The organism is Acetobacterium sp., assembly GCF_041752335.1.
Classification (GTDB): domain Bacteria; phylum Bacillota; class Clostridia; order Eubacteriales; family Eubacteriaceae; genus Acetobacterium.
Genome location: NZ_JBGSHG010000088.1, coordinates 1 through 57671, shown reverse-complemented (window position 1 = coordinate 57671; position 57671 = coordinate 1). Strand labels below are relative to the sequence as shown.

The 57671-nt window shown below is 43.1% G+C and carries 53 protein-coding genes (1 of these 53 running past the window's edge); 3 read left to right on the top strand and 50 right to left on the bottom strand.

The window, feature by feature from the left end; genetic code table 11:
• Positions 1 to 72: the 3' end of a hypothetical protein gene (locus tag ACEW8F_RS11370; RefSeq protein ID WP_373483585.1), read on the top strand. It extends 201 nt beyond the left edge of the window; only the last 72 of its 273 coding nucleotides appear in the window; its start codon lies beyond the left edge, outside the window; the stop codon is at positions 70 to 72.
• 141 nt (positions 73 to 213) lie between these two features.
• Entirely contained in the window at positions 214 to 813 is a 600-nt protein-coding gene (locus tag ACEW8F_RS11365) for a hypothetical protein (RefSeq protein ID WP_373483584.1), read from the top strand.
• 110 nt (positions 814 to 923) lie between these two features.
• Here the strand turns inward: ACEW8F_RS11365 and ACEW8F_RS11360 are convergent, their stop codons facing one another.
• The 5 genes from ACEW8F_RS11360 to ACEW8F_RS11340 all read right to left on the bottom strand — a co-directional run bounded on the left by ACEW8F_RS11360 (position 924) and on the right by ACEW8F_RS11340 (position 7304).
• Entirely contained in the window at positions 924 to 3848 is a 2925-nt protein-coding gene (locus ACEW8F_RS11360; protein WP_373483583.1) for a methyl-accepting chemotaxis protein, read from the bottom strand.
• Positions 3849 to 4123: 275 nt separating this feature from the next.
• On the bottom strand, positions 4124 to 4735 hold the full coding sequence (locus ACEW8F_RS11355; RefSeq protein WP_373483582.1) for an isoprenylcysteine carboxylmethyltransferase family protein: 612 nt from the start codon (positions 4733 to 4735) through the stop codon (positions 4124 to 4126).
• Between the two features lie 112 nt (positions 4736 to 4847).
• Positions 4848 to 6251 carry an ATP-binding protein gene (locus ACEW8F_RS11350; protein WP_373483581.1) on the bottom strand — a complete coding sequence of 468 codons (1404 nt, stop codon included), beginning with the start codon at positions 6249 to 6251 and terminating at the stop codon, positions 4848 to 4850.
• Between the two features lies 1 nt (position 6252).
• Entirely contained in the window at positions 6253 to 6951 is a 699-nt protein-coding gene (locus ACEW8F_RS11345) for a response regulator transcription factor (RefSeq protein WP_373483580.1), read from the bottom strand.
• 68 nt (positions 6952 to 7019) lie between these two features.
• Complete coding sequence (locus ACEW8F_RS11340; RefSeq protein WP_373483579.1) at positions 7020 to 7304, bottom strand: GNAT family N-acetyltransferase; 285 nt, start codon at positions 7302 to 7304, stop codon at positions 7020 to 7022.
• 277 nt (positions 7305 to 7581) lie between these two features.
• Here ACEW8F_RS11340 and ACEW8F_RS11335 point away from each other — a divergent pair, with 277 nt between their 5' ends.
• Positions 7582 to 7812, top strand: coding sequence for a hypothetical protein (locus ACEW8F_RS11335; RefSeq protein ID WP_373483578.1), 231 nt, complete (start codon positions 7582 to 7584; stop codon positions 7810 to 7812).
• An 18-nt stretch (positions 7813 to 7830) separates the two neighbouring features.
• On the opposite strand, the gene ACEW8F_RS11330 is transcribed toward ACEW8F_RS11335, so the two are convergent.
• From ACEW8F_RS11330 to rsxC, 45 genes are all read right to left on the bottom strand, one after another.
• The gene (locus ACEW8F_RS11330) at positions 7831 to 10119 is read right to left on the bottom strand and encodes a PAS domain S-box protein (RefSeq protein ID WP_373483577.1); all 2289 of its coding nucleotides are present in this window, start codon (positions 10117 to 10119) and stop codon (positions 7831 to 7833) included.
• Between the two features lie 252 nt (positions 10120 to 10371).
• Positions 10372 to 11094: a phosphate signaling complex protein PhoU gene (phoU, locus tag ACEW8F_RS11325; protein WP_373483576.1), complete on the bottom strand. Its 723-nt coding sequence runs from the start codon at positions 11092 to 11094 to the stop codon at positions 10372 to 10374.
• Between the two features lie 15 nt (positions 11095 to 11109).
• The gene (gene pstB, locus ACEW8F_RS11320) at positions 11110 to 11868 is read right to left on the bottom strand and encodes a phosphate ABC transporter ATP-binding protein PstB (RefSeq protein ID WP_373483575.1); all 759 of its coding nucleotides are present in this window, start codon (positions 11866 to 11868) and stop codon (positions 11110 to 11112) included.
• Between the two features lie 8 nt (positions 11869 to 11876).
• Complete coding sequence (pstA, locus tag ACEW8F_RS11315) at positions 11877 to 13082, bottom strand: phosphate ABC transporter permease PstA (protein WP_373483574.1); 1206 nt, start codon at positions 13080 to 13082, stop codon at positions 11877 to 11879.
• Entirely contained in the window at positions 13083 to 13964 is an 882-nt protein-coding gene (pstC, locus tag ACEW8F_RS11310) for a phosphate ABC transporter permease subunit PstC (protein WP_373483573.1), read from the bottom strand.
• 96 nt (positions 13965 to 14060) lie between these two features.
• Positions 14061 to 14900 (bottom strand): phosphate ABC transporter substrate-binding protein, encoded by an 840-nt coding sequence (locus ACEW8F_RS11305; RefSeq protein ID WP_373483572.1) that lies wholly within the window; start codon positions 14898 to 14900, stop codon positions 14061 to 14063.
• A gap of 234 nt (positions 14901 to 15134) precedes the next feature.
• Positions 15135 to 15809 (bottom strand): ABC transporter ATP-binding protein, encoded by a 675-nt coding sequence (locus ACEW8F_RS11300; RefSeq protein ID WP_373483571.1) that lies wholly within the window; start codon positions 15807 to 15809, stop codon positions 15135 to 15137.
• Positions 15799 to 16797 carry an ABC transporter ATP-binding protein gene (locus ACEW8F_RS11295; protein ID WP_373483570.1) on the bottom strand — a complete coding sequence of 333 codons (999 nt, stop codon included), beginning with the start codon at positions 16795 to 16797 and terminating at the stop codon, positions 15799 to 15801. Before ACEW8F_RS11295 ends, ACEW8F_RS11300 begins: the two co-directional genes overlap by 11 nt.
• A 19-nt stretch (positions 16798 to 16816) precedes the next feature.
• Entirely contained in the window at positions 16817 to 17698 is an 882-nt protein-coding gene (locus ACEW8F_RS11290; protein ID WP_373483569.1) for an ABC transporter permease, read from the bottom strand.
• Positions 17695 to 18681 (bottom strand): ABC transporter permease, encoded by a 987-nt coding sequence (locus ACEW8F_RS11285; RefSeq protein ID WP_373483568.1) that lies wholly within the window; start codon positions 18679 to 18681, stop codon positions 17695 to 17697. The genes ACEW8F_RS11290 and ACEW8F_RS11285 overlap by 4 nt, the downstream gene beginning before the upstream one ends.
• 2 nt (positions 18682 to 18683) lie before the next feature.
• Entirely contained in the window at positions 18684 to 20282 is a 1599-nt protein-coding gene (locus tag ACEW8F_RS11280) for an ABC transporter substrate-binding protein (protein ID WP_373483567.1), read from the bottom strand.
• A 395-nt stretch (positions 20283 to 20677) separates the two neighbouring features.
• Positions 20678 to 21220, bottom strand: coding sequence for an HD domain-containing protein (locus ACEW8F_RS11275; RefSeq protein ID WP_373483566.1), 543 nt, complete (start codon positions 21218 to 21220; stop codon positions 20678 to 20680).
• 56 nt (positions 21221 to 21276) lie between these two features.
• Positions 21277 to 21825 (bottom strand): NUDIX hydrolase, encoded by a 549-nt coding sequence (locus ACEW8F_RS11270; protein ID WP_373483565.1) that lies wholly within the window; start codon positions 21823 to 21825, stop codon positions 21277 to 21279.
• A 71-nt stretch (positions 21826 to 21896) separates the two neighbouring features.
• Positions 21897 to 23387 carry a DEAD/DEAH box helicase gene (locus ACEW8F_RS11265; protein ID WP_373483564.1) on the bottom strand — a complete coding sequence of 497 codons (1491 nt, stop codon included), beginning with the start codon at positions 23385 to 23387 and terminating at the stop codon, positions 21897 to 21899.
• Between the two features lie 332 nt (positions 23388 to 23719).
• Positions 23720 to 25177, bottom strand: a complete 1458-nt coding sequence (gene hemZ, locus ACEW8F_RS11260; RefSeq protein ID WP_373483563.1) for a coproporphyrinogen dehydrogenase HemZ — start codon at positions 25175 to 25177, stop codon at positions 23720 to 23722.
• A 10-nt stretch (positions 25178 to 25187) separates the two neighbouring features.
• Entirely contained in the window at positions 25188 to 25817 is a 630-nt protein-coding gene (locus tag ACEW8F_RS11255) for an MBL fold metallo-hydrolase (protein ID WP_373483562.1), read from the bottom strand.
• A 17-nt stretch (positions 25818 to 25834) separates the two neighbouring features.
• Positions 25835 to 26287 (bottom strand): D-aminoacyl-tRNA deacylase, encoded by a 453-nt coding sequence (dtd, locus tag ACEW8F_RS11250; RefSeq protein WP_373483561.1) that lies wholly within the window; start codon positions 26285 to 26287, stop codon positions 25835 to 25837.
• A 9-nt stretch (positions 26288 to 26296) separates the two neighbouring features.
• Complete coding sequence (locus ACEW8F_RS11245; RefSeq protein WP_373483560.1) at positions 26297 to 28468, bottom strand: bifunctional (p)ppGpp synthetase/guanosine-3',5'-bis(diphosphate) 3'-pyrophosphohydrolase; 2172 nt, start codon at positions 28466 to 28468, stop codon at positions 26297 to 26299.
• A gap of 36 nt (positions 28469 to 28504) precedes the next feature.
• Positions 28505 to 29023: an adenine phosphoribosyltransferase gene (locus ACEW8F_RS11240; RefSeq protein ID WP_373483559.1), complete on the bottom strand. Its 519-nt coding sequence runs from the start codon at positions 29021 to 29023 to the stop codon at positions 28505 to 28507.
• Between the two features lie 15 nt (positions 29024 to 29038).
• The gene (gene recJ / locus ACEW8F_RS11235) at positions 29039 to 31141 is read right to left on the bottom strand and encodes a single-stranded-DNA-specific exonuclease RecJ (protein WP_373483558.1); all 2103 of its coding nucleotides are present in this window, start codon (positions 31139 to 31141) and stop codon (positions 29039 to 29041) included.
• A 136-nt stretch (positions 31142 to 31277) separates the two neighbouring features.
• A complete protein-coding gene (gene secF / locus ACEW8F_RS11230; RefSeq protein WP_373483557.1) occupies positions 31278 to 32171 on the bottom strand; it encodes a protein translocase subunit SecF in 894 nt (297 codons plus the stop codon).
• Positions 32172 to 32184: 13 nt separating this feature from the next.
• Complete coding sequence (gene secD / locus ACEW8F_RS11225; protein ID WP_373483556.1) at positions 32185 to 33453, bottom strand: protein translocase subunit SecD; 1269 nt, start codon at positions 33451 to 33453, stop codon at positions 32185 to 32187.
• A gap of 28 nt (positions 33454 to 33481) precedes the next feature.
• The gene (gene gltX / locus ACEW8F_RS11220; protein ID WP_373483555.1) at positions 33482 to 34957 is read right to left on the bottom strand and encodes a glutamate--tRNA ligase; all 1476 of its coding nucleotides are present in this window, start codon (positions 34955 to 34957) and stop codon (positions 33482 to 33484) included.
• A gap of 72 nt (positions 34958 to 35029) precedes the next feature.
• Positions 35030 to 36004, bottom strand: a complete 975-nt coding sequence (queG, locus tag ACEW8F_RS11215) for a tRNA epoxyqueuosine(34) reductase QueG (RefSeq protein WP_373483554.1) — start codon at positions 36002 to 36004, stop codon at positions 35030 to 35032.
• A 64-nt stretch (positions 36005 to 36068) separates the two neighbouring features.
• Positions 36069 to 36653: a ribosome biogenesis GTP-binding protein YihA/YsxC gene (yihA, locus tag ACEW8F_RS11210; RefSeq protein WP_373483553.1), complete on the bottom strand. Its 585-nt coding sequence runs from the start codon at positions 36651 to 36653 to the stop codon at positions 36069 to 36071.
• Between the two features lie 36 nt (positions 36654 to 36689).
• Entirely contained in the window at positions 36690 to 39074 is a 2385-nt protein-coding gene (lon, locus tag ACEW8F_RS11205) for an endopeptidase La (RefSeq protein WP_373483552.1), read from the bottom strand.
• A gap of 169 nt (positions 39075 to 39243) precedes the next feature.
• A complete protein-coding gene (clpX, locus tag ACEW8F_RS11200) occupies positions 39244 to 40515 on the bottom strand; it encodes an ATP-dependent Clp protease ATP-binding subunit ClpX (RefSeq protein ID WP_373483551.1) in 1272 nt (423 codons plus the stop codon).
• A gap of 11 nt (positions 40516 to 40526) precedes the next feature.
• On the bottom strand, positions 40527 to 41144 hold the full coding sequence (gene clpP / locus ACEW8F_RS11195) for an ATP-dependent Clp endopeptidase proteolytic subunit ClpP (RefSeq protein ID WP_373483550.1): 618 nt from the start codon (positions 41142 to 41144) through the stop codon (positions 40527 to 40529).
• A gap of 27 nt (positions 41145 to 41171) precedes the next feature.
• Positions 41172 to 42470, bottom strand: a complete 1299-nt coding sequence (gene tig, locus ACEW8F_RS11190; protein ID WP_373483549.1) for a trigger factor — start codon at positions 42468 to 42470, stop codon at positions 41172 to 41174.
• A gap of 184 nt (positions 42471 to 42654) precedes the next feature.
• Positions 42655 to 43359, bottom strand: coding sequence for an ABC transporter ATP-binding protein (locus ACEW8F_RS11185; protein ID WP_373483548.1), 705 nt, complete (start codon positions 43357 to 43359; stop codon positions 42655 to 42657).
• 10 nt (positions 43360 to 43369) lie between these two features.
• Positions 43370 to 44128: an ABC transporter ATP-binding protein gene (locus tag ACEW8F_RS11180; protein WP_373483547.1), complete on the bottom strand. Its 759-nt coding sequence runs from the start codon at positions 44126 to 44128 to the stop codon at positions 43370 to 43372.
• Positions 44125 to 45132, bottom strand: a complete 1008-nt coding sequence (locus ACEW8F_RS11175; RefSeq protein WP_373483546.1) for a branched-chain amino acid ABC transporter permease — start codon at positions 45130 to 45132, stop codon at positions 44125 to 44127. Before ACEW8F_RS11175 ends, ACEW8F_RS11180 begins: the two co-directional genes overlap by 4 nt.
• A gap of 3 nt (positions 45133 to 45135) precedes the next feature.
• On the bottom strand, positions 45136 to 46041 hold the full coding sequence (locus ACEW8F_RS11170) for a branched-chain amino acid ABC transporter permease (protein ID WP_373483545.1): 906 nt from the start codon (positions 46039 to 46041) through the stop codon (positions 45136 to 45138).
• A gap of 73 nt (positions 46042 to 46114) precedes the next feature.
• Positions 46115 to 47266 carry an ABC transporter substrate-binding protein gene (locus ACEW8F_RS11165; RefSeq protein ID WP_373483544.1) on the bottom strand — a complete coding sequence of 384 codons (1152 nt, stop codon included), beginning with the start codon at positions 47264 to 47266 and terminating at the stop codon, positions 46115 to 46117.
• 90 nt (positions 47267 to 47356) lie between these two features.
• Entirely contained in the window at positions 47357 to 47998 is a 642-nt protein-coding gene (nth, locus tag ACEW8F_RS11160; protein WP_373483543.1) for an endonuclease III, read from the bottom strand.
• Positions 47995 to 48351, bottom strand: coding sequence for a cupin domain-containing protein (locus tag ACEW8F_RS11155; RefSeq protein WP_373483542.1), 357 nt, complete (start codon positions 48349 to 48351; stop codon positions 47995 to 47997). The genes nth and ACEW8F_RS11155 overlap by 4 nt, the downstream gene beginning before the upstream one ends.
• Before the next feature lie 9 nt (positions 48352 to 48360).
• Entirely contained in the window at positions 48361 to 50568 is a 2208-nt protein-coding gene (locus tag ACEW8F_RS11150; RefSeq protein ID WP_373483541.1) for a transglycosylase domain-containing protein, read from the bottom strand.
• Between the two features lie 13 nt (positions 50569 to 50581).
• Complete coding sequence (locus ACEW8F_RS11145; RefSeq protein ID WP_373483604.1) at positions 50582 to 51463, bottom strand: RluA family pseudouridine synthase; 882 nt, start codon at positions 51461 to 51463, stop codon at positions 50582 to 50584.
• A 198-nt stretch (positions 51464 to 51661) separates the two neighbouring features.
• Entirely contained in the window at positions 51662 to 52369 is a 708-nt protein-coding gene (gene radC / locus ACEW8F_RS11140; protein ID WP_373483540.1) for a DNA repair protein RadC, read from the bottom strand.
• Positions 52370 to 52539: 170 nt separating this feature from the next.
• On the bottom strand, positions 52540 to 53541 hold the full coding sequence (locus ACEW8F_RS11135; protein WP_373483539.1) for a 4Fe-4S binding protein: 1002 nt from the start codon (positions 53539 to 53541) through the stop codon (positions 52540 to 52542).
• 13 nt (positions 53542 to 53554) lie between these two features.
• Positions 53555 to 54133, bottom strand: coding sequence for an electron transport complex subunit RsxA (gene rsxA / locus ACEW8F_RS11130; protein ID WP_148636420.1), 579 nt, complete (start codon positions 54131 to 54133; stop codon positions 53555 to 53557).
• Positions 54134 to 54145: 12 nt separating this feature from the next.
• Complete coding sequence (locus ACEW8F_RS11125) at positions 54146 to 54736, bottom strand: RnfABCDGE type electron transport complex subunit E (protein ID WP_373483538.1); 591 nt, start codon at positions 54734 to 54736, stop codon at positions 54146 to 54148.
• Positions 54737 to 54750: 14 nt separating this feature from the next.
• Positions 54751 to 55374 carry an RnfABCDGE type electron transport complex subunit G gene (locus ACEW8F_RS11120; protein ID WP_373483537.1) on the bottom strand — a complete coding sequence of 208 codons (624 nt, stop codon included), beginning with the start codon at positions 55372 to 55374 and terminating at the stop codon, positions 54751 to 54753.
• The gene (locus tag ACEW8F_RS11115) at positions 55374 to 56330 is read right to left on the bottom strand and encodes an RnfABCDGE type electron transport complex subunit D (protein ID WP_373483536.1); all 957 of its coding nucleotides are present in this window, start codon (positions 56328 to 56330) and stop codon (positions 55374 to 55376) included. Before ACEW8F_RS11115 ends, ACEW8F_RS11120 begins: the two co-directional genes overlap by 1 nt.
• 11 nt (positions 56331 to 56341) lie before the next feature.
• Positions 56342 to 57640, bottom strand: coding sequence for an electron transport complex subunit RsxC (gene rsxC, locus ACEW8F_RS11110; protein WP_373483603.1), 1299 nt, complete (start codon positions 57638 to 57640; stop codon positions 56342 to 56344).
• Positions 57641 to 57671: the final 31 nt, after the last annotated feature.

Below are 57671 nucleotides of genomic sequence, written 5' to 3'. Positions count from 1 at the left end.
GCCTGTGAAGCAAATCTAAGACACTCTGAAAAACCGTTGCGAGCCCTGTCCCCCTTAAAACAGGTAGTATAAAAAATGTCCTTTCAGTGTCAATGCTGAAGGGACTTTTTTGTATTTTAATTATTTTAAAATTAATGTTATTTTTAGTTGAATTTTGTCGATATAGTTTAGAGAAGATCGTAACTATTTAAAATACTAAACAAGGAGGATGTTATGAATACAAATGCAATTGATGCGAACAAATCTCTGAATCAAGCGATTCAGACAAAAGGTGTCACCCAAAATGCCGACGTTAAAGTTGAGCCAGAGGCTGCCGATAAAGTCCAGCCAGTTATCCAAAAACTCGACTCCATTGAGCTTGGCACCGCTACTTCCGAAGACATTGGAACCTACACTGTCGACCGTAAAAAGATTGACGAAATCAAACAGGATTTTGCCCGTAATACCGAGTCATTCAAAAAAATGGTTGAAGCCATGATTGAAAAGCAAGGCAAGAAAGTCAATCAGGTTCTGAAAGATCTGGCCGCAGGAAAAGACGTGGAAATCACTGTGGATTCTGAAACCCAGGCTGCTGCCCAGGAAGCGATTTCTGAAGACGGCTATTTTGGGGTTAACAAAACTTCAGAACGGATAGTCGATTTTGCCAAAGCTCTCTCCGGCGGTGATAAAAGCAAACTTGAAGCCCTCCGAAATGCTTTTAAAGAAGGTTTTGAAAGTGCCAAAGAAGCTTTTGGTGGAGAACTTCCCGAAATCTCTCAGCAAACCTATGACAAAGTTATGCAGGGCTTTGATGATTGGGCCAAAGAAGAATAATAACAATTTTTTCTAAAGGTGTTCTCATAAGCCAAAGGCAAAGCTTTTCTAGCAACAAAAAGACAAGGATATTTTCCTTGTCTTTTTCCTTGTCTTTTTTCTTGGTTTTTTTATCTTTTTAGTTTAAATCGCGATATCATTTCCTTGAGCAACTGAGACTGACCAGATAATTCTTCGCTGGCTGCGGCAGATTGCTCGGCAGTTGCCGTATTTCCCTGAACAACCTGGGATACCTGATCCACACCCAGATTGATCTGGGTGATATTAGTGGCCTGATCATTGGATGCTTCAGCAATTTCCTGAACTAATTGGGCCGCTTTGGTAATTTCCAGGACAATTTCTTCCAGGGCATTGGCTGTTTCGTCAGCGATGGCGGTACCGCCTTCAGTCTTTTTCACCGACCCTTCGATCAAAACAGTGGTTTCTTTGGCTGCTTCGGCACTTCTGGCGGCCAGGGAACGAACCTCTTCTGCTACCACGGCAAAACCCTTACCATGCTGGCCAGCTCTGGCTGCTTCCACGGCGGCATTCAGGGACAGGATATTTGTCTGGAAGGCAATGTCATCAATGACCTTGATGATTTTCGAAATATTTCCCGAGGCCTGATTGATTTCATCCATCGATTCCTGGAGCAGACGCATGCTGTCGTTTCCTTTTTGAGCTTTTTCCTGGGCGGTGGTGGAAAGCATATTAGCTTCGCTGGCCCGTTTGGCATTATCTTTTGTTTTATCTGCTATTTCATCAATTGACGAACTCAGCTGTTGGATGGCGGCGGCCTGTTCGGTTGAACCCTGGGCCAGCATCTGACTGCCATCCGATACCTGAGAAGCCCCAGCTGATACCTGATCGGCTGCTTCGTTCATGTCTTTTAAGATCTTGTTGAAGGATTCAATAATGTGGTTAAGAGCCGTTTTAATTGGTTCAAAATCGCCTTTATAATCACCGGTGATGCTGACGGCCATATTGGAATTGGCCATCTGATCGAGAATTTCAGACACTTCATCGACAATCCCCTGCAAAAAGTCCAGGGTACTGTTTAGCGAATCTTTGATCGCCGAATGCTCACCCTTGTATTCCCCTGCCATTCGTAGCTTCAGGCTGCCATTGGCCACTTCTTCCAGCACCGTATTAGCTTCCTGAATCGGCGCCACCATTGCATCCAGGGTGGCATTTACCCCAGCGACAATCCGGGCATATTCACCGCTGTGTTTGTATGTGTCGGCCCGGGCATTGAGATCCCCGGCAACGGCTGATTCCACCAGACTGTTGGTATCGCCCACCAGCATTTTGATGCTGTCAAAGGTGCGATTAACGGATTCTTTGATAACGGCATACTCCCCTTTGTAATTGCCTTCCATGCCCCGGTCAAGATTGCCCTGGGCCATTTCTTCAAGTACCCCTGAAGCTTCTTTAATAGGCTCTGCCATTGCATCCAAGGTGGCATTGACACCAGCGATGATTTTGGCGTATTCGCCCTGATGTTTGGATCTATCGGCCCGGGTATCAAGTTCTCCGGCTACAGCAGCTTCCACTAAATGATTGGTATCGCTGACCAGCATTTTAATACTCTCAAATGTTTTATTCACCGATACCTTAATAACAGCGTGTTCCCCCTTGTAATTACCTTGCATATCTTTTTCAAGATTACCTTTTGCCATCGCTTCCAGTACCACCGAAGCCTCTTTTATTGGTGCAATAACCGCATCCAGAGTCTGGTTGACACCGGCGATAACCTTCTGATAATCACCGTTATATTTGGATGCATCAGCTCGCTCGTCCAGCCGCCCTTCAACCGCTGCACTAACTAGCATATTGGTGTCGGTAATTAGGGTTTTGATGGCACCCTGGGTATCCTGTAAGGCTGGTCCGACCTGATCATTATCACCGACCATGATAATTTCATCGTCCAAATTCCCCTGGGAAATATGTTCAAGCTTGTCGATCAGATTATCCTGAACATTTTGCTGCATGGTAGCCACGGCCTTCAGCATGGTACCAATTTCATCCTGCCGATTAATATATTTTGCGGCATTGGAATTTTCATTATGACTAAAGTCAAATCCAGCCAGACGGTTTAATTCTTCAGTGGTTGCCACAATCGGTTTTGAGATGGTGCCGCTGATCAGGAACACAGCGAATGCCGCAGCGATAATTGCCAGAATGATCACCGTAATAATCGTATTTCTGACTTCCGCCACCTGAACATCCAGCTCTGCCTGATCCATCGCCACTGACATAATCCAGGGACTGCCTTCAACCGGTGCAAAACCCACCAGCAGGTCTTTTCCTTCAAGGGTGTAGTCTCCAAAACCCGGTTCCCGGGCCATCATTTTACTGCGTACTAATTCTGCCAACTCCGCATAATCCGGGTTTTCTTCATCCGCTGTGGCAAAGTTAAACTGCTGCTTGACCAGATCCAGATTTGAATTACCAACGGCAACCCCATCATTATTTATCAATGATGCAAAACCTGTTTCTCCATAGGTAACCCCTTTAGTGATTTCACTTAATGAGGTACCCTCTTTTCTTCCATAGAGTACCGCAGCAATCACGCCGTTCTGATAAACCGGCGTGGCGTATAAAATAACCGGCTCCCCGGTAACCCGGCTGATGGTGATATCAGATGCTGTCGGTATTCCGGCGGCTGCACCTTTAAAATAACTCCGGTCAGCCACATTAACCGTATCACCGGCAGCATTCTGGGTAACCCCATTTCCTGCCAGATCTGCTAAGACATAGGCATCATATCCAGCTCTGGCGGCTTCCGCCTCCAAAAATGCTACCCGTTGGCTCTGGGGAATAGCACCATCAAGCAATATCGAATTCTGAGCCAGACTTTCCATATATTGGAGTTCCGCATCACGCTTCGATTCAATATATCGTGCCTGAACCACTGCCATGTTCTGTAATTGTTCATAAGTATCGGTTTCAAGAACGCTGGTAAATTGATTAACCACAATTACCCCCAGAATTCCTGTCACTACCAAAATCAGTGCGGAAAACATCGTAATAAGTCGTAATCTGATTGATTTCATCGTTTTTCCCTACCTTTTCATTTTTTATCATTCAGCTTCACAGCAATTCAAGAAGCATTTTATCGGCAATTCACAAATCAAACTTGCTTAATAATATACCACTTTTGATTTCGTGTAAACGTTTTTTATAAAGATAAATAGACAACTTTCATATTTTTTAAAAGTTTCGTTTATAATCTGGTTTTAAATTACTATAAGCAATGGCCTAACGGCAAAAAGACAGGTAAATTCCTGTCTTTTTTACCTACCAACTCAATTAGTGTTTCACTGATCTTTTAAACTAGATGGGGGATAAACATTTTTGTTCTTTTTATGTAATCCTGATACTCTATTCCAAATTCTTCGATCATATCGCGCTCTTCTTTTTTGGCCAGCCGCACATACATATAAACCATCACCGGATATAAAATGAGCAGTGGCAAGGTTACCCATTCCACCATCATCCCGAAAGATAATAACAACAGGCCGGCATACTGGGGATGGCGAATATATTTATAAATCCCGGTTTCCACCAGGGTTCCAGTTCCAGTTTCCTTGGACCAGTATTTTTTATAAATATTATACCAGCCAATCATGATTAAAAATATGCCGACTGTCCCACAGGCAATATTAATATACATCCCCCAATATCCGATGGTATCAAAAAGCGTGTGCCCCCATAAAACCCCTTCGGGCAGGTTTTTACCAATAATCCAGGAGATCACATACATACTAAAGGGGATCCCATGCATTTCGATGGCAAAGGCGATCACAAACGCAAGATAGGTGCCCGCCGGCTTCCGATCCATTTTTTTATAAAATGGCATAAACAACAAAATCACTCCATAAAGTACCGTAAAGAATATTACCCCAAACCAATTATAAAAATGACTGTCCAATGTTTCCAATTTCTCAACCTCCAAATTTTGATGGGGTTACATAAAACAGCTTCATGTAATCCCTTGCCATTACTATAGCAAGCGATTCATACATGAAGCTGTTCTTAATCTTAACTCGATCTTAACTCTTTGGCAAAAACAAAATAAATTCACTTCCAACTATGTTTTCAGTTGCCAGTTTGATGGTCCCGCCATGGGCTTCCATCACTTTTCTGATGATTGCTAAACCCAAACCGGTACCTCCGCTTTCTGAAGATCTAGCCGGATCGCCCTTCACAAAAGGTTCGAAAACTTGTTCACTTAACTCCACGGGGATTCCGATCCCGTCATCCTTAAAACGGACCTCAATCATGCCGGGATGATCCACCATAATCAGGTCAATCCGGGTGCCTGGCCGATTATGGTTGATGGCGTTATCAATAAGGTTTTCAAACACCCGACTCATCTGCTGTCGGTCCACCGCTGCGATAATCTTGATATCGGGAATATCAAAAGCATAGGATAATCCGGCGCCGTCCAGGTTTGCCACGGCTGCGCCCATTTGCTCCCGAAGATATTCGGTAAAATCGAGTTTTTCCTTAACCAGAACATAATCCGGGGTTTCCATTTTAGACAATTCAAAAAGATCGGTCATCAGACGGTTAGCGCGGTTACTGTTGTTATAGATCGTGGTCAGATATGCTCTGAGCTGTTCGGTGGTCATTTCGGTTTTTGTTAAACAGAGTTCTGCGTAGCCCATAATACTGGCCAGGGGATTTTTAAGATCGTGAGAGATATCCAAGATCAGCTTTTTGCGATTTTCTTCGCTTTGTTTTCTTAAGGCAATTTCTTTTTCAATTTCGTCGGCCATTTGATTGAAAATAGTTTCCAGCTCACCGAATTCATTATCCAGATTCAAGTCAACCCGAGATGTATAATCTCCTTCTTTTAACCGGCCGGCACTGCTGCACAACTTTTTAAGGGGATTGATGATGCTCAGTGAAGTCAGCTTTGAATAAATAACCGTACTGATTCCCAGCAAGATCAAATAAAATAAGGCGATCGCAAAAATGACCCCGGCAACTCGCTGGGTATCCACCGATAAAAAATCGGGATTATGAACAATGGCAAAATCAATGCGAACAGAGGTAGGAAAGGTGACCAACAACCAGAATTCCGCTCTGGGATTATAGGCAATGCTGTAACTGTAAGGGTTTCCCTTGGCTTGACTGGCAGTTAAAAAATCGGTGAAGGTCTCCGCAGTTAACACCTCCGGCAGGTTGTTAATTCCCTGGCTGAAAATGACCTCGTAATTCTTAGATACCACTTGAACTCCGCCGCCATTTTCCAGCACCGGCTCCATCTCCATAACCGAGAGATCATCGGTCATAATTTTTTCTGCTGTGTAATTATGATTAACCAGATTCTTTGAGATCACATCACTGGCAAAGCTTAGCAGCGTCACCGCAAAAACACCAATCAGGGTGGAGATTAAAAACATCAGCACATAATCAGCAACAAAACGATTTTGAATTCTTTTTTTCATCCTAGGGAACCTTGGGTAAATGAAATTTGTAGCCAATGCCACGAATCGTCTTGATATACTCCGGATTTCTGGGATCAGTTTCTAATTTGTTGCGCAGCCGACTGATATGAACCATAATGGTGTTGTCATCATAATAAAGATCTTCTTCCCAGACCTGCCGGTAGAGCTGCTTTTTAGTAAACACCTTGTCAGGATTTTTCATTAAGAACTGCAGTATCAAATACTCCTTGGCACTGAGTTCCACCAATGTCCCATCCACATAAATGCAGCAGCCATCCTCATCAAGAGATAAGCTCCCGACCTTCAACTGTGACTTTCTCATCTGGCTATTTTCAGCATATTCATAATTTCGTCTGAGCTGGGCGCCAACCCGGGCAATCAGTTCGGCCATACTGAAGGGCTTGACCAGATAATCGTCACCACCAAGTCCCAGCCCCAGAACCTTATCCATTTCATCACCCCGGGCCGTCAGAATGATAACCGGCATCTGACTGGTTTCCCGGATTTTTCGCAACAAATTAAAGCCATCCAGCCGGGGCATCATGACGTCAAAAATTCCCAAATTGATGGGATTATTTTTAAAAACGCCCAGGGCTTCTAAACCATCAGCGGCGGTAAATACAGTATAACCATTTTCTTCAAGATGTAGTTTTAAAAGGTTTCGAATATCTTTTTCATCTTCGGCAACTAAAACATTCATATGAAACTCCCTGAGTCAGATTATTTCAAACTTGTAATTCAAGCGATTGCATTTCTGCGATTTTTTGATTAGTCGTTACTAACTGAAAAAACATCCCGATAGTCGTTGTTTTCGGTCAGCACCTTTTCCGCATAAGAGCAGTAGGAGATAATTTTGAGCTTGTTTTCCCGGGCAAATGCCACCGCCTTTGCCACCAGCTTAACCCCAAGCTCCTGACCTCTGAGTTCTCTGGTCACATAAACATGTTCGATGATAAATAGATCACCTTCGATGTAATAATTCAATAAACCAATTGGTTCCTCTTCGTTGACACCAATATAAAATTTGTTTTTTTGTTCATGAATGGTTTCCATTTTGTTCCTCCTGTTAAATTCGCATTTTAGAATTTTCACTGGTAAAATCCAACCCGGTTTCAACCGTTATTTTTACTAAAGAATGGGCCTGATCAAATCGATCAAAACACTTTCATTTCAGTAATTCTATTATAGCGTCTGTCTGACAAAAAAGCGAAAGATTTACGCTTGATTAGAATTAAATCAGGCTTAATCTCAATTATTTAACCGGTTGCATTCAGAAATTGGCCATGTTATACTTAAGAAAAGAATCATTTTAAATAACGGGAGAAAAAACATGAATGAATTAAATAAACTAAGCGATATTGAACTCAAGAATAAACTGGCACAATTGAAAGAAGACCTGGAAGATGTCGAAAATGAACGCAGCTTTATTTTTAAACAATCTGGGATGCATGTATCAAGCGGAAAAATTGTCAGCCAAATGGAAGAATTTGATGCTGAATCAAAAAAACTCAAAGAATCTATCACTGAATGCGATGAAGAGATTAAAAACCGCTGTCTCTAAACAGGTACAAGGGGTTTGCTAACCCCTTGTTTTCTTTTTCAGAGAATTTATTTCATTATTCTGTTTCTCTCTGCAAACCTCTTGTTCGACTCGATTTCTGCCCCGCTCTTTGGCCCGATATAAGGCCAAATCCGATCTCAGCAGCAACTCATCAATGGTTTCTTTTTTTCGCAACTGGGCAACTCCGAATGAACAGGTTTTCTTCCCCACACCATTAAAATCATGTGCCGCCACTAATTTTCTTAGTTTTTCCGCTAATACTGTTGCCCCTTCCAGATCTGTATCGGTGCAAATAATAATGAATTCTTCTCCGCCCCAACGACCCAAAACATCTATTCTCCTGATCCCCTTTGTCAGAATTTCAGTGATCTCTGTTAATACCTGATCTCCCACCAGATGACCGTGTTGGTCGTTCACCAGCTTAAACATATCAATATCGACCATAATCACGGATAAATGGTGATCCCCACTTTCAGCCTCAGCCTTTTCTTTCATCAGTACTTCATCAATTTTGCGACGATTATAAAGACCGGTGAGCTGATCTTTAATGGCCAGATCTTTCAGTTCCTCTAACAGTATCTTCCGCTCAGTAATGTCCCGTTCAATATGAAGAACCCCGATTGCGTTTTTATTCTTGTCCTTGAGTATATTCGCATTGGTTTCACAATAAAACTGACTGCCGTCTTTTCGAACCATCAGATACTCTGCCGCACCAGTTAAATGACCATTGATCATTTCTGTTATGAAATAAATTGCTTTTTCGTGATAGTTTTCGTGAACAAACTCCATAATATTTCGGCCAATCATCTCATCCGACGAGTCATATCCCCACATTGCCACCGATTGAGCTGTAACAAACTCAACAATTCCGTCCATCGTTGAAATAGCAAGCCCGTCCGGTGACGTTTCGATAATTGTCTTCAGTTTTTCCTCACTGCTCCGGAGAGCCTCTTCGATATATTTACGTTCAATAATTTCATCCTGCAGACGCCGGTTTATTTCCAGACTTTTAGCATAAGCTTCCTTTTCTTTGGTAATATCCCTGAATTCAACGACTCGAACCGTTTTTCCCTTGTAGGGAATATTTCTGGCTTCCAGTTGGATTGGAAACAGTTCACCGTTTTTTCTTATTCCAAACGCTTCATAGGGCTTTTCATAGCCACTTGCGATGTTTTTTCCAACCAGTTCCCGATACTCAGGGGCAATCAGCAATAAGCCATTCATGCCAATCAGCTCTTCCATGGCGTATTGGGTCATTTCCGCCAAGCCCTGATTGCACTCTAAAATGACTCCCAGATCATGGATAGCAATGCCGCCAAATGAAGCATTATGAAGCGCTTTAAAACGTTCTTCGCTTTCTTTGAGCTTCGCTTCAGTCTGTTTGCGTTCAGAAATATCAAAAAGGACCCCGTTCCAAAGAGTGTCGCCATTAGGAAATAGAGTTGGCTCCGATTCAAAACGGATCCAATGGGTTTCTCCCTTAACACAACTGCGACCTTCCCAGCGAAAGCTCTGAAAACACCTGACCGCCTGCTGGTTAGCTGTTTTTAGCGAAGCCCGGTCATCAGGATGGATGGCCTGTTCAACCGCTTCGGTATTGCCCAACACCTCTGCTTTGGTCAATCCAAGCATTTCACAAAATTTTTCACTGCAATATTCAAACTGAGTTTCTCCTGAGCTTTTAATGCGCATAGTATAAATCCCGACTGAAATTCGCTGAACAAGTTTGTCATATCGGGCATTGCTTTCTGCTAAAGCCAATTCCGCTTTTTTACTCTCGGTAACTGTCCAGACAGCTTCCATTAATAGGGTAATGTTAAAAATATCGGTCTCATCATAATCCGTTTCTTTATTTGCCAATCCCACGACACCAACAATTTGGTTATTCTTAAAAACAGGAATCGTTAAGAAATTTGTCATTGGCACATGACCTTTGGGATAACCCTTTTTCAGGGGATTCTTCTCCTTAAAAGCATTGATTACTATCGGCTGCCGCTGTCGTACAGCTTCCCCCCAGATTCCCGTTTTATCCAATTGATAGGTCGTTTCCCGTTTTTCAACGTGGCACGCTTCCATCACCTCTTCAGACCAGGTGTTAAGAACAAACTCGCATGTCTCTTCACTATAATGATAAATATAGCCGATCCGGCTTTCGGTGAGTTCAATCGCCTGCTTTAATGCATAGTCAAGAAATTCCTGAATCGTATCGGAAGGGTGTTTTAAAATATCAACCAGTCTCCGTAAGCGGGCCTCATTACTCCGAGTCCCTTGATCACATGGTTTTATCTGGGTATCCTCCGTTTTCATTTTTCTCACCTTCCCGTTCGTTTAATACAAAAACCTTTTTCTGTTAATTATAAACCAGCAAATTTATAATGATCTCTTTACTGTCTTAATTATAATGATTTCCGTCAATATTTGCCAGCGATTTATTTGCATCGCTTCAGGCGATTTGTTAGCGTCTCTGTTTTGAATCTTTTTTGGATGCAAAAAACCAGAGGAACTGATCCTCTGGCTTGGCTGGTTCATTATCTTAATGAACCGCTTTCATATGGAATTTTAATCTTCTTTTTCAATCTCATCAATTCTCTTTTGTAGTTCTAGGGTTCGATTGATGGTTTCTTCATCCAGGTCATTAAAATCAATGTAGTCCCCGGTGACAATGTAAAAGACGGTTTCAAAAATATTGGTAGCATGATCACCAATCCGCTCCAGATAGCTGCCCACAAAAATGAACACCGAACCCTGATGGATATTTTTGGTATTATCGATCATGTACGCCAGACAGTCATGATGTATCTGAATGTTCAGCGCATCGATCTCGTCTTCCAGATCCACAACCTCTCTTAACCGGGTGATATCTTCGTGAACAAAAGCCTGAATCGCCAGCTTCAACAGTTTTTCAGCCAGTTCACAGGCTCTGGGAATATCAACCAGTCGCTTCATATAAACCACGTCTGATAATTCCAGCACCCGTTTGGAAATATTCACCGCCAAATCGGCAATCCGTTCCAGATTGGTAATAATCTTATAGGTTGAAGCCAGCCGTCTCAGATCGGTAGCCACCGGTCCCTGGGTGGCAATCACCTGACTGACAACAAGTTGCAGTTCAATTTCTTTGGCATCTACCAGATCATCCCGATCAATCACTGAGCGTGCCAACTCATTGTCTTTGCTTTTTAAGGCTAAAACTGAATCTGACAGCATTTTTTCGGTCATGGCCGACATCAGTAAGATCTCGTCTTTAATCATTCTTAATTCTTCGTTATACTCTATTCGCATGATTTATTCTCCTTATCAACCAAAACGTCCGGTAATGTAATCCTCTGTCCGTTTGTCATGGGGGTTTGTGAATATAATGGGTGTTTCATTGAACTCGACTACCTCTCCCATCAGAAAGAAAGCTGTTTTATCTGAGATTCGCCCAGCCTGCTGCATCGAATGGGTGACAATAATAATGGTATAGTCTTTTTTCAAACTGGACATCAGATCCTCAATCTTGGCAGTCGCAATCGGGTCCAAGGCTGAGGTTGGCTCATCCATTAAAATCACTTCCGGATTCATGGCGATGGTCCGGGCAATACAAAGCCGCTGCTGCTGGCCGCCGGATAACCCCAGAGCTGATTTATTTAAGCGATCCTTAACTTCATCCCAGAGCGCCGCCTTCATCAGGCTTTCTTTAACCAGGCTATCCAACTGGTTTTTATCCTTCATTCCCTGACATTTCGGTCCATAGGCAATATTTTCATAAATGCTCATCGGAAAGGGATTGGGTTTCTGAAAAACCATCCCGACTCGAGTTCGCAGATTAATTACATCAATCGTACCATTGATGTCTTGTCCGTCAAAAATGATTTCACCGTTAATTTTGACCGAATCGATGAGATCGTTCATGCGATTGAGACAGCGTAAGAATGTTGATTTGCCACAACCGGATGGGCCAATAAAAGCGGTCACTTCCTTCTCACGAATTTCCATATTGATTGACTTAAGGGCTTGAAAATCCCCATAAAACAAATCCAGATTTTTGGTGTTAAACTTTATATTTGTGTCCATATTACTCCTCATTTTTTATTAAAGACATCCAACTTGTCTGAAGTGAGACGTGACAAGATGTTCAGTACAATAACAATTACAATTATGACAATACCAATGGCACAGGCCAGTTCGATGTTACCTTCTTCTTTCGCCACATAATAGGCTTGCACCGTCAGGGTACTGCCAGGCGAAAAGAGGGTACCGGGAATTTGCGCTACCGTCCCGGCGGTTAATAACAAGGCCGCTGACTCCCCGACTACCCGACCGATACTGAGCAGCACTGCCGTGGCAATACCTGGTACCGCACAGGGTAACACAACTTTGAAAATAGTCTGCAGTTTGGTGGCCCCAAGGGCCAGGGACCCTTCTCTAAATGCCATCGGCACAGTTTTTAATGCTTCTTCGGTACTTCTGATGATGACCGGCAACAGAATGATTGCCACGGTCAGACTACCGGAGATCAGCGAGATCTGAAACTTCAGCGCGACCACAAAGAACGCCATCCCGAACAGACCAAATATAATGGACGGAATACCCGCCAGACACTCGGCGGCAAATCGGATTATATTTACCAGTCGCCCGGGTTTGGCATATTCGGTGAGGTAAATTGCTCCGAAAATCCCCAGTGGCAGAGCTACCACCAGGGAGAGCATGACCATATACAAGGTGGTGATAATATTGGATTTAATCCCGCCACCAGGCTGAACAATTTTTATTTTCAATTCCCCGGATTCATCTGCAATCGCTGCGGCCACTTCTTCCAGGGTCAATCCGGCAAAATCATTGCCATTGATACTTTGCAAAATATAGTCGGTGCTGATCGTAATATTTTTGCCGGTTGAATCGATAGCGCTGTGCAGCGGTGAATCTTTTTCAATGTAGGTGATGACGAACTGCTCCCGCTCGGTGCTGTGATTTTTATAGGCAACCTTAGCAATGGCAGCACCAATATTTTCGATATAAACGGGTCCTTCCAAGTGTGTCTCGTAACGTTTATCATAGGGAGTTTTTCCAACCAGGCTTTCTTCGTCAATGCTTAAAGGCACATCGTTGGACTCCATAAAGGCATAGACTACCTTTTCGTTAAAATCCCGGGTCAGAAAATCCCAGTTAACCAGCCCAATTCCTTTTACAAAGATGAACCCGACAATAAAGAGCAATACACTTAAGGTGATGCCGGTGGCCAGATAAATAACACCTTTGACTAATATATCTTTTGCTTTTCTACCCATCTAACTGCCTACCTTTGCCTTAACCAGTTTATTCACTGCCAGATTAATAATCATAATGAAGATAAATAATACCACCCCGGTTGAATATAAGAGTTCCTGATGCACACCAGATGCATAGCCCATTTCCAGGGCAATGTTGGTGGTCAGGGGCCGGATCTGATCAAACAGACTGGTGGGAATACCGGCGATGGGATTACCACAAACCAGCATAACGGCCATGGTTTCGCCGATGGCTCGGCCTATCCCCAGGATGACACCGGTCATAATACCTGATCGTGCAGCCGGTAGCACCACCTTAAAGATGGTCTGTATTTTTGAAGCGCCCAGGGCATAGGAGCCCTCCCGATATTCTTGTGGCACGGCGCTGATGGATGTTTCAGAAATGCTGACTACCGTAGGTAAAATCATAATCGCCAGCACCATAATGGTTGCCAGTAGGGATTCCCCCTGAGCCATGGGTGAAATTTTGAGCACATAGGGAACGATGATTCCCAAACCAAAAACCCCATACAGTACCGATGGGATCCCCGCCAATAATTCCACCGCAAAACGGATTATCTTGCCGATCCGGGATCCGGCCAGTTCTGAAATGTAGACGGCGGTCAGAATGGCTACCGGAACACCGATCAGAATAGCACCAAATGTTGCAAAAATAGATCCTACAATCATGTAAAAGATCCCATACATATTTGAACCCGGTCGCCATTCAACGCCGGTTAAAAAATCCCAAAGCGGATAACTATTGGAAATAAATGGTTTCAGTCCATTGTAAAAAACGAAAACTGTAATCGCCAGAACGCTGATTACAGCTACGAAAGCACAGATCAGAAAAAAGCTCTCGATTATTGTTTCTTTTTGTTTCTTACGTTTAATTGCCTGCAAAATAAACGCTCCTTTTCATACCCATGCTGGTCGCATCTGTCATGGGATTATTTTAATGAAGAGAGACTCCTTTTCAGGAGTCTCAGTTTTTTGGTATTAAACTGCGATACCGCCGTGTTCTTCAACAATGGCCTGTCCTTCGGTACTCATCAGGAAGTCAAGGAATGCCAGGGTTGCATCATCAACCTTAGATTTATCATACATTGCCAGGAAAGGTCTTGAGATTACGTAGCTTTTATTCTTAACATTGTCAACTGTCGCTTTTACACCATCAACATCGACTGCTTTAACGGTTTTGTCAACAAAGGTTAAAGAAACATAACCAATCGCATTGGTATTTCCGGCTACAGTGGTCTGAACATTACCATTACCTTCTTTAATAGTGGCATCAGGCTTCAGTTTTTCTTCAAATTTAACGAGTTCTTCAAATGCACTTCGGGTTCCTGATCCATCTTCCCGAGATACAACAACGATGGGTGCATCTGCTCCGCCAACTTCGCTCCAGTTAGTGATTTCGCCCATGTAGATTTTGCCAATTTGATCTTTGGTCAGGTTTGTTGCTGTGTTAGCTGGGTTGACAACAACAGCAATACCATCATAAGCAAAAACCAATTCAGTTAAGCTGCCTTTTTCTTCTGTTTTCAGTTCTCGAGATGCACAACCAAAAGAATAGGTACCGGCTGTCGCTCCTTTAATCCCATCAGATGAACCAGTTCCACTGTAGGTGAACTTGGCATCCGGGTTTAATGCCGTGAATTCTGCGCCAGCTGCATCGATAACTTTCTGTACTGATGTCGAACCACCGCCGTTGATTTCTCCAGAAATCGCTTCTTTAGTTGTTGAAGTTGTTGATCCCGTCGAACCGCATCCTGCCAGAGTCAGCACTGTTGCACCGACTAACAGTGACACTAAAACTTTTTTTAAACTTTTTGACATTTTTTTCTCCTTTAAATTTCCTTTATTTTCGTTGTTTGCATGGCTATCTTATCAAATAAAAAACCATAAAAGGTTTTGAGGAGGTAAAGAGATTGTTAACACTCTGTTAAATAGATCATGTTTAAATTCCTGTTGTCGATTACAGGCTTTTAAAGCAAAAAAAAGACAAAAGCATTCTGAGTTTTCCGCCTGCTTTTGTCTTTTTTATAGTTTTTCTTTTCGCTCTTTATGAGATTATTCCAGCTGGGTGACAAATACGCCACCTTGATTAGCGTTAAAATCCGGGATCTCACTTTTACAGTTTTTTTGTACTGCTTCCAGATCAATCACCCGCTCACAAATACGATTAATCAGCTTTTTTTCATGACTCACAATCAGGATCCCCATGTTCCGTTCCTTTGCCAGTTCCAGAACCACCGCCCAAATTTGAGCCTGGGTGATGGCATCCAGCATCGTTGTCATTTCATCGGCAATGATAAACCGGGTATCTGGAGACAGGGCACGGGCGACACAAAACCGTTGCAGCTCGCCACCGGATAATTCATTGGGCCACCGATCCATCCAGCTTGTTTCGATCCCCAGCCGTTTAAGTAAATCTTGATCGACATGCCAGCCTTCATTCACGGAATCCCTAATTCGCCAGCGCGGATTAACCGACTTTTCGGGATGTTGAAAAATCAGCTGTACCGGATTATAACCGGCGACTGATCCCGCTTTTCCATTTAGCTTGACCCGTCCTTCCCACGGCACTTCATACCCGGCCAGAACCTTGGCAAGGGTTGTTTTACCGCAGCCGCTGTTGCCAGTTAAACCGACTATTTCACCAGATTCAATGGCCAAACTGAGATGCTTGAAAATCCAGTTGTTTTTGTGATATCCAAAACCCAGGTTTTTTGCTTCAAGTTGCATGGATACACCTCACTTGTCCACCTCTGAGATCTGCCATCTTCGGTTTACCTGCTCGACATTCGGCGGTTCTCAATTGACAGCGGGGCTCAAATAAGCAACCGCTGGGCAGATCCGCCGGGGTCGGTTGAAATCCCGGAATCGGTTTAAAATCATTCTCCGGCAAAGCCATCCACAGGGCCTTCGTATAGGGGTGTCGCAGCGCTTCACCGTTGTTTTTAAAATTTTCAATCGGCGCTACCTCAACGGTTGTGCCGGCATAAAACACGGCAATCCGGTCGGCAATTTTCATGGCGGCCTCAATGTCATGGGTAATCATCAGCACCCCACAGCCCTGATTGGCCAGTTCTTTGAGATGGGATAGTGTTTCTGCCACCACTTCCGGGTGCAGTCCCGGCGTCGGTTCATCGGCAATGATCAGTCTGGCACCGCCACTAACAGCCGTTGCCACCAAAACCCGCCGGGCCATGCCGCCGGATAGCTGGAAGGGATATAATCCCCCCGCCTCTGTTGACAGCTGATAACGCGTGAATATTTTCTGTTGCAAGTCTTTGGCATCTTTTGTTTTGATGGTGTTTTGCACCTGTTCACCAACCTTCATTAGCGGATCCAGATAATTGACCGATTGCGGAATCAGACTGATTTCACTGCCGCGGATCGCTTTTTGACGTTCACTGGTCAGGACTTTTCCTTGATACATCATCGTCCCGGAAACCTTGGCATTAGATGGCAAGATGCCCAGAATGGCATGAGCCAGCAAGCTTTTTCCCGATCCACTGGAACCGACAATGGCCACAATTTCACCGCTCTTAACACTGACATTTAAATCGCAGATGACTTCCAGATTCCGTTGTTTCAAGCCACTCTCGTATTGAACAAACGAAACTGAAAGATCTTCTACCACCAACAGGTCATCCTTGCTGGCACTGGATCGATGACGTGATCGCTCGCTCAAATTGCTGAGCTGCTGATTTGTGGTATTATTTTCCATGTTCATTTTTCTCCTATCCTTACTCATGAGCACGATGCGGATCAAGCAACATTCGTAAATTGTCGCCGATCACGTCAAAGGCTCTGACAATAATTAACAGCGATAACCCCGGGAAAAACGCCAGCCACCACATCCCCGCCGCCAGATATCCCATCGACTCGGACAAAATCACGCCGATCGCCGGCAGATGTGGCGATAATCCAAAACCTAAAAAGGTAATCGATGCCTCATGCAAAATGGCATGGGGGAAAATCAGAATCAGACCCACAAAAAACTGTGGCAGCAGATGGGGCAAAATATGTTTGGTGGCAATCCACCGGCGACTTCTACCCAGGTGCCGTGAAACCAGCACATACTGTGAGCTTCGCACCTGCATCACCTCAGCCCGGATCACCCGGGTAAGGCTGGGCCAATGGGTTAATGCGACCCCGATGATAACGCCTTTGGCACCACCTCCGAGCACTACCGCAATCAAAATTAGCGCCACCAGATGGGGAACCCCCATAAATAAATCCACCAGCCAGGAAATGGCGGCATCGACTTTTTCACCCATCGTGGCGGCGCACATTCCTAACACCAGGGCAATCACGACGCTGACGCTGGATGCCAGCAGCCCAATTTGGATACTGATGGCCAGACCCTTGATGGTTCGGGTAAACATATCGCGACCCAACCAATCGGTTCCAAAAGGATGCGCCCAGGATGGCGCCAGATTTTGCTGGCTAAAATTGGTGGCAATTCCTGCGTTGCTCATTAACTGAGCCGCTATTATTATCCCAATCAGCAAGGCCGAACAAATGCCCGTGATGATCAGAGTTTTTTGTCGACGATTCAAGGAAAAGTTAAGGCTGCCGCTGGCGTTTTCGAGTACGGTGCTTTCTGCATCGGTTAACACATTCATACTGACGACCTGCCTTCCTTAATGCGGGGATCGACCACACTACAGATAATATCCCCAATCAGATTCCCGCTGAACACAAAAATAGCACTAATTAAGACAATTCCCAGCAACAATGGCACATCGCCTCGCAAGCCGGCTGAAACGGTCGCCTGACCCAAGCCCGGGTAGGAAAAAACCTGTTCGGCCAGCACCGATCCGCCAAACAATTCACTAAACGATGCAAACTGCAGGGTTACTGCCGGCAAGGCAATATTTCTTAAGCCATGCTTCCACACCAGTCCCACACCAGATTCCCCATTGGCTCTGGCGAACAGGACATAATCACTTTCCAGGACATCCAACAGTTTTTGCCGGGTATGCAACGCAATATTGGCAACCCCGACAATGCTGAGGGTCAGCGCCGGCAAGATCAGATGATAGATTTTTTCGGAGAGGGTGACATTTTCTGACAATACCCCCACTGGCACGCCCAGTCCAATCGGAAACCAGCCCAGCCAGACGGCGAAAATCATCAGCAGAATCAAGCCCAGCCAGAAGGTCGGCGTCGCTGCCAAAGTCAGACAATACCACTTGATCGCCCGATCAATCAGTTTCCCGCGGTTCATCCCGGCAATGATGCCCATCAGAAAACCAAATATCCCGGACAAAACCCAGGCGACGCCCATCAGCGCCAGGGAGGCGGCAAACCGCTGCCCGATCACTTCGATTACCGGCTCCCGGTAAATCATCGAGGTGCCAAAATCACCCTGTACGATAGCACCGGCCCAGCTTGCAAATTGCTCAACCGGAGGCTTATCAAGCCCCCAGTTTTCGGCAATCAATTCCCTTTGTTCCTCAGAAACCCGCATCATATCGGCGCCAATATAGGCCTGAACCGGATCAATCGGCGAGTTTTTTACCAGGATGAACGAAACCAGGCATAATGCAATCAGCAAAGAAACCATGCGCAGTGCTTTGCCTAAAACATATTTTGCAGAGTTCATGGTTATTTCCGGTGCCATTCGGTGATGTTCGCGGTAATCGGCCAGCCATGGCCGTGGGGTTCGGTACGGCTCTGGCCTATTTCCAACTGATCGCTGATCAGATAGATATGATCAATGTTAACCAGCCATGTCCAGGGCGCATCGCCAAGCGTGCTGAATCCGGTTTGTCCATCCCATTGCGCTTTCTGCCACAGTCCATTGGCGGCGGCCTCATCGGTCGTTGCCAGGGCCTGATTCATGTAGGCATCGACCTTGTCATTTTTATAAAAGGTCGGATCATTGGTCTCAACGCCGGCGTTGCCGCTATAGTAGATATTGTACATTTCGATCGGATCGTGGCTTCCCCAACCAAATAAAACCGCATTTGAAAACATCAGTTTATAAATTTCGTCCCAGCTTTTTCCTTCCACATTTACTTTAATCCCAATTGGTGAAATCATATCCACCACCGAAATCGCCAGCGATTGTCTGACCTTATCAGACGATGGGTAGTTCAGGGTAAACTCCGCTTTGACACCATTTTTTTCAACAATGCCATCCCCATCACTGTCAACCCAGCCACCATCGGCCAGCATCTTTTTGGCACCTTCAACATCGCCATCGGTAATCGCTGTCGCCGCATTCCCCCAGGGCAGTCCATCACTGACTGAATACGCTTCCGAGCCATAGCCAAGCAGCACGCCGTCGACCAGCTTTTGTCGGTCAATGGCATAGTTGATCGCTTTTCGGATCGCCAGATCTGATGTTACATCGTTTCCAATCGGGTAGCCTTCGGCCGTGGTAGTACCAGATTTTAAATATGGTAACGAGATCCCCCGGTTGTCGACGCTATCGACAGATTTGATGGTCATGCCGGTCACTTCCTGACTGGTCAACGATGGCACAATCGATGCAATATCGACTTCTCCAGCCTTGGCGGCTGCAAAGGTGGCTTCTTCACTAAGATACAAAAATGTCACCTTATTGAATTCAGGTTTAGTTCCGTAATAATAGGAATTGGCTTCCACAATCAGCTGTTGTCCCTTGTCCCATTGAACAAATTTAAAGGGACCAGAACCGACCGGATTTTGAGCATAATCACTGCTGTAGCTGGCCTTCGGGACAATTCCCAGCGCCGCGGTTGTATAGAGGAAGGTCGACTGAGGTTTATTCAGCTTGAATTCCACGGTAAAATCATCAATCGCTTTCGCACCGGCCATTACCGCCAGATCAACAACCGACCCACTTTTAGCGGCAGTCTCATAGGTGAAAACTACATCGGCCGCAGTTAACGGCGCGCCATCTGAGAACTTCACATCCTGACGAATTTGATAGGTCCATGTTAAACCATCTGCGCTGATCGTATAGTCGGTGGCCAGATCTTTAATGATCTGGAGATCATTGTCCCGGGTCAGCAAGGTACTCTGAAACAGCGGCGAGCCATAGCGGCCCCAACCCGTTGTCGGATCAAAGCCATCATCCGGTTCCCCGCCAATAGCTAATACCAGTTCATCCTTGGCGCGTTCAGTTTTAACCTGGGATGCACCGTTAACGGAACAACCTGCCAGCACTGATGTCAACATCAGACCGACCAATCCTAAACATAATAATTTTTTCTTCATCTCTTCTCCTGTTTTCTTTCAATTATTTCTTACCATCACTGATTTATATATAAAAAAAACCATGAAAAGTTAATCCCTAAGGGGAATAGAAACCTTCATGGTTGCATTGTTAAGACTATTCTCATGTTTTTAATTATTTTTGACCGGTTTTATTCGCAAAAAAAGCCATGAATGTGCTTGCACAACATTCATGGCTTCCAGTGATTTCATATCACAGTTTTTTTTAGTTTTTAATTGTTTAATTGGGTAACCTTATTCATATTAATGAACTGTTATGAATTATACTTGTATATAGCGGTTTTGTCAAGCCAGATAATTCCTTACACAATACAAGGAATTATCGTTAAACACTTCGGCTTTTTCAAGTTCTTAATTAACAACCCACTATTCTTCCGCTAGTCAAAGATCTCCTGAATCAATTCTTTTAATTCAGTATACATCGCTAAACCCTCCAGGGGTGCCAATGCATCGCGAACGCCCTGGTAATACCAGGCTTGTTTTTCCTTACCTCTGACAAAAATATCCCAGACATCCTCACCGATTCTGGCATAATCTGCTTTGACACTTCTCAAGTTGGCCAGTTTATCGGCACAGGCCAGCATCTGCATGTCCCGGGTTGCTTCATTTTTGAGAAAATCGATGGTATGCTGCTTGCGCTTTTCCCAGGGTAACAGTTTATTTTCAGAGTCGGAGGCGACCAGATCGGCCACCGCTTCGCCAAATTCCCGGCGAATGGTTTCCAGGCTGGTATCCGTATCTTCGACCGTATCATGGAGCAAGCCGGCACAGATCAGAGCTTCGTTTTTGTCCGGATCTACCGTCTCACCCAGAATTTTGGCGACCTCAAAGGGATGGGTAATATAGGGAATCTGAGATCCCTTCCGGAAATGGCCTTCATGGGCTTTGGCAGAAAATTCAACGGCTTTAGAAATTGACATAGACCCTCCTTGATTTTTAAATCTCAACTAAATAATTCCAAAATAGAAAGTAATGATCAACACTTGCTTAATATTTTATCATAAACCACCTGCATATGGGGTTCACTGACATAGTTTGCCAGTTCATTGATAGCGATCCATTTAACGCCACTGTTTTCATCCGACTTAATCGTCAGTGATTCGTCTTCAGAAGCCGAAAGTAAATAGGCCACTGATAAATGCAAATGCGCCGAAACCGGCAGATTGTTTTTAACATGACCCAAAACCGGTAAAATATCTAATGAAATAATTTTGTTCGTTATCGCTGTTACTTCTGTTAATCCGGTTTCTTCTTTGGCTTCCCTGATCGCTACCTGTAGCAGATCCGCTTCACCGTCAGCATGCCCCCCGGTCCATGACCATGATTGATAAATATTATGGTAAATCATTAACAGTTTATCCCGTTCGGGATTAAAAATCAAGGCTGAGCTGGTCAGATGGGCAATTTTATTTCCCCGGAGCAAGACATCGGGATTATTCTTGATGAACCATAAAAAGGTTTGCTGATCGGCCTGTTCCTGGGCTGATCCGGGCTTAAACTCGGTGATGGCGGTTAAATAGTCCATGGACACCTCACTAAATTATCTTACGTAAACCACTTAGCTTAACGTATTTTACCTTAATCACTAAATATAAATCAATAGAATCGACGAATCGGCTTTTTCCGGGCAACGGTAACCGGCTTATCTTCAGCCAGGGTTACCTTTCTGGGCCGCCCCTTAATGTTCCGGGTTTGCAGCTCTTTTAACACCTGGGGGCCTTTGTTATTCAGGATTTCCACAAAGGTGGATACATCCAGAATGGTGATCACACCGATATCCGCGGCGGTCATGCCCTCCAGGTTACACAGGGTACCAACAATATCTACCGGCCGCATTTTGGTCTTTTTGCCGGCATTGATATGGATCTTGGTGATTTCCCGGGTCAGATCATGGGCTTTGTCCAGCTTTTCCTCCGGTTTCTCCTGCATCTTTTCGATAAAGGCCGATTTTAGTGAATGAACCGTGGACAGAGTAGGACATTCTTTTTCAATAATTTCTTTGTCGGTATAATTCTCAATATCCCGGAATAAGCGGCCTTCTTTTGCCGAAACCAAGGTAATCGCTTTACCACTGGTACCCCGACGACCAGTTCGTCCGATACGATGGACATAGGTTTCCTTTTCCCAGGGGACATCAAAATTAATGACCAGCGAAATTTCGTGGACGTCAATCCCCCGGGCGGCCACATCGGTAGCGATGAGATAGCGAAAGGCACCCTTTTTAAAACGCTGCATGACCAGGGTGCGGTCATCCTGTTCCATGCCACCGTGAATCTTTTCACAGGCCTTATTGTTTTTTCCGAGCAGATTATAGATGGCATTGACCATTTCTTGGGTATTGCAAAAAATAATACAGCTGTCGGGGTTTTCCACCACCAGCACATCCTTTAGCACATCCAGTTTATCTTCATTACCGGTTTTATAAACAAACTGTTCAATAGCATCGGTTCGTTTGGCTTCGGCCTCAATTTCAATGATCTGGGGATCATTCATATATTTTTTTGACAGTCGCTGAATCTCGTTTTCCAGAGTCGCCGAAAACAACATCGTCACCCGATTTTTGGGCATCTCATTGATGATTTCCTCAACCTGATCAATAAAACCCATATTCAACATCTCATCAGCTTCGTCGATGACCAGATAACGGATCTCATCGGTGATAAAGGTTCCCCGCTCAATATGATCCATGACCCGACCTGGGGTTCCCACCACCACATGGGTTTTCTGTTTCAGCTCTTTTTCCTGCCGACGAATCGGTGATTTTCCATAAAGGGCTGATACCTTGACCCGCTTGAAACGGCCGATGTTAAAAATATCTTCATGAACTTGCAGCGCCAGTTCCCGGGTGGGAGTCAGCACCAGGGCCTGGGGTTTGTTCTCCTCCCAGTCCAGCAGCTCGCAAATCGGAATGCCGAAGGCGGCTGTTTTGCCGCTACCGGTTTGGGCTTTGCAGAGAATATCTTTTTTCTCCAAAGCAATGGGAATCACGGCTTCCTGAACCTTGGTAGGGTTTTCAAAATTTAGTTTTTCGATGGCTTTTAGCAGCTCATCGCTGAGTTGGTACTGATTGAACTTTTTATTTATCACGTTTCGTTTTCTGCTTTCTATTTTTATTTCTATTTTTATTTCTCTAATTAAAAAGCTGTATCCACAAAAGAGGAGATACAGCCAGTTTATCACTTGACATTTAATTATAAGCTAAATTCAGATAATGCGCAAGGGTTATTATTATTCCTCGACGATGAAAGGTAATATTTTTGATAGCCCGTTATTGACAAAAACACTCTCTTAAGGCTAACATTTGAACATGGCATCTATCTTCCAGAAAATTATCTATATCGGCGTCTTATGGTTAGACTTCACCTTGTTAATATTTTTATCGGAATATCTCTCTTCCGATAAAACAATCGTATCCGTTTCTATATTCGCCGTAAAAAACCATAAGCGCAACACTTCTTCTCCACAATCTCCTCAAACCGCCCATTATAAGTTTTTACATCTTTAACCGTAAATACCTTTAAAATATTATCCGTAACCGGATCATAGAGGTTACCGGTCGCCCCGGCCCCGATGCCGATGGTGGACTGGCATTCAGCCATCATCAGAATATTGTAAACCCCTTCATGTCCCGGCTTGGCATACCCAATGTTCTCACTGTTATCTCTGGTATATTTCAAGCGATAGAGGTAGTAGGGTTCAAACCCTTCACTGTTTAGTCGGCTTTTCACTGCCTGATAAAAGTCTTCACCATACCCCACTTTAACGACAATCCCGTTTTGATCTTTGATTCTGGAACCCTTTTTAATGGATAAATTATGGATGGTGATATTTTCGGGTTCCAACGCAATCACTGCTTCAAGAGATCTTAAAAAATCATCTGGGGTTTCATTCCCCAATCCCACAATCAGATCCATATTTAAGGTTTTAAACCCCAGGGATTTAATGCGTGCCACCTGCTTTTCGATCAACCCTTCTTCCCAGGGTCTGCTGACGCTCAATAGCGTTTGCGGGTTCATCGATTGGGGATTCAGGCAAATCCGCTCGACCCTGTGCGCTTTTGCAACTTCCAGTTTTTCCTGATTAATTGTTTCCGGTCGGCCCGCTTCCAGGGTATATTCCCTAAGATGGGATAAATCAAAACATTCTTCCAATGCAGACATCAGGGTATCCAACTGACTGGCACTTAACACGGTCGGGGTTCCACCGCCAATATATAAGGTATCAATTTGCAAATCACAAGATTTTAGTATTTCTCCAGTTTTTCGGGTTTCAACCAGTAGATGGTCAAAGTACCGCTGTAAATTCTCACCCTTCTTATCCACAATAGTGGATACAAAGGAGCAATAGTCACATTTGGACGGACAGAGGGGAATCCCCACATATAGGCTGATCAGGCGACTGCCCCCACGACCCAGTTCGCCGGGGATAAAATCAGCCTGTTTTTTCGCAATCTGCATCAATAAATCTGTCCGGTCGCTGCTGACCCGATAGTATTTTCCAAATCTATTTCTGATTCTCTCGGGACTCCAGCCCTGCTTAAAATATTTTTGCACCATTTTTACCGGTTTGATTCCTGTTAGTGTTCCCCATTTCAACGGTTTATCAAAATATTCACACAAAAAATCATAAAGAAACCCCTTGTAAATACTATTTTCAAAGGGTTCATCACTGTTATTGAATTGATAGGCCCGGGTTAATACTTTTCCATCTTCCCATGCCAGTGTGAGAATGACTTGATCTTTTACATTCCTCTGAGATAATACACCATCTGCTTCTCCCAACAAGATATTTTTCACACCCGGATCGAAGGCCTGATATAATTCGTGAAAATAATACTCCAACTCCGGTCGTTCTAAATCAAAACGCAGTACTCTCATTGGCTCTCTCCTAGAAACGCCCCTTTAAAAAAGGATTGTTCGTTTTTTCGTACCCAATGGTAGTATTCTCTCCATGTCCAGGCAATACAATGGTTGCATCATCCAGGATAAACAATTTCGATTCAATCCCATTTAGCAATTCGTTCAAGTCGCCATCAGCAAAGTCAGTCCGACCGATGGAGGTATTAAAAAGGGTATCTCCGACAAACAGCTGATCCTCAGCCAAAAGACAGATACCGCCCTTTGAGTGTCCTGGGGTATGTATCACCCGAAAAACAATATCACCTAAGGTAATGGTCTCATTTTCACTTAGAAGACCATCGGCCGGTTCCAATACCATCGATAGTCCTGCCAGAACCGAAAGGTTACGTCTCGGATCAAGAAGGCAATCGGCATCATTCTCATGAATGAGAACCTTCGCTCCGGTTAATTGTTTGATCTGATTGACACCACCAAGATGGTCAAAATGGCCATGAGTCAACAAGATATATTTAACCTGTAGTCTATTTTCATAAATGATATCATTAATCCGCTGGTCTTCAAACCCGGGATCGATGACAGCCGCTTCCAGCGTTTTTTCATCCCAAACCACATAACAGTTTGTGCCCATCTGTCCAAGAGCTTTTTTTATTACTTCCATAGTCTTTCCTTATCTATCTAAAAATTCTTTTCACTGTCCAGCAACAGAGTTACCGGGCCATCATTGACGATTAATACTTCCATTTCAGCCTGAAAAACACCGGTCTTTATTTTTTTTAGCGGCTGGCTTTTTAGTTTATCTACAAAAATAGCGTACTTCTTTTCTGCCTGATCAATCGGCCCACTGCGTGTAAAGCCGGGTCGTCGCCCTTTTCGGCAATCACCATAAAGCGTGAATTGAGAAATCAGCAGCAATTCCCCGTCCACATCTAGAATGGATCGGTTCATTTTGCCATCAGCATCTTCAAATATTCTCAAGTTAACCAGTTTATTTATAATATAATCCATGTCAGCTTCAGTATCATCGTCCTTAATCCCCAGCAGGACATTGAGTCCATGACCAATTTTCCCCACTGACTCGTTATTGATCCGCACTTCCGAAGACGACACTCGCTGTATCACTGCCCGCATAACTACTCCTTATACTCGGTAAATCTGGGTAATTTCTTTTATTTTATTCAAATTCTTTATCAATAAATTCAGTTCCCGACGGCTTTTAACCTCGAGGGTAGCCGAAAAGAAATCATATTCGTTTCGCTCATTTTTCGCATTCAGGGCTGTCACCGGGATGCCCATATCCAGAAAGGTCTTAGAAATCTGAATAATCGTTCCAGGGGATTCCCTGGCCTTAATGTGTATTTCAGCTGTAAACGAACCGGTACTATATTTATTCCATTCCACTTCCACAATCCGATTGGGATCCGAGAGATTTAACACATTGGAGCAATCCGCCCGATGGACAGATATCCCCCGACCTTTGGTAATGTAGCCGACGATTTTATCCCCGGGTACCGGGTTACAGCATTTGGCAAAATGAACATCAATTTCGTTATGTCCGGCAACGATCACGGTGCTGCTGGTTTTTTTGGAGTCCTTGATTGGTTTCTTGAGAACAATTTCTTCAACTTCTTCAGGAAATTCCTTAGGAAATAACAGTTTCATTTTCTGAAAAACAGTGCCAATTTTTATCCCATTATAGCCTATGGCAGCATAAAAATCGTTGAGGTTTTTATAACTGCACTTTTCAGCTAAGAGCTCCAGATTATTCAAATTTAATAAGTTTGAGTGCTGCAAACCCTCGCGTTTGATTTCACGTTCCAGAATACTTCGCCCTTTTTGGACATTCTCGTCTTTTTCTTCTTTTTTAAAGTACTGCTTGATCTTGTTCCGGGCATGGGCGCTTTTAACAAAGGTCAGCCAGTCACGGCTGGGACCATTGGAATTCTTGGAAGTCATGACTTCGACAATGTCGCCGCTTTTTAAGGGGCTATTCAGCGGAACAATTTTATTGTTTACCCGTGCCCCGACGCAACTGTTTCCGATATCACTATGAATTCGATAAGCAAAATCCAGCGGACATGATCCGGCTGGTAGAGGAACCACTGCCCCTTTGGGTGAAAAGACGTAGACCTCTTCGTTAAGAAGATCCACCTTGATGGTTTCCACCAGTTCTCCGGCATCCTCCGAGTCTCGCTGAAGCTCAAGCATTTGGCGCAACCAGGACATTTGAACCTCATATTTATTGTCCTTGGCATCCATTCGGCCTTCTTTATATTTCCAGTGGGCTGCAATCCCGTACTCTGCCGTTTCATGCATTTCTCTGGTGCGAATCTGGATTTCAAAGGGCTCCCCTTTGGGACCCATAACCGTTGTATGAATGGACTGATAGAGGTTGGGTTTAGGCATGGCGATATAGTCTTTAAATCGTCCGGGAATCGGCGTCCATTGGGAATGAACAACCCCCAGGACACCATAACAATCTTTTAGCGAATCCACAATAACCCGAACTGCGATTAGATCATAGATTTCATCGAAACTGCGGTTCTGACTTTTCATCTTTCGGTAGATACTATAAAAGTGTTTTGATCGACCATATATCTCAGCATGAGTACCGACTTTTTGTATTTCTTTGGACAACACCTCGATCACATCCGCAATATATGCTTCCCGGGCGCTTTTTTTGACTTTTATTTTTTGAACTAAATCATAGTATCCCTCTGGATCCAGATATTTCAGGGCCAGATCTTCCAATTCCCATTTGATCGTGGAAATCCCCAGTCGATTCGCCAGCGGTGCATAGATATCGAGCGTTTCCTTGGCTTTTTCGATCTGCTTTGCTTCCCGCATGTATTCCAGGGTCCGCATGTTATGCAGCCGGTCAACCAGTTTGATTAAGATAACCCGAATATCTTTGGACATCGCCAGAATCATTTTGCGAAGGTTTTCGGCCTGACTTTCTTCTTTAGATTGAAACCCAATCCGTCCGATTTTTGTGACGCCTTCCACCAGATCAGCGATATCCTGATTGAATTCTTCTTTAATATAATCGTAGGAATAAATCGTATCTTCAATTACATCATGTAAAATGGCAGCAACAATTGTTTCTGTATCCATTTGCATTTCAGCCAAAATGTAAGCAACAGAAACCGGATGAATTACATAATCCTCTCCAGACAGCCGTTTTTGATCTTTATGGGCTTCCCTTGCCAGGTCATAGGCCTTATCGATCATATCCGTTTGTGCATCTGGGTTATTTGCTTTTACCAGGTTTATTACATTGTCAATTTTTCCTCTTACTGCGTCATTATCCATATCGTTTCTGCCTTTTTAATTAATGAGTTGTATGTTTTAGTAGGGGTAGGTCACAATCGAGTGTACAAAATAATTCTTCAGCAGATCACGGCCCCCTAATTCGGTGAGTTCAATCAGCGTGATTATTCCCGATATTTCCCCACCTAAATTTTCGATCAGTTTGGTGGCGGCCATCATTGTTCCCCCGGTAGCCAATAAATCATCCACTATGATTACCCGGTCTCCCGGTTTGATGGCATTTTTTTGAATTTCGACAGTATTTGATCCATATTCGAGATCATAAGCTTGTGATGAGACTTCCCCTGGTAATTTGCCTGGCTTTCGGACCGGCACCAGACCTGCTCCAATTAAATAAGCCAACGGTGTGCCAAAGATGTAACCCCTGGCTTCCGGAATCACGATGATATTTGCATCAAGTGCTTTTGCAACCTTCGCCATTTCGTCAATGACATGCTGAAATGCCTTGGGGTTTAAAATCAGGCTGTTAATATCCTTAAAACTAATGCCTTCTTTTGGAAAATCTTCGTAAATACCAATATTTTCTTTTAGATCCATTTTAAATCTCCCTTATCAATCACTAATCATTTTTCCTAATTTTATCATTAGTTTCGTGTTTTGAATATCCTTTTTTTCCCTTGTTTCTATTATTTTGGAAAAAACCAATCCATCCTTAAGTCCATAAGCAATTAACCCGGCTTCTCGCAGTATTTCACATGCCATCAGTACGTGAAACGGAGACAGTTCTGGATTCTTTTCTAATTGAATGGGTAACCCGCCTCCATCTGCATTTTTGAGCAGAAGATAAACTCGTTTAACGGTCTCCCGCAGCAAACACAAGTCTCCGGGATTAATGTTGTTGGCTGACAAATCAACTTCTTTTTTGGGATTTTCTGAGCGGACAATCGCTTTTACCAACAGCATCGCTATTTTAGAATCCCAGATTGGATTCCGTCGGATATCTTTAATTAACAATTGCAGCGTTTTATTACCCCGATATTCATTAACATCCAAGCGACATAGTATCTCCACTCCCTGATAACCGTTTAGCGCCACACCTGGTTGGCCGTGATAAAAATCACCAAAGCCAAAACCGACTCCTCTGATGTCATTTCTCAAACAAAGCCGCAAATGATTGTTCTCCTTCCCCATGGTACCCATAGAAACGATATCCGGTTTGCTGATGACAAACTGTGCCCCGGGATTACCAAGCCCGCAGGGTTCAAAATGTGAACAGGCATTAAAAAGTTCCCAGGTGATTTCTCCTGCTTCGATAATCGCATCATAGGGTATTTTTTTGATCAAATGTTTTTTAATATCAACTGATTCGCCATATTTTTTGATTTTTTCAATCATTGAATCAATGTTTTCAGCATTAATACTAAAACCAGCGGCCTGATCATGACCACCGAAGCTGCTAAAACACTCACCACAGGATTGCAAAGCCGCAAAAATATTAAACCCTTCGATACTTCGACAGGATGCTTTCCCAATGCCATCAGCGACACCGATAACAATCACTGGATTGTAGTATTTCTCCTGAATGCGGCTGGCCACAATACCGATCACCCCGGTGTGCCAATTTTCTCCAACCACGATAATGATATCATCCTTGTATATTTCCTGGGATTCAATCTGAGCTAGAGCAGCTTCCAGTATGGTTGATTCCAGATCCTGACGCTTGCGATTTTCATCACTTAAGAATTGTGCCAATGCCATCAGTTTCACGGGATCAGATCCGGTTAGCAAGTCAACAATGTGATTGGCTTCTCCGAGACGTCCGGCTGCATTAATCTTGGGACCCAACACAAAGCCAAAATGCCAGGCTTTTACCAGCGTCAGTTCACTGACTTCAATTAATGCCCGAATGCCGGGATTTTTGGGGTTAGCGTTAAGATATTCAAGTCCCATCGAAACCAGAATTCGATTCTCGTTCTGCAGCGGAACCAAATCGGCTACTGTTGCCAACGCCACGCATTCCACAGCATTCTGTAAGTCAAAAGCTACCTTCAATCTGACACTTAATGCTTGAACTAGTTTAAATGCCACCCCCGCTCCGCATAATTCTTTAAACGGATAGTTCGAGCCAGGTAGCTTGGGGTTGATAATTCCAAATGCTGCTGGCAGTGTCCCGTGGCACTCGTGATGATCGGTGACAATAACATCAAGATTGTGCAAATTGCAGAAAGCAATCTGGTCGTTGGCTGAAATCCCATTATCGACAGTAATCAACAGTCCAACCCCCGCATCGATTAGGTCCTGCAAGGGATTAATGTGAAGTCCATAACCCGTGATCAATCGATTGGGAATAAAGTAGGAAACATAAAAGCCATTGCTTTTTAGGAAACTGAGCAGGATGGATACCCCGGTTGTACCATCGGCGTCATAATCACCATAGAGACAAATTTTTTCGTTTGACACTTTGGCCCTGGCGATCCGCTCCACTACTTTTTCCATATCTTCAAAGATAAATGGATCATGGAGATCATCCAGCGCGGGATTCAGATAGCGATGGGTTTCCGCAACTGAGCTCATCCCCCGATTGATCAGTATTTCAGCCGTTCGGCTCCCCAAGTTGAGATCCTGCATCATCTGATTTTTTATACTTTCATAATCAGATGCGTTTAAATGACTGCTTTTGTTTTTTCGTAATATCCATTTCGTTTTGACTGACATATTCACCTCAGGATTGAATCAATTGATTAAACTATCGGATGCTCTAATGTTTTTACACCCTAAAATGAAAGCGTCAGGGAGTTGCCTCCTTGACGCCAATCGTTTTGTTGCTAGTTTCTTATCGTATTTTCCTAAATTAGTTTTTAACCGCGGCTCTTTTACTAGCCTGAAATTCTTTGATTTTACACCAGAGCGCACTGGCAATAAAGATCGATGAATAGGTACCGCTGACAATACCCACCATTAACGGCAGCGCGAAATCCTGTACTGCTGGTACCCCAAAGGCATATAAGGCTCCGATTGCCAGCAAGGTAGTGAAGGACGTATTAATGCTTCGTCGCAGGGTTTGGGTTACGCTGGTATCGACTAAATTGGCAAAATCGTATTTGCCGAATTTGGGGCGATTTTCCCGGATACGGTCAAAAACAACAATGGTATCATTGATCGAATAACCCAATATCGTTAGCATTGCTGCGATCAACGGCGAATTCACTTGAATTTGGAAGATCGAATAAACACCCAATACAATGATCAGGTCATGGATTAAGGCAATCACAGCAGCCAAGCCAAACATAAATTCAAAGCGGAAGGTAATATATACCAACATCAACAAGACTGCTACCACTGCGGCAATCATCGAACTATTGGCCATTTCCGCACCAATTGAAGGACTAACCGTGTCAATAGATAACAGATCGGTATCTTCTAAATTATATTTTTCCTGAAATTTAGAGAATAAAGCCTGTCGTTCTGCGGTTGATAAATCTTTTTTTGTGGAAATAATCACCTGGGTTTTGGCTTCCCCAGCATAGGTCACGTCGGCGCTGGAATCATATTCTTCGATCAACGCCTTGGCATCACTGGTTTCAAATGGTTTATTCAGCTCAATAGTTACAATGGTTCCGCCAATAAAATCAATCCCAAAATTCAGCCCGTTTATAAATAAGGAGCCAATACTGATGGCAATGAGAATTAACGAGAAAGCAAACCATATTTTACTTTTTTCTGCTATTTGAATGTTCTTTTTCATTATGGTCTCCTTTCTATATTCCATAAAACGTATTGCTTTTAAACAATTCCGTTTTGACAAGTAAAATTATCAGCTGTTTGGTTATCACAACGGCGGTAAACATACTCACCATAATTCCTAAAATCAATGTCACGGCAAATCCCTGAACGCTCCCGCTTCCTAAAAAGAAGAGCACAAATCCAGCAATCAAGGTGGTCACATTTGAATCAAGGATCGTTTTGAATGCTCTTGAAAAACCGTTATCGATGGCCGTCAGTAAGGATTTCCCTAACCGCGCTTCCTCTTTAACGCGCTCAAAAATAATAACATTGGCATCCACTGCCATCCCAATCGTGAGGATCAGTCCGGCAATACCCGGAAGCGTCAGAGTAACGTTAAGTGCCGTTAAAATTATCATGAATATAATAATAAAAATAATCAGCGCCAGATCAGCAATGATTCCCAAACCCCGGTAAAAAACAAGCATAAAGATCAGCACCAAAGCAATCCCGATCATCCCGGCATAAATGCTTTTATCCAGAGAATTCTGACCTAATGTCGGTCCCACAGTTCTTACTTCAATCGGTACCAGCTTAACCGGCAGGGCCCCGCCGCGAATGAGGGAGGCCAGATTTCCTGCTTCTTCGATATCGCCAATACCTTCAATAACGGCTTCCCCGTTGGTGATTGCCACATTGACGGTTGGCGATGAAATGATTTCGTCATCCAGTTTGATCTGAATCACCTGGCCAATATATTTTTGGGTCGCATCGGCAAAAAGCTTTGTGCCCTCCTCACTAAATTTCAAGGTAACGACCGCTTTTTCTAAACCCGAACTATCGGTCTGCATAACACCCTTGGAATCCACGACGTCTTTCCCGGTCAAAATAACGGTTTCGTCCGGACCGACAAATTCCAGTTGGGCTGTTTTTCCAATCAGATCCAGGGCTTCTTCCTGATCGCTTACCGACGGAATCGAAACCCGGATGCGGTTATCACCCTGTTTGGTGATGGTCGGTTCTGAAACCCCCAGGGTATCAATTCGCTGCCGAATTGTCAGCATCGCTGATTCAATTTTTTCAGCCGTAACCGGGTCATCATCAGTTGCCTGGGCTTCCAGCACAACATTGACCCCACCAGTTAAATCCAACCCGTAGTTAATGTTATTGCTGACATTACCGATGTCATAAACACCCACTGATACCCCATTAAAGAGTATATATCCCACTAACGCAATAAACAGCGTGATCAGGATCAATTGAATGCCGCTTTTCGACTTATTATTTGTTTTTTGTTTACTCATGTACTTTCCTCCTTGTCTTATTTATTTATCATTGCATAATCGATGCCATTGACCTGATGCGGCTTAAAACCTCTTCTTTTCCCAGCACATCCATAATCAAAGTCAGATCCGGCCCATGCATTTCACCCGTAATCATAATCCGGCTTGGCATAAAGAGCATTTTGCCCTTTATTTTTTCTTCCTTTTGAATTTCTTTGAGGACGGCTTTTCCCCGAGCTGCATCTAATACTTCCGTCGCTTCGATCTTAGCTATCAGGGTCTGATAGAGACGTTTAGAAGACTCTTCATGCAATAACGCTAATGCTTCTTCATCAGCAATGACAAAATCACTTTTAAAGATCATTTCCAGTTCCTGAGGAGCCTGGGCAAAGTATTCAATCCGATCTCTTAAAATCTCCCCGATTTTGAATAGCCATTCCTGTTTGGTAACTACTTCTTCCTGGGTTATCACCCCGGCATTAACCAAAAATGGTGTCAGATAGCCAACCAATTCTTTAATTGGCAATTCTTTGATATAATGGGCATTCATCCAGTTAAGTTTGGCCCGATCAAAAACAGCTCCGGATTTATTGATTCGGGAAAGATCAAAGGCCTGAATCAATTCCTCCATCGAGAATATTTCCTGTTCATTCTCCGGACTCCAACCCAACAGCGCCAGAAAATTGACTAATGCTTCCGGTAAATAGCCTTTTGCCAGAAAATCGCCCACTGATACGTCGCCCTGACGTTTGCTGAGCTTCTTACGGTCATCATTCAGGATATTGGGCAAATGGACAAAATGGGGCATCTCCCAACCAAAACATTCATAAAGGTAGGCGTGTTTTGGAGTGGATGGCAGCCACTCCTCGCCACGAATGACGTGGGTAATCCCCATCAGATGATCATCGACGACTACCGCCATATGATATGTCGGAAATCCGTCTGCTTTTAACAGTACCTGATCATCCAAATCGTTGGTATTCATCTCGATAACGCCCCGAACCAGATCATCAAAGGTGATCACATGGTTTTCCGGCAATTTTAATCGGACGGTATAGGGCAGACCTGCCTCAATATTTGATTGGATTTCTGCTTTCGCCAATTCTCGGCACTTGCCATCATATTTAGGGGTTTCACCCTTTTCTTTCTGGGCATTTCTTACTTCATCCAGCCGCTCTTTGGTACAGAAACAATAATAAGCCTGTCCCTGATCCAAAAGTATCTCAATATACTTTTTATAGATTTCCAGACGTTGGGACTGAATATAAGGTCCACGCTGTCCTTTTTGAATCACGCTATCATTTTCTTTGATTAAGCCTTCATCGGGAATCACGCCGGTCATATTCAAGGCATCCAGTAAATTATCTACTGCGCCTTGTTCAAGCCGCGTCTGATCGGTATCTTCAAGGCGGAGCAAAAAATCCCCGTTCATTTTTTTAGCATATAAATAATTATACAGTGCTGTCCGTAGGCTTCCAACATGAACATTTCCAGTTGGACTCGGTGCAAAGCGATCTCGTACCATTTTTCCTCCATGTTTAATTAAAATAAATTAATAAAGTTCTTTAACTCAATTATTATAGCATTTAATCTTCAATTAATCATGTCTTTTTTTATTTTTCCAGATTAATTGGGCATTCCGGACAAGATTTTTTTTCCCCCGCCATCCACTTGCTGTGTTTCCATACCGTGTTTTGAAGCCCTTATTTGTCAGTGTCAAAATATCTTCCAGCGTTGGTGAGGCGGTGTCAGCCTCAGTCCAGAAAGCTTCTTCACTTGTTTGTTTCAGATGCTGATTATGGGGACACACTTTTTGACAGATGTCGCATCCATAAAGATAGGTCGTAATCCGCTTTTCTTCGTCCGCGGAAAGGGATTTTTTTTGTGTCAGATATGAAATGCATTTTGACGGATCCAGGCTGAAGCCTTCTCCAAGTGCCTGATTGGGACAGGCCTCCAGGCAACGCCGGCAAGTGCCACAGCCGTTTTCAACCAGTTGGGGCTGTTCAAAAACAATGTGACAGTCCACCAGAATTTGTCCAATAAAGAAAAAGGAACCTAATTGATGATTGATCAGGCAGTTATTTTTACCAAAGAAACCCAAACCCGCCCGGTATGCTGACCCCCGGTCAACCAGCGGACTGTTGTCAACAAAATCCTGGTAATGAATTGGTACCCTTCCCCAAGTTTTCATTTCGGCATTGACGGCTTCCATTAGCTCACTCATTTTTCGTCGCAGCACCCGATGATAATCTTCACCCCAGGAAACCGAAGCAAGCTGACCCCGAACCGGATCCTCCACCACTGCCTCAAACGACTGGTAATTGCTGATACCAATAGCGATACCAGCTTTGGCAGCCGGAAACGCCTTGTGATAATCAATCCTTTGCTCGGGTTCCCCACCCTCAAAACCAGTGGAAAACCCAGCCTGATGGCGTTTAATCAGATAGGGCAGACACTCCCTTAGCGGTTCCACAGAAAAGAAACCGATAAGATCAATTCCGTTTTGCTTTGCGAGCTTCCGAATTTTTTCTTCATCCACTTTTTCTTCAGTCATTTTTTCTTCAGTCATTTTTTCCTCTTCTAAGCTCACAGCAGAACTGCAAAAAGCTTCCTGATTAAAGGAAGCCCTTTTGTTATTCTAATACTTTTTCAATGTGTTCCCATACTTCTTCTTTTCCCAGCTTTGTTTCTGCTGAAAACAGAATCACCTCCCGGGAACTTCTCAGATTCAGTAATTTAGCAATGCGGCTAATTGACTTTTTCTGATTTGTCTTTGATATCTTATCCGCCTTGGTGCCAATAATCATGGGATTCAGACCATAATGTACCAACCATTCATACATTAATAGATCATCTTCGGAAGGATCATGTCGGGAGTCAATCAGCTGGAAAATCATGACGACGTTTTCCCGATTCCTTAGATACTTCTCAATCATTTTCCCCCATTTTTCCCGTTCCGTTTTTGATGCTTTGGCATAACCATATCCTGGCATATCGACAAAATGAAACAGATCATTGATCCGATAAAAATTCATGGTTTGGGTTTTTCCCGGTTGAGAACTGGTTCGTGCCAAACTCCGACGTTCGATCAGAGTGTTGACAAAGGTTGACTTACCAACATTTGAGCGCCCCAGCAGCACTATTTCTGGCAGATTGTCATCCGGGTACTGAGCTTCCGCCACAGCACTGATGACAATCTCCGCTTTTGTTACTTTCATTAATATCTCCATTTCCTGAGAGTGTGGTCAATCACGCTATTGCAACTGCGTAAAAACGATTTCGGTGACCTCGCTCATTTTTGAAACAGACTGAATATGTAAAGCCTCCAAAACCACATTTGGAACATCTTCCAGGTCTTTTTCATTTTCTTTTGGTAAAATTATTTCTTTAATTCCGGCCCGATGAGCTGCTGTCAGTTTTTCCCGCAGTCCACCAATCGGCAGTACCCGACCGCTAAGGGTTATTTCCCCGGTCATCGCCAGATTTTGTGGTACCGGCTTATTGGTCAGTGATGAAATAAGCGCCGTGGTAACGGTTATCCCAGCCGATGGTCCATCCTTGGGAACGGCGCCTTCCGGCACATGAAGATGAATGTCTTTTTTAGTGTAGAAATCAGATTCAATTCCCAGCACACTCGCCTGAGAACGAATATAACTGATACCAGCCTTAATCGACTCTTTCATAACATCTCCCAGCTGACCGGTAATTTCAATTTTTCCGGTGCCATCGACAACAATCACTTCAATTTGTAGAGTATCACCACCAACAGGTGTCCAGGCCAATCCATTGACCAATCCTACTTCTTTTTTATCACCAACGGTATCAAAGGAATAACGATGCTTTCCTAAGAACTTCTCGAGGTTCTTCTGGGTAATGCTGATACTCTTTTTCTTGTGCTCGACAATTTCTTTAGCGGCGACCCGGCAAACCTGAGCTATTTTTCGCTCAAGTTCACGGACACCTGACTCTCTGGTATAATATTCAATGGTATTTTTAATCACTGCTTCACTGAATTTACAGGTTGATTTTTTCAGTCCATGGATTTCCAATTGTTTGGGAATCAGATAACGCTGGGCAATTTCCACCTTTTCGCTTTCCACATAGCCGTTGACTTCAATAATTTCCATTCGATCGAGCAATGGTCTGGGGATCGAGGATAACGAATTGGCGGTTGTCAAAAACAATACCTGTGATAAGTCAAAAGGCAGTTCCAGATAATGATCGGTGAAGGTATTATTCTGTTCGGGATCCAACACTTCCAGAAGGGCTGAAGCAGGATCGCCATTGAAATCCTGACCCAGTTTATCAATTTCATCCAGCAGGAAAAGCGGATTTCTGGTTCCGCATTTTTTAATGTTATAAAGAATCCGGCCCGGAATCGCACCAATATAGGTTCGTCGATGGCCCCTTATTTCGGCCTCATCGCGCATCCCGCCCAATGACATCCGGACATACTTACGGTTTAATGCCCGGGCAATGGATTTAGCTATCGATGTTTTCCCAACGCCTGGTGGTCCCACCAGACAGATAATTGGAGATTTCAGGCTTTTTGACAGTTGAAGCACTGAAATATATTCCAGAATACGCTCCTTAACCTTCTTCAAGGCATAATGATCTTCATCCAATATTTTTCTGGCAATTGAAACATCGATGGTTTCTTCGGTTAGGGTATTCCAGGGAAGATCCAATATCCATTCAACATAGGTCTGAATTAATCCCGCTTCAGAAGAGCCCTGGGGCACTTTATTTAATCGATTCAGTTCGCCCAGAACCTTATCCCGGACCTCATCCGGTACATCCAACGCTGCCAGACGTTCCCGATAAACTTCCAGTTCATTTTGAACATCGCCTTCACCTAATTCATTTTGAATCACTTTTATCTGCTCCCGCAGATAATATTCGCGTTGATGCTTATACATTTCACTACGTACTTTTTCGTCGATATTGTGTTCAATTTTAATCATTTCCACTTCTTCGACTAAAATTTCGTAGGTAAGCACCAAACGTTTATTAACGTCAGTTTCCTGAATCAACCGTTGACTATCTTCCAGATCAAGGAATAAATTTGCTCCGATAATATCGATCAGCTGATCGGGATCATCTAAAGAATCCATTGCCAGTATCAGATCTGTGGCAACCTTTCTGGTAACATTCATATAGTTCGCAAATGATTCGCGAATCATTCTAATTAATGTGCGATTTTCTTTTGTGTCATAATAAACGGATCGCACCGGTCTGGTGGTGACCAGAAAATAAGGATCCAAGCTTTCAAATTCAAGGATTTCCCGTCTTTCCTGGACTTCTACCAGAACTCTGACAAGATTATCCGGCATTTTCAGTAATTGTTTAACCTTTACTCTACATCCAATATTATAAAAGTCTTCTGGATTAATGTCTTCTTTGATGACTTCTTTTTGAGTGACCAAAAAAGCCATTTGGTCACGCTCCATCGCAGCTTCCAACGCTTTAACAGACTTTTCACGCCCCACGTCAAAATGAACCACCATACCAGGAAACACACTCATTCCGCGTAGTGGTATCAATGGTAAGGTTTCTTTTTCCTGAACAAATAATTCTGGTTCAGTCATTCCCATATGGTCAGTTTTTTCTTCTGGAATTTCTTTTTTTTCGATACTCAAATTAATCAACTCCTTACCTTTCGTATTAAGAATGGCACTCTCTATGTTATTATTCCTATTTCGCATTTCTTGATTGCAAACTTTTAAAAAAAAGCCGAACAAAATTTCAAATACACGGTATTTAAATACCAAAGAGTAGTTGGTCTTTTGTACGGCCATATAATAGAATCTAAGATACTACATCATTTTTTTCATTTTTGCGTTCACTTTTTTGTCCCAAAATCATAATCGGTTCCACTAGATTCTCAACGACTTCTTTGGTAATGATAACTTTTTCGATGTTCTCATTTGAAGGTACTTCAAACATAATATCGAGCATGATGTTCTCAATGATACCTCTTAGACCTCTGGCACCGGTTTTCGTATCCATCGCTTTTTTAGCAATTGCTACCAAAGCATCCTGATGGAATTCCAACTCGACCCCTTCAATCCTGAACATTTTGATGTATTGTTTCACCAATGCGTTTCGTGGTTCCGTCAATATTTGAATCAGTGCCTCTTCGTCCAGATGTTCAAGCGAAGCAATCACCGGGATTCGTCCAATAAACTCAGGAATCAGGCCATATTTCAACAGATCCTGGGGTGTCACAGAGCTCAGATTGTCATCTTCGATTTTTTCTTTGGAACTACGAATATCCGCTCCAAATCCCATCGAACTTTTTTCTGTTCGCTGCTCAATCACCTTATCCATACCGTCAAATGCGCCGCCGCAAATAAATAGAATATTATTGGTATCAATCTGAATGAAATCCTGGTGGGGATGTTTACGTCCGCCCTGAGGGGGAACATTAGCTACTGTCCCTTCCAGTATTTTTAACAGGGCTTGTTGAACACCTTCGCCGCTGACATCCCTTGTGATGGAGGGATTGTCGCCTTTTCTAGCGATTTTATCAATTTCATCGATGTAGATAATCCCTTTTTCAGCCTTGGCGACATCAAAATTTGCTGCTTGAAGTAGCTTTAACAGAATGTTCTCAACATCTTCGCCAACATAGCCGGCTTCAGTTAATGAGGTCGCATCAGCAATTGCAAAGGGAACATTTAAAACCCGCGCCAATGTTTGTGCCAGTAAGGTTTTACCTGATCCAGTTGGACCAATTAAAAGGATATTGCTTTTCTGCAATTCAACTTCGGCATCATTTTCATCCATAGCAGTAATCCGCTTGTAATGATTGTAAACTGCCACCGCCAGCGCCCGTTTGGCACGATTTTGAGCAATGACATATTCACTCAGTTTTTGTTTTATTTCTCTGGGTTTGGGGACATCGTCAAAGACGATATCTTCTGGCATGGTGTCCACGTCCATGATTTCTTCGCAGAGCTCAATACATTCATTACAAATATAAACGCCTGGACCCGCGACCATTCGTTTTACCTGAGATTGGCTTTTACCACAAAAGGAACATCGTGCATTTTCGATGCTATCTTCATTTCTCGCCATTTTTAAGCCTCCTATCTCGACACAATGATCTCATCAATCAATCCGTAGGCCTTGGCTTCGTCAGGATCCATAAAATTATCGCGATCAGTATCTTTAGCAATAGTTTCCAGGGGTTGGCCTGTCTGTTCGCTAAGTATTAAATTCAATTTTTCTCGTGTTTTGATCAGACGTTTTGCATATATTTCCACATCTGTGCTTTGGCCCTGGGCACCTCCCAGCGGCTGATGGATCATAATTTCGCTGTTTGGCAGGGAAAAACGTTTTCCCTTTTCTCCGGCTGCCAATAAAAACGCCCCCATTGATGCTGCCATACCCACACAAATGGTGGACACATCACAGCGGATATAGTTCATGGTATCATAAATGGCAAGACCTGCAGTAACAGCTCCACCGGGACTGTTGATGTAGATCTGAATATCTTTTTCGGCATTATCCGCTTCTAAAAAAATTAATTGTCCTACAATCAGAGAAGAAAGATTCTCATTTATTTCTCCATTTAAAAAGATAATACGTTCTTTCAGCAACCGTGAAAATAAATCGTATGATCGTTCTCCGCGGCCAGTTTGTTCAACAACCATGGGTACCAGGTTATTAGAAATTAGCGATTGTGTTGTTTTACTTGTTAGCATGAATTTTTTTTCCTGCTTTCCTATTTATTACTCAGAAATTTTAGTAATAGCCGCATCTACCAGCATATCCACTGTCTTTCTTCTGATAATATTTGCTTTGATATAGTCTAACATTCTTTCCTGAAGTCCTTTTTTATATTCTTCGAAATCGTGACCATAGGCATCGGCAAATACTTTAATTTCTTCATCCACTTCTTCTTCAGTTGCTTCTAAAGCTTCCATTTCACCAATTTTCGAAAGAACTAACTCGGTTTTAATATTTCTTTCCGCGTCTTCTTTCAAATTGTTTCTGAACTCATCGCGATTGACATTGGTGTATTTAAAGTAATCATCTAAAGAGATTCCCTGTTGTTGCATCTGTGATTCAAAGTTTTGCAAATTATTATCCACTTCTTCTTCGATCATCAAATAAGGCACATCAATTTCGGCATTTTCCACTGCAAAATTAACGACCGCAATTTCTGCGGCTTTTCTCAGTTCAGTTGTTTTTGCACCTTTTAATCGTGTTTCAACATCTGCTTTCAGTTCATCTAATGTGTCAAATTCACTGGTATCTTTGGCAAAATCGTCGTCTAATTCCGGCAATTCTTTTTCTTTGATTCCCTTAACCGCAACTTTAAACACCACCGCTTGACCTTTTAGGTTTTCGGCATGGTATTCGTCCGGGAAGGTTACATTAACGGTGGTTTCTTCGCCGATTTTGGCACCGACTAATTGCTCTTCGAAGCCTGGAATAAAGCTACCGCTGCCGATTACCAGATCATGATCGGTATCTCTTCCACCGATAAAAGGTTCATCATTTAAGAATCCTTCGTAATCAATGGTAACAGTTGCGCCGTCTTTAACTTCGCCTGTTTCTAAAGTAACCAGTCGGGCATTCTGATCTTGCATTTTGGCCAGATCTTCAGCAATTTCTGCGGCTGTGATCTCAGCTTCTAAAGAATCAACTTCAGCACCTTTATATTCGCCAAGTTTAATTTCAGGTTTTACCCCTACCTTGACGATAAAGGTTGCACCCTCTTCTTCACTGATCTTTTCAATGTTCTCAAGATCAGGTCGGGTTACCGGTTTAATTTCGGTTTCTTCCAGTGCACTTGTGTAGGCAGGTGCAAAAGCGAAATCAATGGCATCTTCCATAAATACATTTTTTCCATAATAGGATTCAATGACTGTTTTAGGAACTTTTCCTTTTCTGAAGCCAGGAACTGAAAAACGTTTTTTATTTTTATCATAGGACTTTTTGACAGCCTTTGAGTAATCCTCCGGACTAATTTCAATTTTTAAGGTTGCAATATTTTTTTCAATACTTTCTACTGTTGCGCTCATGTTATCCTCCGTATCTTTCACTATAAATTATATTCACATTCAATTTTAATAGTATATCATAGGTATATTTTCATATCAAGGATGAAAATTAAGGTGTTTAAGAAAGTTATGGGTGTTATGCAGGCAAATTTAGCAAAGATACCCTCACTATTAAAAAACTGCCTCAATCGAGACAGTTTTTTAATCAGCCACCTAAATAGGCTTGCTGAACTTCCGGATTTACTAACAGCTCTCTGGCATTGCCAGAAAGTTTGATATATCCGGTTTCCAGAACATAGGCTCGGTTGGCAATATGTAAAGCCTTGTTCGCATTTTGTTCCACCAGCAATACGGTGGTTCCGGCATCGTTAACTGTTTGGATCATGTTAAAGATCTCATCAACCAGCAGCGGCGCCAAGCCCATCGATGGTTCATCCAGTAAAATCAGCTTGGGTCGAGTCATCAGAGCCCGGCCCATGGCAAGCATTTGTTGCTCCCCACCGCTCAAGGTACCGGCAATTTGTTTGATTCGTTCTTTAAGCCGCGGAAAATTAAGAAATATTTTTTCCATGTCTTCCTGGATCTGTTCCTTATCTTTTCTGATATAGGCTCCCATTTGCAGGTTTTCAAAAACAGTCATTTCTGCAAAGATACGCCGTCCTTCCGGGACATGAGCTATTCCCATTACCGGAATCTGATGAGCTGGTATCTTGTTGAGATTTTCACCCTCAAAAGATATCATCCCTTCGCTGGGTTTCAATAGTCCCGAAATGGTCTGGAGAATAGTGGTTTTCCCGGCACCGTTGGCTCCAATGAGGGTAACAATCTCACCCTCATTTACCTCAAAGCTAATTCCCTTGATGGCATGAATTTTTCCGTAATGTACATTCAAATCTTTTACTTTAAGCATCTGCGGCCTCCTAATCTCCTAAATAAGCACGAATAACATCAGGGTTGTTCTTGATTTCATCGGGAGTGCCTTCGGCAATCGTTTTGCCATAATCCACCACAATAATTCGCTCGCAAATCCCCATAACTAATTTCATATCATGTTCGATGAGCAAAACGGTAATATCAAACTTATTTCTGATAAAGTGAATGGTTTCCATCAGTTCCGCTGTTTCATTGGGATTCATTCCCGCCGCTGGTTCATCTAACATCAATACTTTAGGATCTGAAGCCAATGCTCTGGCAATTTCCAGTTTTCGCTGTTGTCCATAGGGCAGGTTTTTAGCCAATGTATCAGCGTACTCACCCATATCAAAGATATCCAGGAGTTTCATACATTCTTCATGGGCTTTCTTTTCTTCTTCCCAGAATTTTTTTGTTCTGAACATCCCCTGGACCATGTTATAGTCGATAAAATTATGATAGGCTATTTTTACATTTTCAACCGCCGTCAGATCTTTAAACAGGCGAATATTCTGGAAGGTTCGGCTTGCACCAAGCTTAACGATTTCGTGGGGTGTTTTTTTGATAATGCTTTGATCATTTAGAACGATCTCACCCATAGTTGGTACATATACCCCGGTGAGCATATTAAAAATCGTTGTTTTTCCTGCTCCATTGGGTCCGATTAAACCAACCAGTTCGTTGGCGCTTAATTCAAGATTAAACTGATCAACGGCAGTCAAACCTCCAAATTGCATGGTAATATTTTTTGCTGACAAAACGGTCATGATGCTTCACCTCCGCCAATGGAATTCTTGACATTTTTACGTTGAATCAATGATTCAATGAAGGTCGTCAGCGAAAATTCGGATCGTCCGAAAATTCCTTGCGGTCGGAAAATCATCATAATAATCAGCACCAGCGAATAGACCAGCAACCGATACTCGGCAAAACTTCGGAGCATTTCCGGTAGAACCGTCAGTACAATAGCTGAAATGATCGAACCAGTTAAGCTTCCCAACCCCCCTAAAACCACAATAACAAACATTTCAATTGAGAACATAAAGCCAAACTTGCTGGGCTCCAGAAATGATTGGTAATGGGCATACAAAGCGCCGCCTACCCCGGCAAAAAAAGCGGCCAGTGAAAATGCTAATACCTTGTAGCGGGTAGTAGGAATCCCTGCCGCCTCTGAAGCTATCTCATCTTCTCTGATTGAGATAATTGCCCGTCCCTGCTTAGAACGTCCCAAAGTGAAAATTAGAAAAGCAACGATAACTGTGACCCAATATACATTATGAAAATTAACCAGTCTGGTAATTCCTTTTAATCCTGCCGCACCACCAGTCGGTCCAAAATTAATAAAAAAGATACGTATTATTTCAGAAAAACCAATGGTTACAATCCCTAAATAGTCCCCCCGTAGCCGCAGTGTTGGTGTCCCGATGAGGAATCCAAAAATCCCGGCAACTATACCGCCGACAATCATAGCTAGAATAAGAGTGACCAGATGGGGCAATGGTAATCCGCCATCGATCAGTGCCATGGAAAAGCTGGCCGACGCATAGGCGCCGATGGCCATAAAACCGGCATGACCCAAAGCCATCTCGCCCAAAAAACCAGCGACAATATTCAGGCTCATTGCCATGATAATCATAATGCAGGTCATGATTGCGATTCCGACAAAATAGTTATTCATGGTTTTTGTCTGGATTAACACAAAGAATACCAGATAGAGCGCAACAACGGCAATTGTATTGACTAAATATGCTTTTTTCTTATTATGATCCATTGTCTATACCTTCTCTCTCGTATTTTTACCCAGAATACCGGTTGGTTTGAAAAGAAGAACAATGATCAAAATTGCAAAAACTATGGCATCTGCCCAGGTTGTTGAAAGATATGCTTTTGTCATTGTTTCGACCATCCCAATGATAAATCCACCCAGCATGGCCCCAGGGATGATCCCGATACCGCCTAAAACTGCCGCAATAAAAGCTTTAAGTCCCGGCATTACGCCCATTGTCGGATAAACTTGAATGTACGCGACACTGTAAAGAACCCCTCCCAATGCGCCCAGAGCTGAACCTACAGCAAAGGTAAGCGAAATGGTTCGATTTACATTAATACCCATCAGAATCGCAGCATCCTTGTCTTCTGATACGGCACGCATGGCACGACCCTGCTTAGTTTTGCGGATATAAAGATCCAGTAAAACCATAAAAAACAATGACAAACCTATGGTAATCAGAGTGGTTGAGCTGATTTCGATTTCACCAATTTTATAAATGGTTTCAGGAAATATTTTTGGCATCACCTTCGGATCTGGCTTGAAAATAATCAGTGCCAGATTTTGCAAAAATAAACTCACACCGATGGCAGTAATCAGAGCTGATAAACGGGGTGCATTTCTCAGTGGTCGATAGGCGATAAATTCGATGGCTACACCAATAATGGCCATAATAATCATTGACGATAAAAGTACCGCCCAAACCGGCAAATGAAAGCTGGTGGCAGCAATGAATGCAAAATACGCGCCGAACATCATGATTTCACCATGGGCAAAGTTGATAAGTTTAATAATGCCATATACCATGGTATAACCGATTGCGATGAGCGCATAGATACTCCCTACGTTTAGCCCGTTGATCAGCTGTTGCAGAAATAAATTCACGATGTATCCTCCTTTATAGAATAACATAAAATGGATATAGAAGAGATTACCCTCTCCTATATCCCTTGTGCTTTTTTGAATTATTGTAGTTTGTTAAATGCTATTTATTAACAACCGTAGAATCGAATTTTAATTGACCACCGTCTATTTTAATAATAGTAACTTCTTTGTCTTTGGGATTTCCTTCATCATCAAACTTCAAGGTTCCGGTAACGCCGGGGTGATCTGTTGCATTCAATGCGGTGATGATGTCTGCTGGTTCAGTTGATCCAGCTGCAGTAATCGCTGCAACCATAGCATAAACGGCATCATAACCTAAAGCTGCAAATGAGTTTGGCACTTTATCATATTCCGCTTTGTAAGCAGTAATAAAGTTCTGAACTGTTTCAGATGGTGAATCCGCTGCATAATGATTGGTGAAGTAATTCCCCTGCGCGGCATCAGCATATTCTTCCTGAACGCCATCCCAGCCATCAGCTCCGACAAATTTTGCAGTAATTCCCATTTCTTTTGCTTTTTGAAGAATTGGTCCAACTGTTTGAACATAATCAGGAACAAACACGACATCCGCATTCATTTCCTTGATCTTTGTTAATTGAGCACTGAAATCTTTATCAGCAGTACCATAAGATTCGCTGCCGGCAATTGTTCCGCCTTTGGCTGTAAATGCCGCTTTGAATGCTTCAGATACGCCTTCTGAGTATGGATTACCAGTTCCGATTAATAACGCAGCTGTTTTTGCACCTAAGGTAGTAGCGGCAAAGTTAGCAGCGGCCTGTCCCTGATAGTCATCCAGGAAGCACGCTCTAAATACATTGGGCGCGTCTTGAGTTACTTCAACTGCTGTTGCTGTTGGCGATAATACTGGCATATTATCCTGAACCATAATGTCTTTCATTGCCAAGGTTTCACCACTTAAGGTTCCACCGATCACTGCAACGACACCATCCTGGTCTCTTAATCGATTATAAGCATTGATTGCTTCAGTTTGATCTGCTTTTGAATCATAGGCAACTAATTCGATGTTTTTTCCGTCAATACCACCAGCAGCATTAATTTCAGCTACGGCTAATTGGGCACCTTCTTCTGCTGAGCTTCCGTAAATGGCTGCATCGCCAGTCATTGGCCCGATAAAGCCAAGTTTGACAACATCTGCATCGGCACTTCCACCGGATGTTGAGCATCCTGCAAATGCAAAAATAGAAGCGGTGAACATCACTACAAGTAAAACACTAACAACTCTTTTCTTCATTTCTTTTCCTCCTTTTTCTTTTCAATGATTATTTATAGTGATTATCATAAACCATTCTTAAGAAAAACACAAGAAATAATTGTTCTGATACTATGCTTCTTTAAAATTCTGACTGCCAAAAACGCAGAGACTTAGCAAACTACACCCGCTGCAATTAGGATTTCTTGCCGTACAGCATTTTCGTCCATGCCAGATGAGCCAATGATGCGCCTGAGACCATTTGTCTTTCGGGATGCTTTTCATTAACTCTTTTTCAACTTCCAGCACGGTTTTTCCTGCGGCCAGACCAATTCTTCGGGAAACCCGAAAAACATGGGTATCCACGGCAATTGCCGGGATATCAAAGGCATTGCTCATGACCACATTGGCGGTTTTTCGACCAACCCCCGGAAGTGTGATCAGTTCATCCATTTGCTTGGGCACGATGCCGTTATATTCCGTCAGCAACCGGTGGCAGGTCAAAATGATATTTCTGGTCTTCGTTTTGGCCAGACCGCAGGTTTTTATTTTTGCCAGCAGACCTTCTTCTCCCAACAATAAAATAGCTTCTGGGGTATTGAAGTTTTCAAACAAATCCCTTGTGACAATATTCACCCTGACATCCGTACATTGCGCCGAAAGGATGGTGGCGATCAGCAATTCAAAAGGGGTATCAAAATCTAAGCCACACTGTTCCTGGCCGTAAAGGCTTTCCAGTGTGGCTAAAATTTGTTCGATTTTCTTTTTTTTCACGCGTTTTCATTGAGGATCAGTGCCATAAACACTAAATCCTGATCACCTGTATTAATGACACTATGACTGCTTTGATCAGGAGTAACCATCACATCCCCGGGGCCGATTTCAGATTCCCTGCCATTGTCAACAACAATGCCTTTTCCCTGTAAAAAATAAAATATTTCTCGTTCACCCAGATGCTGATGTTCCCCGATTGAATCTCCGGGTTTTACTGTGATCTGGGCAAAGAGTCGGCAATTTTTTCCAAGGATTTCACTATCGGTAATATGGGTAATCGCAACATCACCATTGCCCCCCCGCATATTCTGTTTTATTTCCTGTTTTTTCAATTTCGTTTGTACAATCATCATAATCCTCCATTAGGTAGTAGTTGGTTCAGTTGGTGTTGTGGGCTCCGTCGGAGTTGTCGGTTCAGTTGGTTCGGTCGGTTCGGTTGGAGTCGTTGGCTCAGTTGGAGTCGTCGGCTCTGTTGGGGTCGTCGGCTCTGTCGGCTCAGTCGGCTCTGTCGGAGTGGTTGGGGTTGTCGGCGTGGTTGGCTTAGTTGGACTCGTTGGGGTTGTCGTTGTCGTATCGGTTTTTGTTTCCTCTTCTTTATCCGTGGTACTGGTACCTGAGTCGATGGAGGAAGCACCTGAAATGTCCCCGTCATTTGAAGTTCTTTCCATTTCTGTTATGGTCAGCAAGTCCTGATCGATAACCATGCTTAAGTAATTACCATAGATACCTGCCGCCCTGGCACTACCGCCGTAAAGCACATCATTTTCTGGGGTTCCCAACCAAACTGCAGTGGTAAGATTTCCGGTGATTCCGGTAAACCATAAATCCTTATTATCATGGGTGGTCCCGGTTTTCCCGGCTGTCGTATAAATCTGACCCGCCGATGAACCGGTTCCATAACTTACTACACCTTCTAGAATACTCATCATATTTGTCGCTGTGGTATCTGCCATGACTTTTTTTGATGTCGCACTGGTATCACTTTTGGTATAAAGCACCTCACCGTTGACCTGTTCCATCTTTGTTATAAAATAGGGTTTGTTATATACACCGCCATTATTGAACACATTAAAGGCCGCTGACATTTCGAGCGGTTTGATCCCATAGGTCATCCCACCCAGGGCAGTTGCAAGATTGTAGTCAGTATCTTCAAAGGTCGAGATACCCATTGTTTGCATAAATGCCACGGCTGCTTCGGGACCTACCTTATCATATACCTTAACTGCCGGGATGTTATATGAGTTGACCAGCGCCGTCCGGACAGTGACTGTACCATGATAGCTTCCGTCATAATTTCTCGGTGCGTAACCGCCAAAATCAGTATAAGTATCCGATATCGTTGTCGAAGGGGTGATTAATCCTTTATCCATGGCAGCCGCATAATAAAGAGGCTTGATATTTGACCCTGGCTGTCTTGGCGTATTCGCCATATCTATTTGAGTGTTCCCGCCATAATAGGCTTTTACAGCACCATCCAGATCCACTGTTACGATGGACCCGGTTTCATTCGGTAAGTCTCCGTCCAATCCATCATTCAAGCTCTCGATCGCATCCCCCTGCATGGCAGTATTAATGGTCGTATAGATACGATAGCCGCCATTAGCAATGTTTTCTTTAATATAATCAATGGCCTGATCTTCTGTTATCCCACGTTCCTGCATAACTGCCGAGGCTTTTAATCGTGCATATTCATCCAGCGCCCGGCCTACGTACGCTTCGTAATTGTCGACAATCTGATCATTATTGCTAATAGTAGCCGGATCGCGAATAACCAATTCTAATGCATACGCGGCGTCTGCTTCTTCCTGAGTGATATACTTTTCCTTAACCATTCGCGTCAGCACTTCCTGCTGACGTTTTTTGGCTGCTTCAAAATCGGTATTGGGAGCATATGCACTGGGTGCCTGTGGCAAACCAGCCAACATCGCAGCTTCCGCCAGATTAACCTCAGAGACCGGTTTATTGAAATAGGTTTGAGCAGCTTCTTCAATTCCATAAGCACCGGAACCGAAATAGTATTCATTAAAATACATTTCCAGAATTTGCTCTTTGGTATATTTTTCCTCCAGCTGCAACGCGATCGATATTTCCTTCAGTTTCCTCACCAGAGACTGATTAAAATTCTGCTCGGTTGCAATATCCGGTAAAAAGAGCACCCGGGAAAGCTGTTGGGTAATGGTACTGGCACCTTCACCGATACCATTACTGGCAATATTTGAGAAAAATGCCCGAACAATCCCCAGTAAATCGATCCCAAAATGATCGTAAAACCGCGAATCTTCTACCGATATCAGTGCCTGTTGCAATTGCAAAGGAATCTGATCGATGGTAACATTGGTACGATTTTTTGTGTACAATTCGGCAATCAGAGCATTGTCCGCTGAATAAATCTCGGTTTTATCCTTCGCCTGATATTGATAATCTGAGATATCCATACGATTTGCAGCATAGATTGAGTACATTACCCCAACTCCCAGGATGCCTAGTACTAAAAGAACAATAAGTACCTTTACCCCAATGTGTTTTTTCTTTTTACGTCTTTTTATCCCTTTTGTTTGCTTTTCACTCATTCCATCACCTTTTCTATTTATTATCTTTCAGACGCTTGCGAAGGTCTGTTAATTCGCTGTTATATTCAGCCTGGACGCGTAGATATTTTTTTCTAGGAAGCGATAACTCCAGGCTCCTTGCATGCAGAGCCTGATGCGACATTTCAAAACAATTAACGGTCAAGTCATCGCCATGATATAAAGGATCCCCGATTATCGGATTTCCCAGATACTTTAAATGAACCCTGATCTGGTGGGTTCGTCCGGTTTCCAGAATCAACTCAACCAATGATGCGTTCTGATACTCTTCCAACACCTTATAGCGGGTAACCGATGGTTTTCCCTTATCCATCACAATCCGATGAATACTATCTTCATAGGGTTGTCCGATGGGGGCATCGATGATTCCTTCGGCACAGGAAAGTTTTCCATGAACAAAAGCATGATATACCTTTCTGACCTTGCCCGAATTCATATCATTTTGCACATAATGATGCACATACTTATTCTTTGCTATGGCCACAATGCCGCTAGTATCCCGATCCAATCGATTGATAAAACGAATTTTCGCGGAAATCCCTCGATCATGCCAATAATAGCTGATATAATTTGCCAGGGTATCCAATTGATGGCTCTTGGTGGGATGGGTCACACAAAAAGGTGGTTTGTTGATGACCAACAATTCATCATCTTCGTAAACTACGCTAAGTTTGCCTGACACTGGCGTTCCATCAATATCTTCCTGTGGCATTTTAATCTCAATGATATCCCCTGGCTTGATTTGCTGTCCCAAAAAACACTCTTTTTGATTTAAACTGATCTTTCCAATTCGTTTGATTTCTCTGATTAAACGGCTGGAGTAACTATAACGATTGACCAGTTCTTCCCTGACCAGCTTTTCATGATTTTCTGATATATGATATGTATAAACGAGACTGATAATTCTACCCCCGGTTCTAATTCAATTCGAAAAAGCTTAGCTTAATCAGTTTTTGATGTGCCTGATTGGATCTATTTTTGATTGTTTTATTTAAATCACGCAACAATAAAAACATGCATACTATTATACCCTAATTTTCAGGAAGACGTTAGGATTTTTTTAAATTTAAGGTAATTACAGAAGTTTTTCCTGCTTAAAGCTCAGATATGTCTCTCGGCCAATGATAATATGATCTAACACTGAAATGCCAATGAGTTCTCCTGCATCGACCAGACGCCTGGTGATATTTTTATCTTCTGCACTGGGTTCGGTATCACCAGAGGGATGGTTGTGTGCCAGGATAATCGATGCTGCGTGCTGTTTGATCGCCTTCACAAATACCTCTCTTGGGTGAACCAGAGACGAATTAAGCGTACCAAGACTAATTTCTTCAACCTTAATCACCTTGTTCTTAGTATCCAACAAAATAACTTTAAAGCACTCCTGTTTGAGGTACTGCATCTCATCCATTAGTAATCCTACCACATCCTGGGGCGAGGTAATTTTAATTTCAGGGAGATCCTTCTGTTTCATCCGACGGCCTAATTCAATGGCGGCTTTAATCTGACATGCTTTAACGATGCCAACTCCTGATAGCTTTGGGTTTCGTTTCAGTTCTAAAACATCCATTTGATGAAAGTAAGACAGATCATTGTCAAGGTACTCAATGATTTTCCTGCCAACCTCTACTGATGTGGCACCCCGGGTTCCGGTGCGAATAATAATAGCTAACAATTCTGCATTGCTCAAGCTTCCCACCCCATGACGAATCATTTTTTCCTGGGGCTGTTCATCCTCAGGAAGCTCTTTGATCGATGCGTGATAGTCTGACTTTTCGTTCACTATAAGCCTCCTTATATCAACAATATCATCATTTTAACAGAATCTGAATTTATTTTATACATCTTTCCTAAAATTCTCATTAAAATTTTACTCAAATACTGAATTGTCATAAATTATTAAGAAAAAAAGGCTCCTCATTTTTCAATGAAGAGCCTTTTAAGATTTATCATTTATTTTGTTTTATTTGGTCGCATTTCAATTGCATTTTTCTTACACTTATCAAAACAGATTCCACAACCAATACACATGTCGTGATCGATAATGTAAGGAGGCTTTTTAATTTCTCCAGTAATTGCATTAACCGGACAATTTTTTGCACATAATCCGCAGGCAATACAATTTTCTTCAATGATATAAGCAGTCGATTTTCCATATTCCACATCGCCAGAAATGCAGTTCATCGGACACTTGTCCACACATTCATAACATTGACGGCACTTATCATAATCGATCACTGCACAATTATTAACAACTGTAATCGCGTCAAATCTACATGCTTTAACACACGCGCCACAAGCAATACACGCAGTTGTACATGACAATCTGGCAATTTTCCCTTTATCCAGATTATGGCATTTTACAATAACTTCCTGAACTGCCGGAACCAGATGCATAATTGATTTTGGACAGGCTTCCACACATTTCCCACAGGATGTACATTTTTCAGGATCAATTTTAGGTAGTCCATCTTCACCCATAACGATGGCACCAAAAGGACATACCGCTTTACAAGTTCCCAATCCCATACAGCCATAACGACAACCTTTTGCCCCACCAGAAGCGATCATCGCTTCACGACAATCCATTTCGCCATAATATTCAGCACGGTTTGGTGCTGTTTCACAGGTTCCCTGACAAATTACAGTAGCAACCTTTTTAATAGCACTCCCTGCTTCCATACCCATAATTTCAGCAATAGCAGCAGCACAATCAGCTCCACCAACCGGACAGGCATCAATGGCAGCAGCCCCATCAACAATGTTAGAAGCCAACGCATCACAACCAGGCAGACCACAACCGCCGCAGTTAGCGCCGGGAAGAGCAGCTCTTACCATTGGTACGCGCGGATCTTCATAAACTTCAAAAACCTTGGCTGCAATCGCAAGACCAATTCCAAATACTAAACCGAATACACCGAGGATACCGACTGGAACTAAAATCGCATTTAACATTTCCGTATCCCCCCTAACCTAACTTCATTCCGGAGAATCCCAAAAATGCAATCGCCATTAAACCGGCTGTTAATAATGCAATGGGAAATCCTTCCAGTGCTTTAGGCACTGCCGAAGTTTCAAGACGTTCGCGAATACCGGCGAACAGAACAATGGCAAGGGTGAAACCTAATGCCGCACCGACACCATTGAAAATAGTTTCAATGAAATTGTATTCATTTTGAATATTGATTAACGCAACCCCAAGAACCGCACAGTTGGTTGTAATCAATGGCAGATACACGCCCAGCGCCTGATATAGCGAAGGGCTTGATTTTTTGATAATCATTTCTACTAACTGAACTAATGCCGCAATGATTAAAATAAATGCAATTGTCTGCAGATAACCAAGACTCAATGGATCAAGAATTGAATATTGAACCACATAAGTAATCGCAGAAGCCAGAGCCATAACAAAGGTTACTGCAACCCCCATACCGACGGCGGTTTCAACTTGTTTAGAAACCCCTAAAAACGGACAAATACCTAAAAATCGCGACAGTACAAAGTTGTTGACAAAAATTGCACTGATCATTATAAAAATTAAAGTCATCGATATCTCCCCCTATGCCTTTTTCGTTTTCCAGTTAATGAGGCCAATCAAAAGACCAAGGGTTAAAAATGCCCCAGGAGGCAGGATCATTAACAATACTGGTTCATAAGCTGGACCAAATAATGAGAATCCAAAAATACTGCCGGCCCCTAAAATTTCACGAACCGAACCTAAAACTGTTAACGCCAGAGTAAATCCTATCCCCATTCCGACGGCATCGGCAAATGAGTCCGCAATACCATTCGAAAATGCAAAGGCTTCTGCCCGAGCCAGGATAATACAGTTAACAACGATCAAGGGAATAAAGATCCCCAAAGCCGCATCCAGTGCCGGTACATAGGCTTTCATTAACATCCCAATGATGGTAACAAACGATGCAATAACAACAACAAAGGCCGGGATTCTGATATTATCTGGTATTACTTTTCGCAGCGCTGAGATAGCTACATTCGAGCCAATCAACACCGCCATGGTTGCCAGGCCCATCCCCATCCCATTTATGGCTGACGTGGTCACCGCAAGGGTTGGGCACATCCCCAAAACAAGAACAAAGGTGGGATTTTCTCGTATGATTCCACGAGTAAGATTCTTCATAAAATTCATCTTTGTATTCCCTCCTATTTCGACATATTCTGGTAAACTAGATTTGACACGTTCACCCCTGATGTAACTGCCTTAGAAGTAATAGTAGAACCTGTAATGGCCTGAATCTCATTACTTCCTTCTTTTGCAGTACCTTTTACCACTATCAATTCTTCCTTAGCTGATTTTCCGGCAAATTGATCCTTCCATTCGCCGGCAGCTAAAGCGCCTAAACCTGGGGTTTCATTATGTTTGATGATGGTAATGCCAGTAATCACACCCTCTGTTGAAATACCAGTTAAAACCTGAACTTCGCCACTAAACCCACTGGTAGGTCCGGTTTTTACTGTATATCCGACAACTTCACCACCATTTGTTCCTGTATATACTTCCAGAAGCTCTTCAGGTTTTTCCATCCCAATTTCTTTCGCCAGTTTTTCAACATCTTCAGCTGGAACTTGTTCAAACTCTGTTGCGTCTGAAAGCACTTCCTGACGCGCTAAAGTGTTTTTTTCAATATTCATTTGTTCAATGGTTCCGGCCGTAACTTCATTGGTTAACGCCAGCGCACAGGCGGCCACAGCAGAAATGACAAACAAAATTATTCCGAGTTTAAATACGACTTTCCAGTCGATTTGTACTTTTTCTTTGGTTTCCATTATGCTTTAGCCTCCTTCTTGACTTTAGTCACACCATAGATACGTTCTTTGGTGAAGCGTTCAATCAGAGGTGTTGCCACATTCATCAGCAGAATTGAGTAAGAACATCCTTCTGGATATCCGCCATAGATACGAATGATCATCGTAATCAGCCCACAACCGACGGCATAAATGATCTGGCCTTTTGCTGTTACTGGTGAAGATGCATAGTCAGTTGCCATAAAGAAGGCACCCAACATAACACCACCAGATACGATATGGACAATTGGATCCTGTCCAACTAGCAACGCAAAAATTCCCACCGTTAATAAATAGATGGTTGGAATTCTCCAACTGATGATGCCCTTAAAAATGAGATACAATCCCCCGATTAGTAGAGCAAGAGCTGAAATTTCCCCTATACATCCATACACGCCGTTTAAACCGAGAAATAAATCCATGGTTGAAGGCATACTTGCCGCTTCTCCAGCCTTCAACAAGGCCAATGGGGTAGCTGTAGTTACTGTATCTGTAACTGGAATATAAGCGGTACTGGTCATATGTCCTGGCCAGGACGCCAACAGAAAAGCTCTTGCTGCCAAGGCCGGGTTGATAAAATTCTGTCCTAAACCACCAAAACATTGTTTTACAATGGCAATAGCAAAAACAGAACCCACTACAGCGAGCCACCAGGGTGCGTTAATCGGTAAGTTGAATGCTAAGAGCACTCCTGTTACAACCGCACTCCAGTCATTAACTGTGATTGGTTTTTTTAGCAGCTTTTGAATAACCGCTTCTGTAACCACTGACGAGATAACACAAATAGCTACTAGTGCCAATGCCCATACCCCAAAAACAAATCCTGCGACAGCCAATGCAGGTAACAAAGCAATAATAACATTTTGCATAATATTGGCTGTGGAATGTTTTGCCCGGATATGAGGGGATGATGACACTGTAAGATTTAATTCATTCATCAATATTCCTCCTAATTTCCTTTTCTTCGTTGTGCGATAATTTCACGTTTAGCCACACGAATTGATGATACCAGGGTTCGTTTTGCTGGACAGATGTAAGAACAGCTTCCACACTCAATACAATCCATGGCATGATTTTCTTCGCATTTATTCCAATTATTCCGTTGCGAATACTCAGCAATATAAAGTGGCTGCAAATGAATTGGACAGACACCCACACATTTACCGCAGTGAATACAATTTGACGGTATCGAAATTTTAGCAGATTCCTTAGTTAAACATAAAATTCCTGAGGTTCCCTTCATCACCGGGATGTCGGTATCAAATTGAGTAACACCCATCATCGGTCCGCCGGAAATTACTTTTCCAGGTTCAGCGGAAAACCCGCCACACTGGTCGATAACAGATTGAAAAGGTACACCCACCCGAATTTCGATGGTTTGAGGGTTTTTAATAGCATCCCCTGTACAAGTCAGATAACGTTTATACAATGGCATGCCCGTTGTCATGGACTCTGCTATTTGAGCTGCAGTTCCTACGTTCATTACCACAACACCGGCATCTGCTGGGAGAGCACCCGATGGCACTTCACGGCCTGTGATTGCCGCAATTAATTGTTTTTCAGCACCTTGAGGATACTTAGTATGCAGTGAGTAAACTTCCAGTCTGCTATCGTTTCCAATTGCTTTAACAAGGGCTTCGATAGCATCCGTTTTGTTATCTTCCACGCCGATAAAACCCTTTTCAACGCCAACTGCTTTCATGGTTGCTTTTAATCCCATAACTACCTTTTCAGCCTGATTCAGCATCAAATGATGATCGGCAGTTAAATAGGGCTCGCATTCAGCACCGTTTAAAACAACACAATCAACTTTTTTGTCCGGTGGAATCGCCAGTTTTACGTGAGTTGGAAAGGTTGCCCCGCCAAGACCGACAATACCAGAATTCAGAACCATTTTTTTAATGGTATCTGCGTCCATTTCTTCTAAAGTACCATATGGTTTGATACTTGGATCAATAGTATCCAAACCATCCGATTCGATAACAACCGCCATGACCCGATCTCCCGATGCATGCGGACGCTCCTCAACCGCAACAACTGTTCCAGAGACACTGGCATGTACTGGTACGGAAACAAAACCATTTGGTTCTCCGACTCTCTGGCCAAGAAATACCTGATCGCCTTTTTTTACGATCGGCGTACAAGGTGCCCCAATGTGCAGCGACATGGGTATGATCACCATTTCCGGCTTTGCGCCAAAGCCCAGAGGAACTTCAGCAGTACTTTCCTTTCTATAGGGTGGGTGGATTCCCCCCTTAAAGGTTCCATGTTTTACATTC

What these genes read in the sequence shown, in the direction of transcription:
- ACEW8F_RS11365 (WP_373483584.1), top strand. Translation starts at nt 214, where the DNA reads ATGAATACAAATGCAATTGATGCGAACAAATCTCTGAATCAAGCGATT.
- ACEW8F_RS11360 (WP_373483583.1), bottom strand. Translation starts at nt 3,848, where the DNA reads ATGAAATCAATCAGATTACGACTTATTACGATGTTTTCCGCACTGATT.
- ACEW8F_RS11350 (WP_373483581.1), bottom strand. Translation starts at nt 6,251, where the DNA reads ATGAAAAAAAGAATTCAAAATCGTTTTGTTGCTGATTATGTGCTGATG.
- ACEW8F_RS11345 (WP_373483580.1), bottom strand. Translation starts at nt 6,951, where the DNA reads ATGAATGTTTTAGTTGCCGAAGATGAAAAAGATATTCGAAACCTTTTA.
- ACEW8F_RS11340 (WP_373483579.1), bottom strand. Translation starts at nt 7,304, where the DNA reads ATGGAAACCATTCATGAACAAAAAAACAAATTTTATATTGGTGTCAAC.
- ACEW8F_RS11335 (WP_373483578.1), top strand. Translation starts at nt 7,582, where the DNA reads ATGAATGAATTAAATAAACTAAGCGATATTGAACTCAAGAATAAACTG.
- ACEW8F_RS11330 (WP_373483577.1), bottom strand. Translation starts at nt 10,119, where the DNA reads ATGAAAACGGAGGATACCCAGATAAAACCATGTGATCAAGGGACTCGG.
- phoU (WP_373483576.1), bottom strand. Translation starts at nt 11,094, where the DNA reads ATGCGAATAGAGTATAACGAAGAATTAAGAATGATTAAAGACGAGATC.
- pstB (WP_373483575.1), bottom strand. Translation starts at nt 11,868, where the DNA reads ATGGACACAAATATAAAGTTTAACACCAAAAATCTGGATTTGTTTTAT.
- pstA (WP_373483574.1), bottom strand. Translation starts at nt 13,082, where the DNA reads ATGGGTAGAAAAGCAAAAGATATATTAGTCAAAGGTGTTATTTATCTG.
- ACEW8F_RS11305 (WP_373483572.1), bottom strand. Translation starts at nt 14,900, where the DNA reads ATGTCAAAAAGTTTAAAAAAAGTTTTAGTGTCACTGTTAGTCGGTGCA.
- ACEW8F_RS11300 (WP_373483571.1), bottom strand. Translation starts at nt 15,809, where the DNA reads ATGCAACTTGAAGCAAAAAACCTGGGTTTTGGATATCACAAAAACAAC.
- ACEW8F_RS11295 (WP_373483570.1), bottom strand. Translation starts at nt 16,797, where the DNA reads ATGGAAAATAATACCACAAATCAGCAGCTCAGCAATTTGAGCGAGCGA.
- ACEW8F_RS11290 (WP_373483569.1), bottom strand. Translation starts at nt 17,698, where the DNA reads ATGAATGTGTTAACCGATGCAGAAAGCACCGTACTCGAAAACGCCAGC.
- ACEW8F_RS11285 (WP_373483568.1), bottom strand. Translation starts at nt 18,681, where the DNA reads ATGAACTCTGCAAAATATGTTTTAGGCAAAGCACTGCGCATGGTTTCT.
- ACEW8F_RS11280 (WP_373483567.1), bottom strand. Translation starts at nt 20,282, where the DNA reads ATGAAGAAAAAATTATTATGTTTAGGATTGGTCGGTCTGATGTTGACA.
- ACEW8F_RS11275 (WP_373483566.1), bottom strand. Translation starts at nt 21,220, where the DNA reads ATGTCAATTTCTAAAGCCGTTGAATTTTCTGCCAAAGCCCATGAAGGC.
- ACEW8F_RS11270 (WP_373483565.1), bottom strand. Translation starts at nt 21,825, where the DNA reads ATGGACTATTTAACCGCCATCACCGAGTTTAAGCCCGGATCAGCCCAG.
- hemZ (WP_373483563.1), bottom strand. Translation starts at nt 25,177, where the DNA reads ATGAGAGTACTGCGTTTTGATTTAGAACGACCGGAGTTGGAGTATTAT.
- ACEW8F_RS11255 (WP_373483562.1), bottom strand. Translation starts at nt 25,817, where the DNA reads ATGGAAGTAATAAAAAAAGCTCTTGGACAGATGGGCACAAACTGTTAT.
- dtd (WP_373483561.1), bottom strand. Translation starts at nt 26,287, where the DNA reads ATGCGGGCAGTGATACAGCGAGTGTCGTCTTCGGAAGTGCGGATCAAT.
- ACEW8F_RS11245 (WP_373483560.1), bottom strand. Translation starts at nt 28,468, where the DNA reads ATGGATAATGACGCAGTAAGAGGAAAAATTGACAATGTAATAAACCTG.
- ACEW8F_RS11240 (WP_373483559.1), bottom strand. Translation starts at nt 29,023, where the DNA reads ATGGATCTAAAAGAAAATATTGGTATTTACGAAGATTTTCCAAAAGAA.
- recJ (WP_373483558.1), bottom strand. Translation starts at nt 31,141, where the DNA reads ATGTCAGTCAAAACGAAATGGATATTACGAAAAAACAAAAGCAGTCAT.
- secF (WP_373483557.1), bottom strand. Translation starts at nt 32,171, where the DNA reads ATGAAAAAGAACATTCAAATAGCAGAAAAAAGTAAAATATGGTTTGCT.
- secD (WP_373483556.1), bottom strand. Translation starts at nt 33,453, where the DNA reads ATGAGTAAACAAAAAACAAATAATAAGTCGAAAAGCGGCATTCAATTG.
- gltX (WP_373483555.1), bottom strand. Translation starts at nt 34,957, where the DNA reads ATGGTACGAGATCGCTTTGCACCGAGTCCAACTGGAAATGTTCATGTT.
- queG (WP_373483554.1), bottom strand. Translation starts at nt 36,004, where the DNA reads ATGACTGAAGAAAAAATGACTGAAGAAAAAGTGGATGAAGAAAAAATT.
- yihA (WP_373483553.1), bottom strand. Translation starts at nt 36,653, where the DNA reads ATGAAAGTAACAAAAGCGGAGATTGTCATCAGTGCTGTGGCGGAAGCT.
- clpX (WP_373483551.1), bottom strand. Translation starts at nt 40,515, where the DNA reads ATGGCGAGAAATGAAGATAGCATCGAAAATGCACGATGTTCCTTTTGT.
- clpP (WP_373483550.1), bottom strand. Translation starts at nt 41,144, where the DNA reads ATGCTAACAAGTAAAACAACACAATCGCTAATTTCTAATAACCTGGTA.
- tig (WP_373483549.1), bottom strand. Translation starts at nt 42,470, where the DNA reads ATGAGCGCAACAGTAGAAAGTATTGAAAAAAATATTGCAACCTTAAAA.
- ACEW8F_RS11185 (WP_373483548.1), bottom strand. Translation starts at nt 43,359, where the DNA reads ATGCTTAAAGTAAAAGATTTGAATGTACATTACGGAAAAATTCATGCC.
- ACEW8F_RS11180 (WP_373483547.1), bottom strand. Translation starts at nt 44,128, where the DNA reads ATGACCGTTTTGTCAGCAAAAAATATTACCATGCAATTTGGAGGTTTG.
- ACEW8F_RS11175 (WP_373483546.1), bottom strand. Translation starts at nt 45,132, where the DNA reads ATGGATCATAATAAGAAAAAAGCATATTTAGTCAATACAATTGCCGTT.
- ACEW8F_RS11170 (WP_373483545.1), bottom strand. Translation starts at nt 46,041, where the DNA reads ATGTTATTCTATAAAGGAGGATACATCGTGAATTTATTTCTGCAACAG.
- ACEW8F_RS11165 (WP_373483544.1), bottom strand. Translation starts at nt 47,266, where the DNA reads ATGAAGAAAAGAGTTGTTAGTGTTTTACTTGTAGTGATGTTCACCGCT.
- ACEW8F_RS11155 (WP_373483542.1), bottom strand. Translation starts at nt 48,351, where the DNA reads ATGATGATTGTACAAACGAAATTGAAAAAACAGGAAATAAAACAGAAT.
- ACEW8F_RS11150 (WP_373483541.1), bottom strand. Translation starts at nt 50,568, where the DNA reads ATGAGTGAAAAGCAAACAAAAGGGATAAAAAGACGTAAAAAGAAAAAA.
- ACEW8F_RS11135 (WP_373483539.1), bottom strand. Translation starts at nt 53,541, where the DNA reads ATGTTAAATGCGATTTTAGTTCCAGTCGGTATCCTCGGTGTATTCGGT.
- rsxA (WP_148636420.1), bottom strand. Translation starts at nt 54,133, where the DNA reads ATGACTTTAATTTTTATAATGATCAGTGCAATTTTTGTCAACAACTTT.
- ACEW8F_RS11125 (WP_373483538.1), bottom strand. Translation starts at nt 54,736, where the DNA reads ATGAATTTTATGAAGAATCTTACTCGTGGAATCATACGAGAAAATCCC.
- ACEW8F_RS11120 (WP_373483537.1), bottom strand. Translation starts at nt 55,374, where the DNA reads ATGGAAACCAAAGAAAAAGTACAAATCGACTGGAAAGTCGTATTTAAA.
- ACEW8F_RS11115 (WP_373483536.1), bottom strand. Translation starts at nt 56,330, where the DNA reads ATGAATGAATTAAATCTTACAGTGTCATCATCCCCTCATATCCGGGCA.